Genomic DNA, 54,729 nt, shown 5'->3' on the forward strand with positions numbered 1-54,729 from the left:
GATACCAGCGATATTCCCGAATTGACCGAAAAGTTCTGGCAGAACGCGGTCCGAAATCCCTACTTCAAACCGATCAAGCAGCAGTTGACCCTTCGTCTCGATTCCGATCTCGTCGCCTGGTTCAAGAGACGCGAGCCGGACGGCCGGGGCTATCAGAGCGCGATCAACAAGGCGCTTCGAGAGTATGTAGCAAAGCAGGAGCAAAAGACCGGCTGACCCGTTCCTCGATATCTTCAGTCGTCAATTGTACAACCGCATCGACAGACCGAGCGAAACCGGCAGCGGGTTCCACCAGCCGGTGCGCAGGCCGGCAGTGCGCAGCGCGGCGGCGGTCCAGGTGTTGCAGCCGACCAGTGCGTTGAAATGGCCGTTGGCTTCGAAGAAACCGTCGAATCTGGAATAAGCGGCATTCTGGATATGGATCGGGCCACTCGGTCCCTGCTGAAAACTGGCCTGGATAAAATCAAGCAATGCCGCGAACTGGTCCTTACCGATGTCGAAGCCGGCGACATCGGGATGCGGCTCGACGATATCGCCGGCGACATCGACATGCATGACCGACGCGTCGAGGGTCAGCGCTTTCATCACTGGAACGGCTTTGAGTTCAGACCAGGTCGGCGTTTCCAGATAGAAGGCGCGGCCACCCCAGCCGAAGACGATGTAGCGCACCTCAGGAATGTCGGTCGGGATGCCGGCTTTGACCAAAAAATGAAAGCGCTGACGCACAGCATCGTCGACCGGAATGGCGATGTCGGTATGGATCGGATTTCTCAGCACCAGGATATGACGCGTCGCAGACTTGTCGCCGGCTGTTTGCCAGAGTGGCCGCGGCACCAAAGTGCCGAGCGTCACGGCGAACGCGACCGCGATCAACAGCAGACCAAGAATACGACCGAGCTTTTTCATGAATGGCGGCCCTGCAAACGCATCCGGCGCGACACGAACCGCCCGCCTATCTCTTTGCTCTGACGCAATTCCCAAGGCAAAGCGCTACGCGCTTTTCCCGGGAAAACCGCTTCACACTTTTCCTGGAATTGCTCCAGTCACCCATACGCAAAAGAGCCCGGCACTGTTTCAGCCGGGCTCTCCTTGGTTATCGAAAACCTAGAGCAGTTCACCGTTTCACGGAACCGGCGAACCGCTCTAACTCTTTGTTTTGACGCAATTCCGGACGGAAAACCGTTCACACTTTTCCTGGAATTGCTCTAGTGCAGGATCTGCGACAGGAACAGCTTCGTGCGCTCGTGGCGCGGATGGTCGAAGAACTCGGCCGGCGTGTTCTGCTCGACGATCTGGCCCTGATCCATGAAGATCACCCGGTTGGCGACCTTGCGGGCAAAGCCCATTTCGTGGGTGACACACAGCATGGTCATGCCTTCCTCGGCCAGACCGACCATGGTCTCCAGCACTTCCTTGATCATTTCCGGGTCGAGCGCCGAGGTCGGCTCGTCGAACAGCATGATGCGCGGGTTCATGCACAACGAGCGCGCGATCGCCACGCGCTGCTGCTGGCCGCCGGACAGCTGGCCGGGATATTTGTTGGCCTGCTCCGGGATTTTCACGCGCTTGAGGAAATGCATGGCGATTTCCTCGGCCTGTTTCTTGGGTGTCTTGCGCACCCAGATCGGCGCCAGCGTGCAGTTCTCCAAGATGGTCAGATGCGGGAACAGGTTGAAGTGCTGGAACACCATGCCGACCTCGCGGCGCACCTCGTCGATCTTCTTCAGATCGTTGGTCAGTTCCTTGCCGTCGACGATGATCTTGCCCTTCTGGTGCTCCTCCAGCCGGTTGATGCAGCGGATCATGGTCGATTTGCCGGAACCCGACGGCCCGCAGATGACGATGCGCTCGCCGCGCATCACCTTCAGGTTGATGTCCTTCAGCACATGGAACTCGCCATACCATTTGTGCATGGCGATGATGTCGATGGCGACATCGGTGGTCGAGATGTGCATCTTGGCGGCGTTGACCTTGATCTCTTCCGCGCTGACGGCATTTTCGGTGGCCATGACAGGGTCCCCTTGTTCTTTTGTTTAGCGTTTGTGGCCGGTGTCGAGCCGGCGTTCGGTGTACATTGAATAGCGCGACATGCCGAAGCAGAACAGCCAAAAGACGAAGGCTGCGAACACCAGGCCGGACCTGGCCGTTTGCGGCGTCGCCCAATTGGCGTCCGAGAAGTTCTGCTTGACGACGCCGAGCAGGTCGAACATCGAGATGATGAGGACCAGACTGGTGTCCTTGAACATGCCGATGAAGGTGTTGACGATGCCGGGAATGACCAGCTTCAGCGCCTGCGGCAGCACGATCAGCCCCATCTTCTGCCAATAGCCGAGGCCGAGCGAATCGGCGCCTTCATACTGGCCTTTGGGGATCGCCTGCAGGCCGCCGCGCACCACTTCAGCCATATAGGCGGCGGCAAACAGCGACACGCCGATCAGCGCCCGCAGGAACTTGTCGAAGGTGACGCCCGCCGGCAGGAACAACGGCAGCATGACGCTGACGAAGAACAGGACGGTGATCAGCGGGATGCCGCGCACCGTTTCGATGAAGACCACGCACAGCGTCTTGACGATCGGCATTTTCGAACGCCGGCCGAGCGCCAGCACGGTGCCCAGCGGCAGCGACACCGCAATGCCGACGAAGGACAGGCTGAGCGTGACCAGCAGGCCACCCCAGCGCGAGGTCTCGACATGCGGCAAGCCGAATACGCCGCCAATCAGCAGGAAAAAGGAGACGATCGGCAGCACCAGGAACAGCAGGATGGCGTTCAGCCCCTTGCGTGGCACGCGCGGGATCAGCATCGGCACCAGCAGCGCCACGAACAGGATGGCAACCAGGATCGGCCGCCAGCGCTCCTCGATCGGATAGGTGCCGAACATGAACTGGCCGAACTTGGCATTGACGAAGGCCCAGCAGGCGCCGGTCCAGCCATCGGGCTGAATGCCGCCTTGTGCAACGGTCGCACAGACAGTGCGGTCCGGCCCGGTCCACTGTGCATTGATGAACGCCCAGTTGATGACCTGCGGCAGGACCCAGGCAACGATGGCGATGCCAAGAATGGTCATGATGGTGTCGCCGACCGTGCCGACCAGGTTCCTGCGCACCCAGGCCATCGGGCCGCTGACGCTGGCCGGCGCAGGCTGCGCCAGGGCCATTTCGGTGCGCACCCAGGACATATCGTGTTCCTGCATGGCTCTACCTTTCCACCAGCGCCATTTTGGCGTTGACCACGTTCATGACGGCCGAGGTCACAAGGCTGAGTATGAGATAGGCGATCATCATGATCAGCACGCCCTCGACCGCCTGCCCGGTCTGGTTCAGCACCGTTCCGGCTGTCGCCGTCAGGTCCGGATAGCCGATGGCGATCGCCAGCGACGAGTTCTTGGTCAGGTTGAGATACTGGCTGGTCAGCGGCGGGATGACGATGCGCATGGCCTGCGGCACGACAACCAGCCGCAAGATCGACCCGGATCGCAGTCCAAGTGCCGACGCCGCCTCGGTCTGGCCCTTGCTGACACCCCTGATGCCAGCACGTACGATTTCGGCGATGAAGGCCGCCGTGTAGCAGGACAGCGCCAGATAGAGCGACAGGAACTCCGGCTTGACCTGAAAGCCGCCGGTCAGGTTGAAGGTCGATTGTTTGGGGAGATCAAAGCTCAACGGAAAGCCGCTTAGTGCGTAAGCGAGTAACGGCAGGCCGACAATCAAAGCCACCGAGGTCCAGAGCACCGGAAATTGCTGGCCTGTCGCCATCTGCCGCTGACGCGCCGTGCGGGCGACGAACCACGCCATGGCAATGCCGACAAGCAGAGCGACGAAGATCAACCAGGAGCCCTCGCCCCAGACCGGGCGGGGAAAGTAGAAGCCGCGCTGGTTGAGGAAGGAGCCGAAGGGCAGATGATAGCTGTCACGCGGCGCCGGCAGCACCGCCAGCACGCCGGAATACCAGAAGAAGATGACCAGCAGCGGCGGGATGTTGCGGAAGACCTCGACATACACCGTGCAGATCTTCTGGATCAGCCAGTTCTGCGACAGGCGGCCGATGCCGATGACGAAGCCGATGACGGTGGCGGTGATGATGCCGGCGACGGCGACGATGATGGTGTTGATCAGGCCGACAAGGATGGCGCGGCCATAGGTCGAGTCCGACGTATAGGCGATCGGCGTGTCCGAGATGTCGAATCCGGCGCGTCCCCTGAGGAAACCGAAGCCGGAGGCGATGTGCAGGCGCTGCAGATTGTCGATGACATTCTGCACGATCCACCAGACGGAGCCGAACAGAACGATGACGACCAGCGTCTGGAAGAAGAGGCTGCGGACTTTCGGATCATTGATGAAGGAGGCCCCGCTGGGCTCCTCGCGAATAACTTCCTGCGATGCCATGTGACCGTCCCCTGGAAAGAGAAACCGGAAGGCAGATATCTGCCTCCCGGATCACATTTCGGTCAGCGGATCGGCGGAGCGTATTGCAGGCCGCCCTTGGTCCACAGTGCATTGATGCCGCGGGCGATCTTGAGCGGGCTGCCCGAGCCGACATTGCGGTCGAACATTTCGCCATAGTTGCCGACGGCCTTGACGATGTTGACGACCCAGTCGTTGGAGACACCGAGATCGGTGCCGATCTTGGTATCGGCTTCCTGGCCGAGCACGCGCTTGATCTCGGGGCTGGGGGAATTCTTCATCTCATCGACATTGGCCTTGGTGATGCCGAGTTCCTCCGCGTCAAGCAGCGCGAAATAGGTCCACTTGACGATGTGGTACCACTGATCGTCGCCCTGGCGCACGGCCGGTCCGAGCGGCTCCTTGGAGATGATCTCGGGCAGCACGACATGATCGGCCGGCGCGCCCAGCGTCAGGCGGATGCCGTAGAGACCCGACTGGTCGGTGGTGTAGACGTCGCAGCGGCCGGCGTCATAGGCTGCGTTGACCTCTTCGAGCTTCTCGAAGACGACCGGATTGTACTCCATCTTGTTCGCCTTGAAGTAGTCGGCGAGGTTGAGCTCGGTGGTGGTGCCGCTCTGCACGCAAACGGCGGCGCCGGAGAGCTGGAGCGCCGAATTGACGCCCGGCAGCTTCTTGGCATTGATCATGAAGCCCTGGCCGTCATAGTAGGTCGTGCCGACGAAATTCAGGCCAAGTGCGGTGTCGCGGTTGATGGTCCAGGTGGTGTTGCGCGACAGGATATCGACCTCGCCGGACTGCAGCGCGGTGAAACGCTCCTTGGCGCTGAGCGGCGTGAACTTGACCTTGGTGCCGTCACCGAAGACGGCGGCTGCAACAGCGCGGCAGAAATCCGCATCGATGCCTTGCCAGTCGCCCTTGTCGTCCGGCGCCGAGAAGCCGGCCAGACCGGTCGAGACGCCGCACTGGATGAAGCCCTTCGCCTTGACGGTGTCAAGCGTCGTAGCCGACGCGGCCGACGCCATCAATCCAAGCGTAGCGGCGCCAAGAATGCCGATAGCAATATGTTTCATGACCCACAGACCCTTTTCTCTGTTTTTCAGGCAAACCCTGATTCTTTTTCCCGTGTGAACGCAGCTTCCCATTCCAGCCCATTCCCGGAATCCCGCATCGTAACCGACGCGCCGCCTCCCATTCACAAAGGGCATCGAAGGCGATAATTCTCGTGAGGTCAAGGAAAATGACCGAATCCGAACGTGTTTGAAAATCGATTGCCTGAAATGACCGAATTGCAGACAAACGCGCCCGCGATTTAGTCACGGCGCAAATAAAGTCGGCAAAGCGCATTCAACGCGAATGCCGGCCAGCGGCGAAGTCCATTCCTGGCACCAGCTTGGCGTCACTGATCTGGATGCGGGATGAATTGGCACGTCCGAAGACTGTTATCAGACACGCGCTGTCAAAGCGCGCGAGAGATAAGCCACGCGCCCGCCGCCGCCATCAACACGCCGGAAATGCGCGGGATCCACTGCCCGGCCGAGACTGTCTTTTCCAGGAGGACGAGGATGGCGATGCCGGCGATCCACAGGATGTTCATGACGCCGCCGACGAACAGCAGAGCCATCAGCGCCCAGCAGCAGCCCAGACAATAGAGGCCATGATCGATGCCCAGCCGAAGCGCGCCGAGCGGCGCGGAGCGAAACCCGCCATGGCTGACCAGGAACGCGATCGGCCCCTGACATTGGCGCAGGCAGGCGCCCTTGATCGGCGTCCATTGATAGAGGCCGGCGGCGATCAGGACGAGGCCGCCGAGGATCGCGCTGCCGGTCGCCATCGAGGGATCGAGCAAGGCGAAACGGGTGAGCAGCCATTGCGCACCGGTTGCGGCGATGCTGAAGACGATCCAGACGGCGAGATAGCCGGTAAAGAACCATCCGGTCGAAGCGATAGGCCGGCCATCCGCCTGCGCCTTGCGGCCGACGCCGGCATAGAGCAGCAGCATCGGCGCGACCGAAGGCGTCATCATGCCGACCATCATCACCGCCCACATGGTGAAGATGAAAGCGAAATCGGCGGGTGCCCAGGCCCGGAAAGCGGGCGCCACGGCGGCGCCCATATCCATGCCACCCATATCCATGCCACCCATGTCCATGCCACCCATGTCCATATTCGACATGTCCGTTCCGGCCATGCCGCCGCCCGCTCCGGCCGGCATGGGGGAAGCGGGCATGGCCATGTCGGTGGCGAGCCACAGCACATAGGCCCAGGCGAGCACGGCAATCACGACGAGCGCGGCCATCACGACCGCTCGGTCGCGCCGCAGCACCGCCTCAAGGGCCGTGTCGCTCATTGGATCAGGTCAATGGACGACGCCGCTCTGCGTAAGGTGCAGATTGGCAAAATGGCTGTGCGTATCGGCGAGCTCGAACCTGATCGGACCCATCGCCTTGGTCCAGCCACGGCCGACTTCGGCAATCGCGTATTCGAAGCCGCGCGGCAGGTCGATGCGTGCACGGTGCTCAGCGCCGGTGACCGGATTCTTGATCGGCTCGCCATGGCCGTCGGTTACGCCCTTGACGTGCAGCCGTGCGGTTCGTGCATCGACGTCGACCTTGAAATCGATCGCGGCAAAGATCGGATCGTGGAATTTCTCCAGCGTGGTCGAAAAGACCTGGAATATTGTCGCGCCTGGTTCGGTGTCCTGACCACTCAATATGCGCAGCAGCGCCCCGCGCTGGGCTTCGGTTGCCCTGTCGTCGATGACGACCGCGGCTTCGCCCTTGCCCTGGTGTATCGCGCCGGGCCAACGGAAAATCCCGACGAACCGCAATCCATCGAGCTTGGTGCCGCCGTGATGGCCGCTCTCGATTTCCATGCCGGCAACCGCCTGGCAGAATCCATGTGTCGGCATGGCGTTGAACTGGCACGGGCAGCCATAGGCGCAGTTGCAATTGGTGAATTCGCGCGCCTTCATTGTCCATTTGACGTCAGGCATGGCATTCCTCCCCTTGCCGCGCTCAAGTCCTGCTAGGGCGATATTCGGATCCAGGGACCAGGAGGTCAACCGGGGACAACCATCCGGCAGCATTCTGATCGAAGCGGTCCGGCGATTAATATTATAATTTGATTATATATCGTTCGCGGCTGCCTACAATAGGCCACTCGGCGGATACGATGGTGCGGCCGACAAGGCCTCCTTTGGCGGCTGGCGAGGCCAGGTGTCGGGTTGCTCACCTGCGCACTGCCGCATCTGGCCGGCCAGTTTCACGACCTGGCGGCGATGCCGGTCGGGTAGAGAATTGGCATATTCGAAGTCTACCCCTGGCGGGCGGTGGGCTGTTGCACGGTCCCTGACGCCGCACTATGGCTAGCGCCTTGTCAAACAAGGCGAAGACGAAGAATGGCTAAGGACGGCAACGAGCAGGCTTCCGGCAAAATGGGCATCAACACGCGGCTTGCCCATTCGGGCAACAACCCGCACGACTATTTCGGCTTCGTCAATCCGCCTGTCGTGCATGCCTCGACCGTGCTGTTCCGCAATGCCGCCGCGATGGCGGCACGCAACCAGAAATACACTTACGGCACGCGCGGCACGCCGACGACGGACGCCCTTGCCCACGCCATTGACGCGCTGGAAGGATCCGCAGGCACGATCGTGGTGCCGTCCGGGCTTGCGGCGGTGACCATACCGCTGCTCGCCTTCGTGTCGGCCGGCGATCATCTGCTGATCGTCGACAGCGTCTACCATCCGACCCGTAATTTCGCCGACACGATGCTGAAGCGGCTCGGCGTCGAGGTGGAATATTATGATCCGCATATCAGCGCTGATATCGCAGCCCTGATCAAGCCCAACACCAAAGTGGTGTTCACGGAATCACCGGCCTCCAACACGTTCGAGCTGCAGGACATCCCGGCGATCGCCAAGGCGGCGCATGCGGCCGGCGCCATCGTCATGATGGACAACACCTGGGCGACGCCGCTCTATTTCCGGCCGCTCGACCACGGCGTCGATATCTCCATCCACGCGGCGACGAAGTATCCGGCCGGTCATTCCGACGTGCTGCTTGGCACCGTCTCGGCCAATGAGAGCCACTGGAAGCAGCTCTACGAGAGTTTTTGCACGCTTGGCTGCTGTGCGGGACCCGACGATGTCTACCAGGTGCTGCGCGGCCTGCGCACGATGGGCGTGCGGCTGGAGCATCATCAGCGCAGCGCACTCGCCATCGCGTCCTGGCTCGAAGGCCAGAAGGGCGTGGCGCGCGTGCTCCACCCTGCCCTTCCCAGCCACCCGGACCACGATTTGTGGAAGCGCGACTTTTGCGGTTCGAGCGGCATCTTTTCCATCGTGCTTGCCGGCGGCGGCCAGAAGGAGCAGCACGCCTTCCTCGACGCGTTGCAGATCTTCGGCCTCGGCTATTCCTGGGGCGGCTATGAGAGCCTTGCGGTGCCGGTCTGGCTTGGCGACCGTGTCGTTGCAAAAGCCCCCTATGAGGGACCGTTGATCCGCCTGCAGATCGGCCTCGAGGATGTTGATGACCTGAAAGCCGACATCATGCGGGGTCTGGCCGCTGCCGCCGCCTGACGGCGGCACATACGGGCTGACTGCCGGACAGAACTGCCGGACAGAATCAGCAAACGGCCGCAAGGCTCTGACGCTGATGACAAAGTGCGAGCCGCTCGCAGCATCCCAGCGAGGGGCGTCGCGCAATATTATTCTGCCGAGCCACGACTTTGCGGATTTGTTTGACTTTCAAATCCGTGGGTTCGGCTGCATTGCGTGATGCACGGCATCCCGACCAATCCACTTGTCACAAAAGCTTGCCATGGCCTTTCGTCTTTTCGTCCCCATCCTTGCCGGCGCGACGCTGCGTGAGCGGCTGCTTGCCTGCATCGGGGCCACGATCGGCATCGCGCTGACCGGCGTGATCAGCGGGCTGGCGATGGGCGGCGGCCCACATGTGGCGCTGCTGGTGGCGCCGATGGGCGCCTCCGCTGTGCTTCTGTTCGCCGTACCCGCAAGCCCGTTGGCGCAACCCTGGTCGATCATCGGCGGCAATTCCATATCGGCGCTAGTGGGCGTGACCGTGGCGCATTTCGTCCATGATCCGGTATTTGCCTCGGGCCTTGCGGTGGCGCTCGCCATCGCGGCGATGTCGTTCACGCGCTGCCTGCATCCGCCGGGCGGCGCGGCGGCGCTGACGGGGGTGCTCGGCGGGCCGGCCGTTGTCAGCGCGGGCTTCCTGTTTCCGTTCGTGCCGGTGGCCCTGAATTCGATCATCCTGGTCACGCTCGGCTTGCTCTTCCACAGACTGGCGCGGCGCAACTATCCGCATGTCGCCGCACCCGCCGCTAATAGCCACGGTACCGCCGATCCGCCGGCGCAGCAGCGCGTCGGCTTCCGGCCCGAGGATATCGACGCGGCGCTGACCACGCTCGATGAGACCTTCGACATCGACCGCAACGACCTCGAACGGCTGTTGAGGCAAGTCGAACTGCAGGCCATGGTGCGCTCGCACCGGACGCTGCTTTGCGAAGACATCATGTCCCGCGACGTGATTTCAGTGCCCGAGCAGGCCACGGCCGACGAGGCGCGCCAGCAACTGCTCGATCACAACATCCGCACCTTGCCGGTGGTTGACGCGGATGCCCGGCTGGTTGGCGCGGTCGGCCTGCGTGAGCTGACGAAGGCCATCGATACGGTGAAGAGCGTGATGTCGAAGGCCGGCATCGCCTCGCCCGACACGCCGGCGATGAGCCTGCTTCCGGTTTTGACTGATGGCCGCAGCCATGCCGTGGTCATCGTCGACGACGAGCGGCGCATTCTCGGCCTGATCACGCAGACCGACCTTCTGGCGGCGGCCGCACGCGTGCAGACCACAGACAAGGGATTGGCCGCAGCTTAAGATAGCGAAGCCGGGTTGCTGAAATCCGGGAACCTTTTTCCGGCAGGCGCATCCAACGTGCAGTCAAGCGTCTGTTCGGGGAGATCTGGTCGCGATGAGCAAGCTCGCAATGCCCGCCACGACACCCGAGGCGGCTGAAAGCCATTCCGCCGAGCTTCTGCTGGTGCACCGCGCGCTGGCACGCGAGGCGGACGCCTTCCGCGTCATCATCAAGACGCACAACCAGCGGCTCTACCGCATCGCGCGCGGCATACTGCGCAATGACGCAGAAGCCGAGGACGTCGTTCAGGAGGCCTATGTCCGCGCCTTCGCCAGTCTGGCGACATTTCGTGGCGACTCCTCGCTCGCCACCTGGCTGTCGCGCATCGTCATCAACGAAGCGCTCGGCCGCCTGCGCAAGAGGCGCCGCACCGTGGCGATGCCTGAAAATCCGGAAGCGCGGATCATCCGCTTTCCCCTCAATCCCAGCGACGACCCGGAGCGGACGATGGCGCAGCGGCAGATTCTCGCACTTGTCGAACGGGCGACCGACAGCCTGCCCGACATCTACCGCATGGTCTTCGTGGCCCGCGTCATCGAGGGCCTGAGCATGGAGGAAACCGCCGATTTGCTCGGCGTGCGGCCGGAGACGGTCAAGACAAGGCTGCACCGGGCGCGTAGCCTGTTGCGCAAGGCATTGGACGACGAGATCGGCCCGGTGCTGCTCGACGCCTTCCCCTTCGCTGGCCGCCGCTGCGAGCGGCTGACCCAGGCCGTGATGGGACGGCTGGGCTTCGAATGATCCTGTTCTGATTTTTCGGGAACGTTTCTCCCGGCTGCGCATCCAATCGGCGTCAACTGAAAAATCAAGCCCGGCGCCTCCGCGCGGCCGGGCGCAGGAGGATGCCATGTTCACTCGATATACTGCGGCCCTTGCCGCCCTGCTTTTCGTCAGCGCTGCCCCGTTCGCGCAAGCCGCCGACAAGCCGACCGACCCGCAGATCGCCCATATTGCCTACACGGCCGGCGTCCTCGACATCGAGGCGGCCAAGCAGGCGATCAAAAAATCAAAGAACAAAGAGGTCGTCGCCTTCGCCAAGGACATGGAGCGCGACCATGAGGCGGTGAACAAACAGGCGCTCGACCTGGTGAAGAAGCTCAAGGTGAAGCCCGAGGACAACGCCACCAGCCAGGCGCTCAGCAAGGCGGCGGAAGAAGAACGCGCAAAGCTCGCCAAGCTGAAAGGTGCTGCCTTCGACAAGGCTTACATCGAGAACGAGGTGGCCTACCACAAGCAGGTCAACGGTGCACTCGAAACGCTGCTCATCCCTTCGGCCAGCAATGCCGAGCTGAAGAGCCTGCTCGAGACCGGCCTCAAGATCTTCCAGGGGCATGAGCAGCACGCCGAACATGTCGCTGGCATGCTGAAATGAAAGCGGGCGCCTTGATCCGCCTGTCATGGCTGGCCGCGCTGGCGCTTATGGCTGTGCCGGCGGCGGCGGCCGCAACCATAGAGGTCACTATCGACAAGCTTGTCTTTTCGCCGGCGACCGTCGAGGCAAAGCTCGGCGACACGATCGAGTGGGTGAACAAGGACGTGTTCGCCCACACGGCTACGGTGAAGGGCGGCTGGGAGGTGATGATCCCGCCGAAGAAATCAGCAAGCCTGACATTGAAGGCGGCGGGAGCGGTCGACTACTTCTGCCGCTTCCACCCCAACATGAAAGGCCGCTTGGTGGTGGCGCCCTGAAACTGAGAGATCGACGGCAAAAGACCACTTCGCCGTCGATCGCTATCCGTGACCGACGGGCCTTTGCGTTCAATCACGCCTTTTCGCTCGAGCTGGTCAACTCTGCTTGCGAAAGCAGCCATTCGATCATTTGCGCTGCTTGGGCAGGTGGCCGGTCCGGAGCCAGCACTTCGAGGCTGAGGCCACTCGGGACACGCTGGGAAAACGGCGCCACGAGCGCGCCGGACGCCAGGGCGCGAGAGACCAACACCTCATGCCCCATCAGCACGCCGGCGCCATCGACGGCGGCCTGAAGTGCAAGGCTATAAAGCGAAAATTCCGATCCGGCATCGATCGATGGGCCTTTCATGCCGACACTGTCGAACCAAAGGTTCCAATCACCGGTCCAGGTGGTGTCCCACAACAAGAGCTGCGAGGCGAGATCCGCGGGCGTTTTCAGCTGTGCGGCCAAGCCGGGGGTACAGACCGGAAACAGGACATCGTCGCAAAGCTTGAACGAACGGCTGCCGCCGGCTCTTTGCCTTGTCAGGAAGATGGCGAGGTCGAATGGCTCTCGCCTGAAATCCGGCGGCTCCTCGAGCGCGTGTATGGATGGACGAAGAGTCGGCAAGGCAGCGCGCAGAGCCGGCAGGCGCGGGGCTAGCCACAGTTGGGCAATGGACGGCAGCGCAGCGATACTCACTTGCGATTTCGGCGCCCAAATGCGCAGTTCCTGAACGGCAAGGCCCAAAGCGTCGAACGCGGTGGAGAAGACTGGAACGGCCGCGCGCCCCGCTTCCGTTAGATGCAGCCCTTGCGCATGCCGGACAAAAAGCTGCGAGCCAAGCCACGCTTCGAGGGATTTGACCTGATGCGACACGGCCGCGGGCGTGACACCGAGTTCATCCGCGGCCTTGGCGAAGCTCTCATGCCGGGCAGCGGCCTCAAAGGCCCGCAAGGTGTTGAGGGGCGGCATTCGAGGTCGCGGCGGATTGACAGCCATCCAGCATTCCAGGGCGACGTCGGCGGCAAGTGCCCGGCCGCCGACGCGATGTTTCTATTTGAGGGCGACGGGGATCAGCTTGCCGTCGACCTTCTGCCATTCAAATACGACGAAGCCCGGCTGCTTTGATATCCCCCTTGTCGTCGTAGGAGATCGAACCGAGGACCGTCGAGATGGCGGCACCGGAATGGAGGTAGTCGGCAGCGGCCCTCGGATCATCGGCCTTGGCCTTGGCGATGGCCTCGGCAAGAATCTGCGTTGCCGCGTAAGCGTAAAGGGTCACCGCTTCGGTCGGCACGTTCTTGGCCTTCAGATCGGCGACGGCGTCCTTGGCTTCTACGAATGTCGCCGGATCGGGGAATGACGTCATCAGGGTTCCAGCAGCACCGTCACCGGCTATGGCGCCGAATTCGCTGTTGCTGATGCCGTCGCCGCCCATCAGGATCGCGGCGACGCCCTGATCGTGCATCTGACGGACGATGAGACCGGCCTCCGTGTGCTGGCCGCCATAATAGACGAGATCGGCACCCGATTGCTTGATCTTGGTCACCAGCGGGCTGTAGTCCTTCTCGCCCGGGTTAACCTCCTCGTGGAGGACTTCCTTACCGCCACCGGCATTGTAGGCCTTGGCCATTTCATCGGCGAGGCCTTTGCCCGCCGTCGACTTGTCGTCGACGATGGCGATCTTCTTGTCCTTGAAACGGCCGAGAATGAATTTGGCGGCGATCGAGCCCTGCTGATCGTCGCGGCCGCATGCCCTGAAGGCATTCCACAGACCACGCTCGGTAACCGTCGGATTGGTGGCGGTCGGCGTCACGAACAGGACGCCATTTTCCGAATAGACTTCGGAGGCCGGAATGGTGACACCGGAATTGTAGTGCCCGACGACATAGTGGATGCCATCGGCGACAAATTTGTTCGCGACCGAAACGCCCTGCTTCGGGTCGGAGACATCGTCACCAACCGACACGACAAGCTTTTGTCCGAGTACCCCGCCATTGGCGTTGATGCGTTCGACCGCGGTTTCGACACCGACGCGGTACTGGTCTCCATAGGCAGCGTTTGGCCCCGACATCGGCCCCGCGACACCGAGCACGATATCCGCCCTCGCAACGCCGACAGCGGCAGTCATAAGGGCAGCAGTCATCATCTGCACGATCATGCGCATTTCATTCCCCTGTTTTTAGAGTGGCGGGCATTTGCCCGCGGGTTCAGGCCGTCAGTTCACAAAATGAAGTTTGTTGAACCGACGCCGGAATGCCGTGACATCCGCAGCGATCTGTTCGCTGGGATCGTTGCCGCGCAGCCCTCTGGCAATAAGGGCCGCAAGTTCCGGCATGTCGTCTTCGGTCATGCCCCAACGGACGATCTCGGGCGTGCCCAGGCGCAGCCCATTCATATCGCCTTCAACCGCATCGATGGGCAGGCCGATGCCGCAGCTCAGGATGTTGGCCAGCCGCAGCTTTCTTGCAGCGGCCTGACCGCCGCCGAACTCGGCCGCCTCGATGGCGAACTGGTGCGACGTCGTGTAGCCCTTGCTCGTCGAAAAGACCGGCAGACCGTGATCGGCGAGGCTTTGGGCAAGCGCCTTCGCGGTTCGTGCCAACATTGCGGCGTACGCCTTGCCGTGGTCCTTCCAGTCGAGCAAGGTGATCGCCAGAGCCGCCGACTTGGCGGCATCGAAATTGGCCGTCATGCCCGGAAATGCGATCCTGTCGAGCTTTTCGGCGATCGCGGCATCGTTGGTGACGATCAGCCCCGACGCCGGACCGCCAAGGCTCTTGTAGGTGCTCATCGTCATCAGATGAGCCCCCTCCTGCAGAGGCTGCTGCCAGGCACGCCCGGCAATCATGCCGCACAGATGCGCGGCATCGAAGAGAACCAATGCACCGACCTCGTCGGCGATCGCCCTGATTTCGCGGATAGGATGCGGCAGCAGGTTGAGGCTGCTGCCGATCGTAATCATCTTCGGTCCTATCGATCTGGCCAGGTCGCGCAGTTTTCCGACATCGACGGTGTAGCCGTCGGCATCAACCGGAGCCGTGTGAATATCGAGGCCGTAAAGGCCGGCGCAACCGGCCATGTGGTGGGTGACATGGCCGCCAATCGCCGGCGAAGGGACAATGATGCTGTCGCCCGGCCGGGCCGCGACCATGAAGGCGTAGAGATTGGCGATCGCGCCGGAGGGCACCCGGATCTCGGCATGGCTGGCACCGAACACTTCAGCCGCGAGTTCCGCAGCGATGACTTCGATCCGCTCGACACCTTCCAAGCCCATTTCATACTTGTCGCCGGGATAGCCAAGCGATGGGCGCGATCCCAGGCCCGAGGCGAGCGCCGCCTCGGCCTTCGGGTTCATGACATTGGTCGCCGGGTTGAGGTTGATGCAATCGCTCTCGTGGATCGAGCGGTTGAGCTCAATACTTCCAGCGATTGCTGCCATGACGGCACCGGTCGTCTGACGACTGGTTTCCTGCGCCAGTTGCTGGGCGAACATGTCGCAATGTGAGGGGACCCAGGACCTGCGAGCGAGAGCGACCAACGATGCCTCCATTGCCTTCGCCGACAAGCCGGCTGTGGATAGCGATGAGGATGACGCTCGTGATCGGCTGGGCGCAAACGAGTAGTTCTAGCGCCTAGGCTTAGGAAAATTAAGCCTATTGGGCCACGCCTGTTTGGAGAACGGAGGGTTCTTCCGGCCACGTCAGGCGGCGTGATATGTGTCCACGAGCCGTCGCAGCTCTAGTCCTGATGCGCCTTGACGCGGTGGCGGTGGGCGGCCTGCTTTGCCCGGTTGCCGCACTGCGCCATGCTGCACCAGCGGCGCCGGTGGCCGCGCGTGTGGTCGGCGAACAGCAGCGTGCAAGCCGGACCCTCGCAGGCCTTCACATGTGAGAAATCCTCGCTGCAGACGAACCGCGCCAGCGCCTCTCCGATCGGCAGCAGAAGCGCCTCGGGCGTGCGCCACTTGCGAGCCGTCTGAAGCTCAAGCGGGATCGCGTTGCCGCCCGGCATCTCTTTACCGGCAAGGACGGGGGCGATCCGCGTAAAGATCTCGTCGCGTTCGATCAGGCGGTTGAGCGGCTCCAATTGCGCAAGATCCTGAGCTGCCAACGGGCGCCCTTTATGCTCGCGGACGAACCCCCGGAACCACTCCCTGAGATGCCTTGCCTGATCGGCCACCTTGTCGAGTTCGCCCGGCAGGGCGTGCGTGCGAACGCTGTCGAGCGCTTCGGGCGGCACCAGCCGCGCCTGCTCGACCCAATCCAGCAATCCTTCACCGTCCTTGATCCAATCGACAGGGGTATCGAGCGGCGTCGCGATCGAATTGAGGAAATCCAGGCCAAGCGCGTCACCGACAAAGATCGCAGGGGTCATCATAGCTCCAATCGCGCATCGGCCGCGCCGAGCGCCCTAAACACAAATCAGTGATAACCCCTTCGAGGCCGATTGACAAGTTACGTTCGTATCTCGTAACCCTCTTTCATAGTTTTAACAGGTTACCAATCAACTTGACCCCGAAGGAAACGCCGCGATGCCCTCGAACGATGTCAGTTTGTGAGTGGCTTAGTCCCTGCGGTGAGCTTGCCGCCCTTAGTCTCGATAACCTTCCCAATACCGATTTTTCGGTTACCGCAACGGAGAAAAACATGACCACCTATCGCAACGCCGATGTCGATGGCTTCAACATCTTCTATCGCGAGGCCGGCACGTCAGGCGCGCCAAAGCTGCTCCTGCTGCATGGCTTCCCGAGCTCGAGCCATATGTTCCGCGACCTCATTCCGCTGCTTGCCGACCGCTTCCATATCGTCGCGCCGATCTGCCGGGATTTGGCCGCTCCGACGCGCCGCCGCGCGAAAAATTTGCCTATACGTTCGACCACATTGCCGAGATCATCGACCGCTTCACCGAAGTGGTCGGCTTCGACCACTATGCGCTCTACGTCTTCGACTATGGCGCGCCGACCGGTTTCCGGCTGGCGGTGAAGCACCCCGAGCGCATCAGCGCTATCATCTCGCAGAATGGCAACGCCTATGAGGAAGGTCTCGGCGAGGACTGGAACCCGATCCGCGGCTATTGGCGCGACCCCTCGCCGGCCAACCGCGAGGCGCTGCGCCCCGCCTTCAAGCCGGACGCGATTGCCTGGCAGTATACGCATGGCGCGCCGGCGGATCTGGTCTCGCCCGACGGCTATTCGCTTGACAGCTTCTATTTCGGCCGGCCGGACGCCGAGGAAGTGCAGCTCGACCTGTTCGGCGACTACAAGAGCAACGTCGCCCTCTACCCCGCCTTCCAGGCCTATTTCCGCACCCACAAGCCACCGTTCCTGGCGGTGTGGGGCAAGAACGACCCGTTCTTCCTGCCGCCGGGCGCCGAGGCGTTCAAGCGCGACATGCCGGACGCGGTGGTCCGTTTCCTCGACACCGGCCATTTCGCACTGGAAACGCATGCCAACGAGATCGCCGCGGCGATCCTCGACTTCCTGCGCTGACGCGAAAAGAGGAGACTTGCCATGTCGACCTCCGTCGCCATCGTCACCGGCGCCAGTCAGGGCATCGGCCAGGCCACCGCCATCCGGCTGGCGCGCGATTTCTCAGCACTTGCGCTGGTCGCGCGCAGCCGGTCAAAGCTCGAAGAGACAGCCGAGGCCGTCAGGGCAGCAGGCGCGAAAGCGCTGGTCATCGATGCGGATCTCGCCCGGCCCGAAGCAGCAAAGACAGTGGTCGATCAGGCGCTGGCCGCCTTTGGCCGCATCGATGCGTTGCTCAACATTGCCGGTGCCGTGCCGCAGATCGACCTGTTCGAGATGGGCGACGAGCAGTGGGACGCCGGCCTGGCGCTGAAACTGCACGGCGCGCGCCGGCTCACCATCGCGGCTTGGCCGGCGCTGAAGGCGGCCAAGGGCGCTGTCGTGTTGATGTCTGGCAATTCGGCGTTGTTTCCGAAGGCACCCTATGCCGCCGTCGGCACGATCAATGCGGCTATCGTGGCACTGGCGAAAGCCTTCTCCGACCGCTATGGCGAGCCGGAAGAGATCGCCGAGGTGATGGCCTTCCTGGTGTCATCAGCTGCGCGCTGGATGACCGGCTCGACGCTGCGCATGGATGGCGGCGAAGTGAAATCGATCTGAGGAGGATAACATGATTGCCTGGGACCAAGTGACCCGCGCCCACGTCGTGCGCGCGATGGAAGAGTACGACCGGCTGGGGCCCGAGCGCTTCTTCGCCGAACACGGCTTTGCCCCGACCACGACCTACGAGCTGGTAGTGGCCGACCGCCTCTACCCGCCGAAGGCGATCCTGGGCACCGCCTACGAATTCGCCACGGGCAAGAGACTGGCCTCGGGCGACTTCGAGGGCGGCAAGAGCGGCGCGGTGAAAGTGCTCGGGCAGCTTGGCTTCATCGTCAGGGCAAAGTGACGGCGGCCAGGCAGCAACGTCCCGCCCCCCCAGCATGACGCGTCACCTCGACGCTTTGCCCAGACCCGCCGCCTGGTCGAGCCGCAGCGAGGCGCGCCTTGCCTCGTCCGGCCTTGCGATGTGCGTCCAGGAGCCGTCATAGCTGGGCTTGCGCCGCTCGATCCAGGCGCCGAGCCCTTCCCTGAGATCGGCGGTCGGGGCCATGCGGGCGAACTGCTCAGCCTCGACCAGCAGCCCTTCGGCGATGCTGAGGTTGATACCGCGCGCCACCGCGGTGAGGATGCTGGCGAGGGCAGCCGGCGAATGCGTGATGATGCGGCGGGCAAGATCGTGCGCCGCCGGCATCAGTTCGGCATACGGTACGATTTTGTTGACGAGGCCGAGCTCGGCCGCTCGTTCAGCCGAAAAGGACTCACCCGTCAGAAGCAGTTCCAGCGCGCGCTTGCGCCCGGCAAGCCGCGGCAGGCGCTGCGTGCCGCCAAAGGTCGGCGGCATTGCAAGGTTGATCTCCGGCTTGGCGAACAGGGCGCGGTCGCTGGCGATGGCCAGCGGCACGGCCTCGGTGATTTCGCAGCCGCCGCCGAAGGCAATTCCGTTGACCGCGGCGATGATCGGCTTGCGGAAGGCCTCCAGCCGCGCCGTCAGTCGCTGCCCGCGCATGACGAAGTTGCGCAGCGCCACATCCGTGCCTGCGGCGACGCTCAATGAGAATTCATTGATATCACCGCCGGCGGAAAAGGCGCGTTCCCCGGCCCCGGTCAGGATGACGGCGCGCACCGCATCGTCGGTCTCTATCGTGTCGAGGATCGCGAGCAGGCGATCAATCAGGGCATAGTTCAGCGCGTTGAGCTTTTCCGGGCGGTTGAGGGTGAGGACGGTGACCCGGTCGCGGGTCTCGTTCAGGACAAGATCAGCCATTGTTCTTCCTTTCCAGATACGACGGAAAGGGGATCATGCTTTCGATTGCGTGTATATTTACTAGTCGGTATACATGCTTCATGTCTGAACCCGTCATCCCGACCCGTAAACGCATCGTCGATGCCGCGACGAAGCTGTTCTATGCCGAGGGAATCGGCCGCGTCAGCGTCGATGCCATTGCCGAAAAGGCAGGCCTCACCAAGCGCACGCTCTATTACCATTTCAAGAGCAAGGATGACCTCGTCGCCGCCTATCTCGATGGCCGCGACCAGCCCAACCTGCAGCAGATGGCCGGCTGGTTCGACGCGGCGGAAGGTGACGTGGACCGCAGGGTCGAGGCGATCTTCAGCAATCTGGCGCGGGTTGCGCGCCATCCGAAATGGAAGGGATGCGGCTTTCTGCGCACGGCCGCGGAACTTGCCTCAATGCCTGGACATCCGGCGGTCAAGGTCGGCTCGCGCCACAAGTCAAATTTTGAGACATGGCTGGCTGGCGAATTGTCCGGGCATGACATTGAGGAGCCGCAAGCCTTGGCCCGCGAGATCGTGCTGCTGATAGACGGCTGCTTTTCGATCATGCTGATCCATCGCAACCCCGACTACATCGAAGCAGCAGGACGAGCCGCTGCCACGCTTGTTGGGGCGAGATGCCGTAACAAGGACTGACCAACCGCGCGCTTGGAGCGTGGCCGGCAAGCATGGTATCGCAGGTGCCAGGAGGCGGCGATGCGTGTCATTTTCCGATGTGATCCAATGTTGGTTGAGCATTTGCCACGCCCGATCCTGGCGCGCAGCGCTCTGCCGGATTGGCTGCGTGCAATGCCCGCCACAGCCTACTCTGCGATCCATGGCCGCGACATTCGCACGCTCAAGCAGTGCCCACCGGTGGTCGACGCGATGACCTATGGCTTCATGGTCTTGCTGCCATGCGACGTCGTCGTCGACAAAGGCACTTTTTCCTGGGACTGGCAAATTCCAGAACCGGCCACAGAGAACCATCCCAGAGCGCCGCTGAGCTTTCACACGCCGGGGCAGCTCGCCGGAAGCCCGTTTGCCACGCCCAGCCAAGCCGCCCTCAAATTTAACAGCTTCTGGACCATCGAGGTCGAGGATGGCTGGTCATTGTTCGCGACACATCCTGTCAATCGCCAGGATCTTCCCTTCAGGCTGGTGACGGGCCTGGTGGATTCCGACCGATTCAGCGACGGCGGCATCAATTTCCCGGCGATCTGGACGGAGCCCGAATTCTCCGGCGTACTCCGGAAAGGAACTCCCGTCGCACAGTGCTTTGCGGTTCCGCGCGCCGCGCCGCAGCTGGAATACGAGGTGTTCGACGAGAAGCGGCAGGCATCCTATGCGCAGACGGTCGCGGATGTCCTGTCAACGCCCGGCGTCTACCGCAAGCGGTTTCGCGCCAGGCGGAGGCGCGCCACCGGCGAGTGAGCGACGCAGCGCATCCTCATCGAGCCACAGCCTGCCGCTCGGCGCCGATGTAAGCGCCATGGCGATAACGCCGAACGTGGATGGACGCAGACGATAGGCCGTTGAATACGCCAGCATTGCCCCGTCGAGATCACCAGTTTCCTGCAAGACAACGCCGAGATTGACGGCAGCCTCCGGCGCGTCCGGGCTCATCTCCAGCACCCGTCGATAGGCTTCGGCGGCGCTGCCGAACTTGCGCATGTCCTGACGCACCAGTCCGAGGTCAAACCAGGCGGCCGGATGCCCGCCGCCGGCGACGGCGCGTTCGAGGAAGCCCTCTGCCTCAACAGACGCACCGCGTTGCCAGGCAAGGCGTCCGAGGCGCGCCGCAGCCTCCTCGGATTTCGGATCCCGTTGCAAGACAAGTGTCCACCATTCGCGCGCGGCCAAAGCATTCCCTGCCTGATCGAGGGTACGTGCCCGCTCGATCAGTATTTCCACCTGTGATGACAGCGTTGCCGCGCGATCCAGCTGTTGCAGCGCTGCTTCGAACCGGCCGTCGGCCCGGGCAATCCTGCATGCGAGAATCAAGGCGGGCACATTATCCGCACGAGCGGCCAGACTCGTCTCGATGCGCGTGCGAGCCCCCGACAAATCCGCCCTGACGAACAGGACCGCCGCCAGAAGATGGCAAAGCGCCGGATCGTCCGGATGTTGCTTCAGGCCTAACTCGCACAGCTGCATTGCCTGGCCGTGATTGCCGGAATTGAAAGCAGCCACCGCACGGCGGATCAGATCGCCGCTTTCGACTTGATTCGTATTCGTCACCGCTTTGCCACTCCCGCTAGAATCCGAAGGCCAGCCATGCCGTGCCGGCGACGAGCGTTATCAGCGTCAGCGGCAAGCCGACCTTGAAGAAGGCACCGAAAGACAGTGGTGTGCCGGCGGCCTTGGACTGCTCGGCGACGATCAGATTGGCGACCGAGCCGAGCAGCGTGAAATTACCGGCGAGCGTCGAGCTCATCGCCACCACGAGCCAGGCGCGTTCGGGGTTTTCCAGCCCGGGTATGAACGGCCGCAGCGCCAGCACGGCCGGCACATTGCTCATGATGTTGGAGAGCACCGCCGTGAACCCGGACAAACGCCAGACGTCGTCCAGGCCGAGATTCTTGGCCGAGGCGATGATGTCTGGCGTCAGCAGCGTCCTTTCGGCGCCGGCAACCACCACGAACAGACCGGCGAACATGAACAGCAGCGGTCCATCGATCTCACGGTAGATGCGTTCCGGCTTGATGGCGCGGGTGAGCAGGAGAATGGCGCCGCCGATCAATGCTGCCTTGGCAACGGGAACGCCGGCGAAGAAGGCGACGGCCAGCCCGATGCAGACGATCACGGCCTTCAACACCTGCCCGCGATGCATGCGGCCGCGCGAGACATGCGGCGTCAATTCGGCAGTGCGTGTGAATTCGGCGCGATAGACGATGCGCACGATGACGATGACCGCGACCAGGCCGAACAGCGCGACCGGCGCCAGCGCCGCCGAAAAGGCGGGATAGGAAATGCCCGACAGCGCGCCGATGACCATGTTCTGCGGATTGCCGGTGATGGTGGCGACGCTGCCGCAGTTCGACGCGGTGGCGGTGGCGATCAGATAGGGAACCGGATTGCGGTTGATGACGCGAGTGACGTGGACGACGATCGGCGCCATGACCAGGCAGATGGCGTCATTGACCAGGAAGGCCGACAGCACGCTGGTGAGCAGCGTTACCATCACCAGCAGCATGAACGGCGCATGCGCATGTTCGATGGCGATGGCGCCAAGGCCACGAAAGGCGCCGGAGACCTTCAGATGCGCGACCACGATCATCATGCCGAGCAGAAGCGTGATGGTGTCGAAATTGATCGCGCGGTAGGCATCCTCCATGCCGATCGCGCCAATGGCGATCATCGCGGCGCCGCCAAGCAGCGCAATCCCCGCCCGGTCGAGACGCAGGCCAGGGATGCGGCCAATAGCGACGCCGGCATAGGTCAGGACCAGGATCAGCAGTGCCGCCGCGCCCATCAACGTCATCAGTAGAAATCCTGCTCAATCTGTTGGCGCGCCGATGCCGTCCGCCCGGTGGTTCACTAGCATGCCAGCTTTAGCGCGATGTCGAGATTGATGACAAACGGGTTGGGCACGCTGTCGTTCCGAGGCGGTATCGCTAACGCCGATAGAAATCCAGCAGCTGCCGCAATGCCTGCGGCGAAAACAGCTGCTCGACGGTCTGCCGCGCCTTGTGGCCCACGTCAGCCCGCAGCGCCGGATCGGCTTTGAGCTCGGCCAGGATCCGCGCCGCCTGTTGCGTCGTCTCGAACAGAAAACCGTTTTCGCCATGGCTGATATGGTCGGCGTAGCCGCCATGCGAATGGCAGACCACGGGCAAACCGCACGCCATCGCCTCGAACACCACGCGGCCGAATGTCTCCACATGCGAGCCGGTGCGATAGTAGAATACGTCGAGCGTCGGCAGGAACTGTTCGGCGGCAAACTGGCCCTGCGGCAGGAGTTCGAGTTGCGGATGTGGCACGAGCCTGTCCTTGAGCGGCATGCCGCCCTGGATCCGCACCGCGACGCCATCGGCCAGCAATGCGTCATAGAGCGCCACATCGTCGGCATGATGCTTGTCCGCCGTGTCGCGGCTCAGCCGCCCCACTGTGAACGGACCATCCGGCCTTGCCAACCGTGGTGAGAAACGCTCGATATCGATCGGCGACGGATGCACGACGCCTTCGACCTGCAGCATGCGCTTCTGAAAGTCGGAGATCAGCACCAGCTCGGCGTCCGGCCAGCCCAGCAGGCGTGGCATGCTGGTCGTCAGCGCGATGATCTTCGGGTGAAAGGTGTTGAAGACATAGATCAGCCGGCGTGGCCGCCGGATCAGGTAAGGCCAGATTTTGTTGCGCCAATGTGCGCCGAGGAAGACATAGGTGCCGCCGTCCGGCACATCGCGCGTTACCGGCGAGACGCGGTGAACCGGAAATTGCCGCATCAGCTCGTCGGACACGCGCGAAGAGGTTGCCCACAGACGCACCTGCGCGTCGGCGCCCAGCAGCCGGTACAGCTCCAGGGTTTCGCGTTCACTGCCGCCAAACGGGTTCTGAAAGCCGTTGAACAGATGGATCATGATCGCCGCACTTGCCTGACCTTGCCCGGGGCCGTCCCGCCATTCGTTCGCCGGCACCGAAAAGGTCGTGGCTGCACCGGCGGCCTGATGATCGGGAAAGAAAGCAGGAATGTCCGTGGCGATGCCCCATACATCACCTGAGCCGGAGGAAGCACACCGACAAGAACGCGTCAAGGAAAGCGGTCGACGTCAGCCTTCACGCACAGCAAGGCTGCGGTCAATGCACCGTGGCGACGCTGGGCTGAGACACCAGGGAGGCTTCCGCGGGGTCGAAACTGACCTGATCGCGTCCATTCGACTTGGCGGCATAGAGCCGTCTGTCGGCGGCGGAGAATATCGCCTCGTAAGTCGTCGGGCCACTGAAGCTGGTGCCGCCGATGCTGACGGAAAGCGGACAGGCGCGGCCGCCGGGCGAAAAGTCCATTTCGCGAATGCGCCGGCGGATGCCTTCGGCAACCAGCCAGGATTGCGAGGGGTCGACACCGGGAAGAAACACACCAAACTCTTCGCCGCCGATGCGGCCGACGATATCGCCGCCGCGCAGCTGTCCCTTGATCGCCTGCGCGATCAGCTTGAGCGCCTGGTCGCCGCAGTCATGGCCGAGGCGGTCGTTGATCGACTTGAAGTGGTCGGCGTCGATGATCAGCAGTGCGCCGGAACGGGTCTGCTCCTGCTTGCGGGTCTGTTCGAGATAGGCCTCGACGAGCATCGAGAAGGCGCCGCGGTTCAGCACTGCCGTCAGACTATCGGTCGCGGCAACGATGCTGAGGTCGCGCTGGGCTATGGCCAGCTGGCGGATCTTCCACATCAGAAAAAACAGAAACGACCCGCCCAGCACCAGCGGAAGCAGCAGGTCCGTCATTTGCGCGCGCCAGACGGCCTCGGGCGAGAGATAGGGGAAATTGAACGAATCGACGAAAAACGCCACGGCAATGAAGAATGCCGTACCGGCGGCGGTGACAGCGATCACCCTGCCCCAACTGGTCGGTGACAGGTCGAGCTTCATCCCATTCCACTCCGTTAGCCGCCTCTACTATGACGTGCCAACGCAAACAAAATGATAAGACTTTGCTTTCAATTCGAGATCAGATGAGCGGGAGCCGAAGCACGCTCGCCCGATGGACGGCCGTGCTCCGGCAATGAAAGCAATTCATTCACTGAATTTCGCGTGGATGCGATTAAATCCCGAACGTCAGCGGTTGGGCATCCGTTCGCCCGCCTCAACGACGAAGGATGCCGCGATCAGGTCGTCGGCATCCAGTCCTAGGGACCCGTCGCCTGCCCCCATGATAGCGGCGACCTTGTGGAAGGTCTTCATTTCATAATCGGAAATTTCGGCATCCTGCATTCTGGCCTTGAGTTCAGCAATACGCCTCCCCAAGGCAGGGGACGTTCCAATTTCACGTTTCGACATGGCCTGGCTTCTCCTCCCCCAACCCGTGCTTGTTTTGCCCCGCCCATTCGCCGGTCCGCACGTTGCCCTTTTATGAGATACCGCGAATACAAGGCCCCGAACGCTTTGGTGTGCGCTAAGGTTCCAACCTTGTTGGCGTATCACGAAATAATTCCGGATCGCCCCACGGTGCTTAGTCCTGATGCCCGGCCATCAGCACTATCTTCGCAATAGAGTTCCGCGCCTCAACCCGCTCCAGGCATCGACCCGGAATGTTCGGCCACGACGCGGCAGCGCATTCCTTGTCGGCGATCGCAACGGGATCGCTGTGCTGCACGTCGGCCGCTTGAATCGCAGTGGATGCGAAAAGAACCGTCTGCGTTATCAGAGCCGAGAAAACGGCAACCTGGAACAGCACGGCAGCGAAGGCGATCTTCTTGAGCATGCGAAGCAACGCGCTGACAGGCGTCAGGTTCCCGCCGGCCATTTCTTGCGGGTCAGACCGATTGCGCCGACACGACAGCGGCAACTTGGCGCCTTCAACACGAAATGAAATAGTCTAGTAAAATCAGTGATTTATTGGCGATCCCGACAGGATTCGAACCTGTGACCATCGGCTTAGAAGGCCGGTGCTCTATCCAGCTGAGCTACGGGACCGCTGGCCGGCCAGAGGGGCCGGCTGGATATCTGGCGCTGGCCGCCGTTCAATGCGTCCAGGGCGTCCTGCGGTCATAGCGGAAATTCTCCGCATAGGAAATCTGGCGACGCTTGGTCTCTTTCGGCTCCTCGACGCGGAAGGCAAGCCCTTCCTTTTCGGCATAGGCCACTGCCTCTTCCCGCGTGTCGAAGGTCAGCCTGATCTGGCTTCTCATATCTCCCGACGTCGTATAGCCCATCAAGGGATCGATCTTCTTGCGCATCTCGGGGTCGAACTCCAGCACCCAGTGGCCGGTCTTGGCCTTGCCGGACTGCATAGCGGTTTTGGCTGGGCTGAAAATGCGCGCGGACATGGCCACCTCATTGTTGTGCAAGGCAGCACCGCCACCCTTTGCCCGTCATTACTGCGCAATGCGGACCGCGGCAAGGTTTTTGCACTTGCCATGTAACACCGAAATGAATAGGCAACAGACCGTTCGGAGTGTAGCGCAGGCTGGTAGCGCATCTGGTTTGGGACCAGAGGGTCGGGAGTTCGAATCTCTCCACTCCGACCATCCCTCTCGTAAAGCAGTATCGATAGTGGCATGGCCGCCTTGCGCCGGTCCCGCCGCGGGCCTTGCCGCGACAGTTTTCTGGTGCAAGTCTGAAGCCGCAACGGGGGCGCTTCGAATGGCAGCAAACGACAGGCCGGTGATCACCCGGAAAGGCCAGGAGAGCAACAAGACCAGCCAGTCGGGCGGCATGGCCCTAGTGACCGGCGTCGGGCCGCAACACACCTCGGCGACCAGGCTATGGTTCGGCAAGGCCAGCAATGCGCCCGGCTTCAGATCGCTGCCGCACCACCATGGCGAGGCGGAAACCGGCGCCTATCTGCTTTCGGGCAACGCCCGCATCTATTTCGGCAAGGACTACCAGGAGTTCGTCGAACTCTCAGCCGGCGACTTCATGTTCGTGCCGCCATTCCTGCCGCATCTCGAAGCCAATATGAGCACGATGGAAGAATTGTGGTGGCTGGCCTGCCGCACCCCGGAAAACATCGTGATCAATCTGCCCGATGTCGACGACGCCCAGCTCGCTGGCTACCGCCGCGCATAAACGCCGCGGAAGACAGGCTGGTCCTCGGCGATCCGAAATCCGTTCAGGGTCACCCTCGCACTGTTGTTGAAAATCGGCATTGACCTTTTTAAGACGACCGGTCATATTACCCGCATGGCAAGAGCAAGCACCAAGGAACAGATCATCGCGGCAGCCGTGGAAACCCTGCACCAAAAGGGTTTCAATGGCACCAGCGTGCAGGACATCACCGAAGCAGCGCACGTGCCGAAGGGGTCATTCTACAATCATTTCGACAGCAAGGAGACGCTGGCCGTCGAAGCGCTGGACCGTTATTGGCAAAAGGTGCTCAACGGACTGGCTGTGCTCGGCGACGAGAAGATATCAGCTGTCGTCAGGCTGAAGCGCTATTTCCAATACCTCAACGACGTCGCCTGCCAGGCGGAGTACCGGACCGGCTGCATGATCGGCAACATGAGCGCTGAAATGCCGGACCAGAGCCGCGCGGTTCGCGAGCGGTTGGCCGTGCTTCTGGCGGCCTGGAGCCGTGCCATCGAATCCTGTGTCCGGGAAGCGCAGGTTGAGGGCATCGTGCGGCGCGACATGGAGGCCAGGACCATCGCCATGTTTCTACTCAACTCCTGGGAAGGCGCCATGATGCGCGCCAAGGTCGACAAGGATGCCGTGGCACTGACGGCGTTCGTGGATGTCGCGTTTGGCACCTTGCTCACCTAGGCGTTTCTTTTTTTGCAGCCACTTAAGATGACTGGTCATATTGGTATCGACTCCCCTTCACAGGATCAAGACCATGAAATTCAATGACACCGCTCCCCTTCTTCCCAAGCCGGATGGTCCGCCGCCGTGGCTGGCCAAGCTCGCCGACGACGCCACGCTGGAAGCGACCGTACTGAAACGGCCGGTTGAGGGCAAAGCAAACATCATGGCACTGCTGAAGCAGGCCATGCCGCTCTACGATTTCCAGGACTTCACCTATCGCGGCGACTTCGGCGCCTCGTTCTTCATGGAATCGTACCGCGCCGAGATTCAAGGCATTCCCATCGAATGCTCAGTCCTCGTGCACATGAACGCAAAAGGCGAAACCGACTCGATCCTTATCAACCACCGCCCGCTCGATGCCGCCCTGCGGTTTTCGCGCCTGATGTGGGAACGGGTCGGAGACGGCTTTCGTGACCTTTATCTGACCGGGCCGCAGGCCGACGCCCTGGAGCGCGCGATCGATCCGAAAGCCTGAGCGGCAATCGCCCACATCAGCAGAACCGTCCCGGCCTCGCCAGACGGACCAATGACGGCTGGCCGCGATCCCGCGGCAGCACCCACCGACAGGAAGGAAAAGCAATCATGCGCGCAATGAGAGCAGACAGTTTTCGCGGTTATAACGATCTGAAGCTGGTCGACATCCCCAAACCGGCTGCATCCGGGGGGCGGCTGCTGGTGCGGATGGTTGCCGCCGGCGTAACACCGCTCGATCATACGATCCTCAGCGGGCAGTTTCCCCGATCGACGGCGCCGCTTGTGCTCGGCAATGAAGGCGCCGGCATCATCGAAGGCGGTGACGCCGACTTTCCCGACGGCACGCGGGTGGCGTTTGTCGGCCCCTTCGGCGTCTTCGAGAACGGAACCTACTCGGAGTATGTCGCGGTTCCCAAGGAACTGCTGCTCCGTGTCCCCGACATGATCGACGACACCACCGCCGCGGGCCTGCCGGTTGCCTATCTGACGGCCTATATCGCGCTGATGAATGCCGGCTTCGCGGCTGGAAAGACAGTGCTTGCACCGGCGATCGGCGGTTCGGTCGGCAATGCCGCCACCCAGCTCGCCCGGGCGCTCGGCGCCAAGCACGGCATCTCTTCGACCACCAGCCATGCCAAAGCCAAGGAAGCCAAGGCGCTTGGCTTTTCCGAAGTGGTAGATCTCACAATCGAGGGTCTGGCCGACGGCGTCAATCGCATCACGAATGGCCATGGCGCCGACATCATCATCGATGGTGTCGGCGGCAAGATCCTGAGCCAGGCGCTGCATGTCCTGGCGCCGGGCGGATCGCTGACGACGCTTGGTTATTCCGGCGGCCGGGAAACCACGATCAATGTGACCGATCTCATCTGGAAGGCCGGTAGCATCAAGGGCTCCATGCTGTTTTCCGAGAGCGCCGCCGTCTGGACAGCGGCCTGGTCAGTCATCTCAGGCTTGCTCGCATCGGGTCAGGTCAAGCCGATCGTCGCCAGGACTTTCGCGCTTCAGGATGCGGCCATGGCGTTGCGATATCTCATCGAGGAGCGACCGTTCGGACGGGTCGTGCTGACGATTTGAGCTGGAGCGCACGCCGGGAAGCCAAACCTTTGACTTAAAGCGTGCCAGCGCCAGCGACAACTCGATACACCTGGAAGGTAAGCTCGCCGGGCGAGAACCCCAACCGCCTCATGCCCGACGAGCCTACAACCTGATTTGGAACGCAATCAGGACCGGGGTCAGCCGGCAAGCTGGTGGAGCAAGATAGATGCCAGCTGCTCTTTCCCGAAATGGGACACGGCACCCCATTTGCCAGCCGTCTACACGTCGAGTTTCTCTAAATCTCGAACTCGCGCTGCCCCTCATCCATGGCGCTGATGGTTTCAGCGGCGAGCGCCCGCGTGATCGGCATCTTGCGCTCGAGAGCGGTGCGATCGAGCCGCTCCACCACGCGCATGGCTGTCGCCAGCGAGCGTTCGATGCGCCGCACCAGATACTGCACGACATGCGGTTCGACCTCGACCTGGCGGTCGGCGAACAGCTTGGTGATGACACCCGCCAGCAGGAGGTCGTCGGGCTCGTGGATCTCGACTGTCGCCGCCGCCTTCAGCCGCGAGGCCAGATCGGGCAATGAAACACCCCAGGCCGAGGGAAAACGCCGTGCGGTCAACAACAGCGTGGAACCGGCGCCACGCACCGCATTGATCAGATGGAACAGCCCTTGTTCGTCGACTGCGCCTGCATCGACATCGTCGATCAGCGCCGGTCGGGCGCCGAGATTGGCGATGCTGTCGCCAATGCGCCCGGCATCGACAGCCACCGCGTTGGCGCGCGCGCCCCAGATGGCGGCCAGATGCGTCTTGCCGGAGCCGGCGGGACCTGCCAGCACCACTACAGGCGAAGGCCAGTCCGGCCAGCGGTCGACCATCGCCGCCGCCTGGTTGTTGGTACCGGACACGACGAGTTCGTCGCGCGAATAGCCGGTGCCGTGGCCGAGATCGAGCGGCAGCTGGCGCGGCGGATCGGTTCGCTGGGCGGTCACTTCAGCGACGCGGCTGCGTGCGGTGGCCGCCGCCGCGATCGGCTGGCAGCGGCGGCGCGGGTGCTGTCGCGTGGCCCTTGTAGAGCGGCGATTCAAGATAGCGGGCGATGGCAAAGCGCACCAGAACGGCGACGGCGGCGGAAGCCGGCACGGCAATCAGCAGGCCGACGAAACCGAACAGCGCGCCGAAGGCGAACAGCGCGAACATCAGCCACACCGGATGCAGGCCGACGCTTTTGCCGACCAGCCTGGGCTGCAGGATGTTGCCTTCGATGAACTGGCCGATGAAGAAGACCACAGCGACCGCGACGATCATCGTCCAGTCCGGCCAGAACTGGACGAAAGCGACGCCGACGGCCAGCACCAGCCCGGTCAGCGAGCCGACATAGGGGATGAACGAGATCAGCCCGGCGAACAGGCCGATGAGGATGGCGAAGTTCAACCCGGTCAGCGTCAGGCCGGTGGCGTACATGGCGCCCAGCACCAGGCAGAGCGTGCCCTGGCCGCGCACGAACCCGGCGGTGGCGGTGTTGATGTCGCGTGCAATGGCGCGCACCGTCGCGACATTGTCGCGCGGCACCCAACTGTCGATGACCGCCACCATGCGATCCCAGTCGAGCAGCATGTAGAAGGCAACGACCGGCGTCACCACGAACAGGCTGACCACCGAGACCAGCGCCATGCCAGAACTCCACAATGAGGTGAAGACCGTGGTGATCAGGCCAAAGCCGGAGGTCAGCAGCGAGTTCAACCCGTCGCGCAAGCCATTAGCGTTGACACCGAATTTCTGCTCCAGCCACTTCGGATCAAAGGAGGTGATCAGGCTCTGCAGCCTGGTCAGGTACTCCGGCAGCTTGCCGGCGAAATCGGCCATCTGCGTCGCCAGCACCGGAATGAGGATCACGAAAGCCAGCACCAGCACGATGAGGAAGGTGATGAGGGTGACCACCGTCGCCATGAAGCGCGACAGGCCGAACCGCTGCAACCGGTCGGCGACCGGATCGAGGAAATAGGCAAGCACCATGCCGGCGACGAAGGGCAGCAGGATGCCGCTGAAGACATAGAGGAACAGCGCAAGTCCGGCGACGCCGGCCAGCCAGAAGAAGATCTGGCGGCGGAACGCGGAGGCCGCGCCAAGATCGGCGGCCGCAGCCTCGATCACCGCCGCTTCTTTCTCAGATGTCCGGATTGGAGCCTTCGCCATAGCCGCTCATATGCCTCAGCCAAGCCACGAGATAGGCTGCGGCCGAAGCCACGGTCAAGACCCCGGACAGCAATATGAGGGCTGGCCGCAGTGGGTCGAGGTGCACGGCAAAGGCCAGTTCCCCAAGCACGACCGCCGCCAGCACGATCTGGACGGCGGTATTGGCCTTCGACACCAGAAACGGTTTTATCTCGACCGGATGGGCCATGACGGTGGACAGCAGAACCGCGCAGACGATCAGCGCGTCGCGCGACACCATGGTGACGACCAGCCACAGCGGCAATTGCCCGATGAAGCCCATGACGACGAACACCGAAACCAAAAGCAGCTTGTCGGCCATCGGATCGAGATAGGCGCCGAGCCTGGACTGCTGGTTGAAACGGCGGGCGATGAAGCCATCGACGCCATCCGAGACGCCGGCAATGACGAAGCCGGCAAAGGCCCAGTCCCAGCGCGCCTGCAGCATGGCCAGCACAACGGCGGGCACCAGAAGAAGGCGCAGGATGGTGATCAGGTTGGGGATGGTCAAATGCTCGGCCCGTCCTCTCCGGTCAGGGATAGATGATGGAGATGGAGAGGCGCCGCAAGCTCCGTGCCGCGCAATTCGGCTGTCATGGTGTTCGCCGCGAATGTCGGAAATGCTATCCACGCTTTTGTCAGGCCAAATGGCGCCCGGTTCCGCCGTTATCCTTGCCCCCCGAAACCATTCATGCGAAGAGCCCGCAAACGAGCAGGAAAATTGCGATGAGCAAGCGCGACACAAGCCAGCCCAAAACGGGCCAGCCCAAAACGAGCAAGCGCAGGAACGGGCTCACTTATGCCGAGGCCGGCGTCGATATCGATGCCGGCAATCTCATGGTCGAGAAGATCAAGCCGCTGGTGCGCGCCACGCGCCGGCCGGGCGCGGATGGCGAGATCGGCGGTTTTGGCGGCCTGTTCGACCTCAAGGCGGCCGGCTTCACCGATCCGGTGCTGGTCGCCGCCAATGACGGCGTCGGCACCAAGCTCAAGATCGCCATCGATGCCGGCAAGCACGACACGATCGGCATCGACCTCGTTGCCATGTGCGTCAACGACATCGTCGTGCAGGGCGCGGAACCGCTGTTCTTCCTCGACTATTTCGCCACCGGCAAGCTCGACCCCGACCAGGGCGCGGCGATCGTCGGCGGCATTGCCGAAGGCTGCCGGCAGGCCGGCTGCGCGTTGATCGGCGGCGAGACGGCGGAAATGCCCGGAATGTATCACGGCAAGGACTATGACCTCGCCGGCTTTGCCGTTGGCGCGGCTGAACGCGGCCAGCTTTTGCCCACAGACGACATCGTCGAAGGCGACGTGCTGCTCGGCCTCGCTTCCTCGGGCCTGCACTCGAATGGTTTTTCGCTGGTGCGCCGCATCGTCGCGACAAGCGGCCTTTCGTGGAGCGATCCGGCGCCGTTCAACGACGACGCGACGCTGGCCGAGGCGCTGCTCGAACCGACCCGCATCTACGTCAAGTCCATCCTCAAGGCCATTCGCAACACGCATGGCATCAAGGCGCTGGCCCACATCACCGGTGGCGGGTTCCCTGAAAACATTCCGCGCGTGCTGCCCAAGGATTTTTCGGCCGAACTCGATCTCGAAGCCATCGACGTGCCGGCGGTGTTCTCGTGGCTGGCCAAGACTGGCGGCGTGGCGCCGGAAGAGATGATGCGCACCTTCAATTGCGGCATCGGCATGATCCTGGCGGTCGCCTCCGGCCAGGCGGCGCAGGTCGCCGCCGTGCTGCAGGAAGCCGGCGAGACGGTGACGCCGATCGGCCGCATCGTGCCGCGCCGCGATGCCGGCGTCATCTATCGGGGCTCGATCGGCCTATGAGCACGCAGAGAAAGCGCACAGTCGTCCTGATATCGGGGCGCGGCTCCAACATGACCGCGCTGATTGCCGCTGCCAGCGACCCGGCCTTCCCGGCTGAGATCGTCGGCGTCATTTCCGACAAAGCGGACGCCGCCGGCCTCGGCATCGCCAAGGCGCGCGGCATCGCCACGCAGGTCATTGCCCGCGCCGACCATGGCAGCAAGCAGGCGCATGACGCGGCGATCGACGCAGCACTCACGGGCTTTAATACCGAGATCGTGGCGCTGGCCGGCTACATGCGCATCCTCACCTCCGGCTTCGTCCAGAAATGGCAAGGCCGCATGATCAACATCCACCCTGCCCTGCTGCCGGCATTCAAGGGTCTCGACACCCATGCGCGCGCGCTGGCCGCCGGCATGCGCATCCATGGCTGCACCGTGCATTTCGTCACGTCCGAGATGGATGACGGGCCGATCATCGCGCAAGCGGCCGTGCCGGTGATGGTCGGCGACAATGCCGATATGCTGGCCGCCCGGGTGCTGAAGGCCGAGCACCGGCTCTATCCGCTGGCGCTCGGACTGGTCGCCGAAGGCAAGGCGCGCATGGAAGCCGGGCGCACAGTGCTTGCCCACTTTGCCGACGATGCCGACAACGGCACCTCGGTGGTGATGGCGCCAGATCCGCTGCGCGAGGAAGCCGATCTCGAGCATCTGGCGCGGATCACGCCCTGAGCCGAGAACACGGGCATGAAACAGCTGCTTCTCTTGCGTCACGCCAAATCGAGCTGGGACGATGCTGATCTCGATGATTTCGATCGACCGCTCGCCGAACGCGGATTGAAGGCGGCCAAATTGATGGGACGGGAGCTTGCGGCACGCGAGTGGCTGCCGGATCAGGTGCTGGTGTCATCGGCGCTGCGCACCCGCGACACCTGGCGGCTGGTCGCCGCGGAACTGCCGGCGCATCCCCGGGTCGTGTTTGCCGATGCGCTTTATGATGCCTCGGCGGCGGATATTCTGAGTCAGATTCGCCTGGCCGAGCCGTCGAGCGGTTGCCTGGCGGTGGTCGGCCACAATCCGGGCTTGGAAGATCTGGCGAAACAGCTTGCCGGTTCAGGCTCGGAGGCCAAAGCCCGCAAGAGGCTCGAGGAAAAGTTTCCGACGGCGGCTCTTGCGCGCTTTGTCTTCGAGGGCGATTGGTCCGGCCTGTCGTCCGGGCGGCTGACGCATTGCCTGCGCCCGAAGGATCTGAACTAGAAATCCGCTGCCGGACAGGTGCGGCAGGCAAGCCCGCGGCCGAGACCTCAGTTCCCCCAGATACCTTGGCCGGGTTCCGGCCACTCAGTGGTGGTCTTCATCTTGGTGTCGGCGGCCTTGTGCCCGGCCATATCCGTATTCTTGACCGCGCCGGTGACGGCATGATCCACGCCGGCGACCGAGGCAACCGGCTGGTTGGCATTGTCGGAGCCATAATGGTCACTGCCGGCAAAGGCGGTGCCGGTCGCAACGAGGATGGCGGCGGTAGCGAGAGCGATCTTGCTCATTTCAATCTCCTGTTTCATCCGTTGGGCGGCGTCTTGGGAGGACGGTTCCGCTAAGGACAAGACCCGAGGCCGTCCGGTTTTATTCCTGGAGGCGGAAGCTTTTTCTGCCGGGTGAGACGACCAACTGCTCAAACCGATGCAAGCCGGTGCTTGCCCTGTTGCGCAAAAAACAAGAGCGGCGGGCCAAGCCCACCGCTCTTTGTTATCGAGGACTGCTGCGAAGAACAGTGGCCCCCAGATGCCCAGGTGCGATTAAGCGTTGGCTTAGTTGCCCCAATTGCCCTGGCCGGATTCCGGCTGGTCTGAATCGGGCGTCAGCTTGAAGCCGTGATGCTCGACCGGCTTGCGGATCGAAGCCGTGTGGCCGTGGTCGATATTGCCCGCGGGTGCGGTGATGGCCGGCTGGTTGACGTTGTCCGAACCATAGTGGTCGCTGCCGGCGAAGGCGCTGCCCGTGGCAACGAGGATGGCGGCAACGGTAAGTGCGATCTTGGTCATTTTCGTTACTCCAGTATTCCTAAGTTCTGTCCGTCAAGTGGCGTGGCCTCGGGAGGAATTTCGCGTCGCTCGGACAGGCTGGAAGTGGGTTTTTCATTCGTCGACTTCCAATCACGAAGATGTTCCATCACGCCCCGGATCCAGATCTTGAACTTCGGCCAAGGGATCAATCGTCAAAAATTTTATTGATTAATATCATATAGTTACAAGGAAACCGCCAACACATAGTGCAGCGATTTATCGAGCTGGCGTCGACCGTCCGCTCACGGTTCGTCAACATAACTTGAACCGATCGGTTCGATTTTCGATCAGCACACCCGCGTGCATAAAAAACAAGAGCGGCGGGCCAAGCCCACCGCTCTTTGTCGTCTTCCGGGGATTGAAGGAATTAACGGCCCCAGATGCCCTGGCCCGACTGAGCCGGTACGTTGGCATTGGCGTCGCCCTGTGCCTTTACGGACTTGGCGATCGAACCGGTATGGGTGGTATCGACGTTGGAGGACGACTGGCTGGCAACCGGCTGGTTGACATTGTTGGAGCCATAGTTGTCGCTGCCGGCAAAAGCCGTGCCCGTGGCGACGAGGATGGCGGCGGCGGTGAGTGCGATCTTGGTCATTTTAAGTACTCCTGAATTCAAGTTTTGAGTTGGTATCGGCAGTCGCGATTAGCGGCCGAAGAGGTTGCGATCAGCGCCCTGCGGGGCTTGCGTCTGGACGGTTGCGGTCGACTTCGAGATCGAAGCGGTGACCGAATGGTCGACAGTGGTGGCGGCGGGCTGATTGACGTTGGCCGAACCATAATTGTCGCTGCCGGCGAAAGCGGTGCCCGTGGCAACGAGGATGGCGGCGGCGGTAAGAGCGATCTTGGTCATTTTCTTTACTCCAGTATTCCTTGTCCTGTCCGTCTAGTGGCGTGCCCTTGGGAGGAATTTCGCGTCGCTCGGACCACCCCGAGATGGGTCTGCCCTGCTGCCGTTTCCAATCACGAAGATGTTCCAGCGCAGGCCGAATCCAGACCTTGAAATCCGGCAGCAGGCTCCTGCGGCCACAATCTTTTTCATTGATATCAAATGGTTAGACGAAATTGCGCGGCGCGACGTGTACGCCTTCGCCGAGTCAGCGTTCACACTGTCCTGCACAGTGCGTCAACATAAATCGAACCGAACGGTTCGGTTTTATCGTCGATGTGTTGATTTGAGCTTTTTCAGTGACCGCAATCGACCTCGCTCACGCCCGCAAGGACGGCCCATCGTCCTGCCGGGCATCATAAGGAGAGATCGCGGGCAAGCTGAATGACAACAATTTGATCCCGAACGGATAGCCCGCGCCGTTGCAGCATCACAAGACAGCAGCCTAGGGTGGCAAGCGGACGGGACGGAGCCTCAGCCGCTTGCCAACACTTCAACAGGTGACTTGACGTGCAGGCGAACGGGAGTGTCGAGCCTCTTCGAATTACCACCGCCGCCTTGCCGCCCGCGCAACGTCTGGAACATTTCCGCGAGATTTTCGGGCGAAGGCTTTTCCGGATCGAGATGGAACCCAAGCCTGGCACCGATTTCGATGTCGATATCACTCTGCAAGCCCTGCCCGGCCTGCGCATCTCCACCGGATCACACTCCGAGATGCGCAATCGGCTTACGAGCGAACTGATCGATAGCGACGATCTTGTTCTCGTCATCCTGCAGAGCGGATTGGGGACGGCTAAACAGCGAGGGCGGGAAGAGACATTCAGCGGCGGCCAAGCGATCGTCACCGCCAATGACGAACCGGGGAGCGGTACCACGCATTCTCGCGTGCAGCTCACCAACTTACGCTTTGCGCGAAAGCGGCTCGCTCCACAGCTGGCGGACGCCGACGCCAGTGTTCTTCGGCCGCTGTCCAGGGATAACCAGGCGTTGCGGCTGCTGACATCCTACCTGCGGATCGTCGGCGGCGAACTGGGACGGTCGTCCGCGAGCCTGCAACAGGCTGCCGGCGATCATGTCCATGATCTCGTGGCGCTCGCGCTCGGCGCGACCCGCGACGCTGCGGAGATTGCCCGGGGACGTGGTGTGCGGGTCGCCCGGCTGCATGCGATCAGGGCTGATATCGTGGCCCATGTCACCGCGAACTGGCTTTCGATCAATGCCCTCGCCGTGCGCCACGGCGTATCGCCGCGCTACATCCGCTCGCTGTTCCAGGGGGAGGAAACGACCTTTACCGATTTCGTGTTGAACCAGCGGCTGGCACGCGCGCACGCACGCCTCATCGACCCTCGTCTTGGCGCGCGCTTGATCAGCACCATCGCCTTCGATGCAGGGTTCGGCGACCTGTCCTACTTCAATCACCGTTTCCGCCAGCGCTATGAGGCGACCCCGTCCGATATACGCGCAGCAGCACGATTCGAGGGCGGCTGGTAGCCCTGTCGCAGCACTGCCGCGCTGCTGATTGAACCGACGGCATATCGCCGCGCTTTCAATCTCGCTGTTCCTCTCAGCCCAAAACGACGCGTCACCCAGCCCAAGCGATCGCTGCCCTCTCCCTTGTAGCTTGCCCCAGCTGATTCAAGACGCCTGTCGCGGAGTTTTTGTGCAAGGAGGTGAGCCGTCCTTCCGGTTTTCGACCGATGATTTGCCTGAGCGGGACCGGCTGTCGATCTGGCGTGAAGCCTATGGCCGCAGCATCGTCAAACTCGATCTGGAGCCGGCCAGCGACGAACCGCTGCACGTCACTGGTTGTATCCAGGCGCTGCCGAACCTGGCCATAGCATCATTTTCCTGTTCTCCGACCAGGGTCACGCGGACCAGGGCCCAGGCATCCGACGGCAACGACGATCTCGTCCTCGTCATTTCCGGCGGAGACATCCTGTTCCATCAGGGCAAGAAAGAGGTCGATCTCAGGGCGGGCGAGGCCCTGCTATGGTCGAGCGCCATGCCCGGTGGCTCCCTGAACACCGAACCGATCGGCCACCTTCTCACGCTCGCCATATCCCGGACCGTCCTGACGCAGACCCTGGCCAATCTGGACGATGCGCTGATGCAGCGCATCCCGCGCGACAATGAGGCGATGCGGCTGCTGACCAGCTATGTCGGAATGCTCCAGGGCGAGATCGACACCATATCACCGGAGCTCAAGGCCGCCGGCAGCGCGCATATTCAGGACCTGACGGTGCTGGCGCTTGGGGCCAACCGGGATGCTGCCCATCTCGCCAGGGGGCGTGGCGTTCGCGTGGCGCGGCTGCAGGCGCTGAAAGCCGATATCCTTGCCAATCTGACCCGGCGTGACCTGTCGATCGACAGGCTGGCGGCGCGCCATGGCATTTCGCCACGCTACATCAGGTCATTGTTCGACGGCGATCAGACCACATTCACCGACTTCGTGCTGAACCAGCGCCTGGCGCGCGCGCGCCGTTGCCTCGAAGACGTCAGGTTCGCCGGCCACATGATCAGCACCATCGCCTTCGAAGCAGGGTTCGGGGACCTGTCCTATTTCAATCTTGCGTTTCGGCGGCGCTATGGCGTCACGCCGTCCGATATACGCGCGGGCCGCGGCGGCAAGGATGAGAGCGACGCGCGGTGATCCGCCGGCGCAAGGGTGGACGTCGAACACGACCAAATCAGAGGTCGCCATGCGTCACCCAGACAGCAAGGGTAGTGTTCTGATGCCATTGATCTAACGATCAATTTCGAGGTCGGCAGCGCCATAGTTGTCTTGGTCTTGGCAACGATGCGATTTGGCTGGCCTGGTGGCTTCGCCTGTCAGCAGCCGTTGCAGAATGGCAACATTGCTGTCCCGTCTGCGTTTCGTGCCGCGCAGCCCTAGCCGCCGCGCCGCCCAGCCCAAGCGCCGCTCCGCCGCGCCCCGGTAATCTTCCACAGCTTCACCGCTGATTTGGGCTCCTGATGATCCTTGCATCCATCTCACGACCTACCCGGATGGGCCGCTGCCCGGCGGCTTTCCCGCATGGCACTTCATGAGCGCGGCGGCGCAGGACACGGCCGCTCTCTCGACAGGCGGCGCTTCAATGCGCGCTTTTCCCTGAAATCCTTCTGAAAGTTCCCGATCATGATCTCTTCACGCGCGACATTCCGTCCAATACACCGCAAGGCCGGACTGGCCGCGCTGCTGCTCGCCGGCACCGCCATTGCAGGGCTATCGATAACCTCCGCCAGCGCCGATGAAACATGGACGGGCGCGGCCAACAGCGACTGGTTCACCTCTTTGAACTGGAGCAACAACGCCGTTCCAACATCCAGCGACATTGTCACCATAGCGACGACGACGCCATTTCCGACTGTGATCAATGGCGGAAGCGACGCTGCTATGACCGTGAGCGTTGGTTATCAGGCAGGCACGGGTCCGGGGGGGCCGGGTCAACTCACCATTGCTAACGGCGGCACGCTTTCAGTCACGGACGGCCTGTATGTTGGCAGGACCGATGTGGCAAACTCAGGCGCCGGCGTCGTACTGGTCACCGGAGCGGGCTCCCAGGTGAACGCTCCCACGAGTGATGTTGACATCGGCGTCGGATCCGATGGGACGCTGACGGTCGCCAATGGCGGGGCTGTCACCGCCCTTCACGTGCTTGCCGGCGCCACCTCCAATGGCACCATAAATGTCTATGGCACCGGCTCCACACTGACGGCGCAAAGTACGCTGGCTGTCAACGGCGTTAGTTCCGGCATGGCCGGGACTTTGTCGGTCACCAATGGTGGAACCGCCATCAGCACCGACCAGACCATCATTGGCGGGGGTGCAGGCAGCGCCACTGCCACGGTCGACGGTGCCGGTTCGTCCCTGCAGACCGCCACAATCCTGTCGGTCGGCATCCTCGGCGGTTCGGGCTCGCTCACGATCAGCAATGGCGGCGCCGCCTCGGCTGGAACGGGAGCGGTGCTCGGTAATGACGCGGGCTCGTCCGGCATGCTTACTGTCGAGGACGCCCATTCGACATTCACGACTGACGAGCTGGGCGTTGGCAACGCGGGTACCGGCACGCTAACGATCAAGAACGGTGGTACGGTTCTTAGCCAGACTGGCTATGTTGGCATAGCAGCCGGCAGCACGGGCACGGCGCTCGTAACAGGAGCCGGCTCGACCTGGAACTCGGTGGTCCTTTTCGTCGGCGGCTATAACGACATCGGCGACTCGGGCAGCGGCACGCTGACGGTTTCGAACGGCGGTTCAATCACAACCAGCTATGGCGAGGTGGGCGCCGCTGCAGGGTCGACTGGCGACGTGACCGTCGATGGCACCAGTTCCATCTGGAACGACGCGAAGGACCTTATCATAGGCTACTCGGGCAATGGCAGCCTGACGATCCAGAACGGTGGTACGGTTTCTAGCGATAATAGCTTTGTCGGCATGGAAGCCGGCGGCACGGGAAAGGTCTTCGTAACAGGCACCGGGTCGACCTGGCATACGGGTAATCTTTTCGTCGGCGGCGATAACAACAGCAGCAGCGACTCGGGCAGTGGCTCCCTGACGATCGAAAAAGGCGCCATCGTGGACAATGGCGGCTTAACCGCGATCGGCTACGCGGCCGCCTCTACCGGCACCGTCACGGTCACTGGCGCGGGTTCGACCCTCATCGGGAGCGGTGTTCTGGATGTCGGTGACATGGGCAACGGCACGCTGGCAATCGCCGATGGCGGCGCCGTTACCGATACGAGCGGTGTCATCGGCCTGACTAGCGGCATTGGCGCCGTCACAGTCGTCGGGGCCAATTCGAATTGGACGAACCCGGGCGATCTATATATCGGCGGCGGTAACGGCGCTTCGGGCACGGTTGCCATCTCAAACGGCGGCAGCGTGTCGGTGGGCGGTAATGCCTACCTGGGGTATGGATCCGGTTCGACCGGCACCCTCACCCTTTCAAGTGGCGGCGCGATGTCGGTGAGTGGGAATTTTCTGCTCGCGAATCAATCCGGCTCGACCGCCACGCTCAACATCGGCGCCGCGGCCGGCGATGCGGCCGTGGCGCCAGGCACACTCGACGCCGCATCCGTCTCTTTCGGCCATGGCGCCGGCACGATCAACTTCAACCACACCGGCAGCGACTATGTTTTCGCCCCTGCGATCCTCGGCGTCGGCACGATCAACCAGATCGCCGGCAACACGGAGCTGAACACGGATTCCATCGGCTTCGCCGGTGATGTCAACATCACCGGCGGCCGGCTTGCGGTGAACGCCCTGCTGCCTGGCGCGGTGGTGACGGTGTCGGACGGCGGCACTCTCGGTGGCACTGGCGTGGTCGGCTGGATCGGTGCTCATTCCGGCGGCACCGTCGCGCCCGGCAATTCCATCGGCACGCTCAATGTCGCCGGCGATCTCCTCCTGGCAGCGGGCTCAATCTATCAGGTCCAGGTGAACGCAAGCGGCGCATCCGACCTGATCCTCGCCTCGGGAACGGCGGACCTGACTGGGGGCAGCGTGCAGGTGCTTGCTGCCCCCGGCACCTATGGTGCGAGCACCCAGTACACCATCCTGACCGCCGCAGACGGCGTCAACGGCAGCTTTGCCGGCGTCAGCGGGCTGAGCACGACACCCTTCCTCAGCTATGGCCTGACCTATGACAAGAACAATGTCTATCTGGATGTTGATCGCAGCAGCGCCAGCTTCGCCTCGGTTGGCGCGACACCAAACCAGATCGCCACCGGCGCCGGCGTGGAAAGCCTGGGCAGCGGCAATACAATCGATGAGGCGATCGTGATGCTGCCGACGGTGGCCGCCGTTCAAGAAGCCTTCGACCAGCTTTCCGGCGAGATCCATGCCTCGACCAAGGGCATGCTGCTCGACGACAGCCATTTTGTCCGCGATGCCGCCACCAGCCGCATCGATGCCGCCTTCGGCGATGCCGGTGCCGCCCCCCTGCCCGTCATGGCCTATGGCGATGGCGGCCCCGAAATGGTCGCCGCCGACACTGATCGATTCGCGGTCTGGGGCCAGGCCTTCGGGTCGTGGGGCATTACCGACAGCGACGGCAATGCCGCCACCTTCGATCGTTCGACCGGCGGCCTGCTGGCCGGTGCCGACACGCTGGTGGGCGGCTGGCGTGTCGGTGTTCTCGGTGGCTACAGCCATTCGTCCTTCGACGTCGACGCGCGCAATTCCACTGGTGCCAGCGACAACTACCATCTTGGCCTCTATGGCGGCACCAATTGGGGCGCCATCGCCTTGCGCGGCGGTGCTGCCTACAGCTGGAGCAGCCTCTCGACACATCGGTCCGTTGCTTTCAACGGCTTCACGGATGGGCTCTCGGCCGACTACGACGCCGGCACCGCGCAGGCCTTCGGCGAACTTGCCTACAAGATCGATGCGAACAAGTTCGCCTTCGAGCCCTTCGCCAATCTCGCCTATGTCAGCGTGCACACGGACGGCTTCACCGAAACGGGCGGTGCTGCCGCGCTGACCAGTGCCGGCTCGACCACCGATGCCACCTTCACCACACTCGGCCTGCGCGGCTCGACCGATTTTGCGCTTGGCGGCATCGACGCCACCGCGCGCGGCATGCTCGGCTGGCGCCATGCCTTTGGCGATGTCACGCCGACCTCGACCTTCGCCTTTGCCGGCGGCGATGCCTTCACCATCGCCGGCGTACCAATCGCCCGCGACGCTGCAGTGGTCGAGGCCGGCCTCGACCTGAAGATGTCCGCCAATGCGACGCTCGGCTTGTCCTACTCTGGCCAGTTCGGCGGCGGCACCACCGACAACGGCGCCAAGGCAAATCTAAGCGTCAAGTTCTGAAAAAGCGCGGGCTGCAATCCTGCTGAGAGGGAGGTGTGGTTCAAGGGGTGACTGATCCCACAACTGATCCCACCTGCATCCAGCCGACGCATTGTCCGCCGACTATTCTCGTAGGCAAAAAACAAGAGCGGCGGGCCAAGCCCACCGCTCTTTGTCGTCTTCCGGGGATTGAAGGAATTAACGGCCCCAGATGCCCTGGCCCGACTGAGCCGGCACGTTGGCATTGGCGTCGCCCTGTGCCTTTACGGACTTGGCGATCGAACCGGTATGCGTGGTGTCGACGTTGGAGGACGACTGGCTGGCAACCGGCTGGTTGACATTGTTGGAGCCATAATTGTCGCTGCCGGCAAAAGCGGTGCCCGTGGCGACGAGGATGGCGGCGGCGGTGAGTGCGATCTTGGTCATTTTAAGTACTCCTGAATTCAAGTTTTGAGTTGGTATCGGCAGTCGCGATTAACGGCCGAAGAGGTTGCGATCAGCGCCCTGCGGGGCCTGAACGGACGCAGCGGTCGACTTCGAAGTCGAAGCGGTGACCGAATGGTCGACGGTGGCGGCGGGCTGATTGGCGTTGGCCGAACCATAATTGTCGCTGCCGGCGAAAGCGGTGCCCGTGGCAACGAGGATGGCGGCGGCGGTAAGAGCGATCTTGGTCATTTTCTTTACTCCAGTATTTATCTGTCCTGTCCGTCTAGTGGCGTGCCCTTGGGAGGAATTTCGCGTCGCTCGGACCACCCCGAAATAAGGAATGCTTTTTGGGATTACCAGTCGCGTCGGTTTTGCAGAATTTCCTTATATTATAGACAATGCATGTTGCATCGCAGCAATTTTGATACGATTTATGCAATGATTTCAGCCTACTAAACTCAGCGCCTCTAACGAAGCCGGAGTGCTTTTGGAGACCATTGTTCACCGTTTGCGATACAATCTGTCAAATCAGAACCGAACCGTTCGGTTCGATTTGTGGACAAAAATAGGCCGATCCGCACTTGCAAGGATCTGCTGTTACCCCTGGCCATGACCGCATTTGTCTTGCGTTGAGATCAATCCTGTCGCTCATTCAGGAGAGATCAGGGGTGCCACGGCCTATCAAGCCCAAGGCGATCCGCTGGGGATGAGATCCGGACTGCCATAGATATGCGACTGCTGCTTGTTGAGGACAATCGTGAACTGGCCGACTGGCTGGGCAAGACCCTGCGTCAGGCGAATTACGTGGTCGACATTGTTCATGACGGCGAGGACGTCGAGCACGCGCTTGCCGCGGGCGATCATGCGCTCGTCATCCTCGACCTGGCGCTGCCGCGCATGGGCGGGATGGAGGTGCTGCGCATGCTGCGGGCGCGCGGCAATGCCGTGCCGGTGATCGTGCTGACCGCCAATGCCAGCCTCGACGGCCGGGTCAAGGGCCTCAATGAGGGCGCCGACGACTATCTGGCCAAGCCCTTCCAGATCGAGGAGCTCGAGGCGCGCATCCGCGTGCAGCTACGCCGCGCCAATGACCGTACCGCGCCTGTCGTTGCCTGTGGCGATCTCGTCTTCGACACCAACACAAGGCTGTTTTCGCTCGCCGGCGAACCACTGGCGCTGACACCGCGCGAACATGCGGTGCTGGAGCAATTGATGGTCAAAGCCGGGCGCACCGTGAGCAAGGCAGCACTTTCGGCGGCGATCTACGATTTCGAAACCGACGCCGACCCCAGCGCCATCGAGATCTATGTGCACCGTGTGCGCAAAAAGCTCGAGGGGTCGCGGGTCCGTATCGTCACGCTGCGCGGCCTCGGCTATCTGTTGCGCCATGACGATCTGGCGCCATGAGGATTAACAGTCTCCGCTTACAGCTTTTGGGCTGGGTGGTGTTGCCGCTCGTCGGGCTCGCGACCATCAATCTGTGGACCAGCCACCGCAACGCGCTGGCAACCGCGGACCTTGTCACCGACCGCATGCTGATGGGCTCGGCGCGAGCTATTGCCGAACGTGTCGCCGTGGCCGACGGCGTACTCGACGCCACGATACCGCCGGCGGCGATCGAAATGTTCGATACCGGCGACCAGGACAGCGTCTACTACCATGTCAAGACGGCTGGAGGGCGGCTGCTGACCGGCTACCCGGACCTGCCGGAGGCACCGAAGTCTTCCAACACGGAGGCAAGCTATCGCGACCATCGGCTGAGGCTGCTTACCTTCAGCCACACGGTGGTCGGTGCCGGCAACGATTCGCCGATCACCGTTACCGTCGGCGTCTCGCTTGCCGGACACGACGCCATGGTGCGGCGTCTTTGGTTTGGCGCCTTTGCCCAGCAGCTGGCGCTGGTGGCGATTGCGGGCTTGTTCGTTCTGCTGGGTCTGCATCGTGGCCTCGCACCCTTGATCCGCTTGCGCGACGCGGTGCGCTCGCCGCGCCGAAGCGACCTTGACCCCGTCGAAGTGCCGGGCGCGCAGAACGAGATCCGCCCGCTGATCGACGCGCTGAACGCCTATATGGAGCGGGTGCGGGCGCAGATGGCGGCGCAGCGCCGCTTCATCGCCAATGCGGCGCACCAATTGCGCACCCCACTGGCACTGCTGTCGACGCAAGCGAGCTATGCGCTTCGCGAAACTGTCCCCGACGCGCGCCACGAGGCGCTGGTGGCGCTGCAGGCCAGCTCCGGCAAGCTGGCGCGGTTGGCCGAACAGTTGCTCACCCTGTCGCGGGCGGAACCGGGCAGCCGGCGGCCGCGCGCCGACCGCATCGACCTGACCGAAGCCGCCCGGCACGTGCTGGAAACGCAGGCGCCGACAGCGATCGGTCGCAACATCGATCTCGGCCTCGAAGAGGCAGGCCCTGTGCCGGTCATCGGCGACGGCACCATGCTGCGCGAGATGATCGTCAACCTCGTCGACAACGCGCTGCGCTACTCCCGGGCCGGCGGCAGCGTCACGGTGAAGCTGACGGCCATTGACGACGAAGCCGTGCTGACGGTCGCCGACGACGGACCCGGCATTCCGGCGGACGAGCGCGACCACGTGTTCGAGCGCTTCTATCGCATTGCCGGTTCGACCGAGGAAGGCAGCGGGCTTGGCCTCGCCATCGTGCGCGAGGTCGTCGAGAATGCCGCCGGCCGCGTCACCCTCGGGGATGGCGCGGCCGGCGGTCTGGTGGTTGAAGTGCGGCTGCCGCTGGCGAGCGGCTAGCGTATCGCTCACTGCGTCTCATTCAGTGGCTGGGGGCGCCATTTTGCGAGGCGGTTCTCGACCATCGTCATCAGGTACTCGGCACCGAGCGCCACCACCATGACGATGACGATCGCGGCGTACATGCCGGCAGCGTCGAAGGACCCCTTGGCGATGTTGATCAGCAGGCCGATGCCGAAGCGTGCGCCGACGAACTCGCCAACGATCGCGCCGATGATGGCAAAGCCGAAGCTGACATGCAGGCTGGCGAAGATCCAGCTCATCGCCGAAGGGACAATCACCGAGCGGGTCAATTGCCAGTTGGACGCGCCGAGGATGCGGGCATTGGCGATCATAGCCCTGTCGGCTTCCCGCACGCCCTGGAATGCGTTGTGGAAGACGACAAAGAAAACCATCACGAAGGCAAGCGCCACTTTCGAAGCGAGACCGAGGCCAAGGATCATGATGAAGATCGGCGCCAGAACCACGCGCGGAATGGAATTGATCACCTTGATGTAGATCGAGAAAATGTCGGCGGCCATCCGGTTGCGGCCGAGAGCGACGCCGATGATGATACCGGCGACCGAGCCGGTCGCGAAGCCGATGACCGACTCCTCCATGGTGACATAGAGATGGTACCAGAGCGGCCCCTCGGACGTTCCTTCCGTCGTCCATTCATAGAGCCGCTGCGCGATCGCGCTGGGCATCGCGTAGAAGAACGGATCGATCCAGGCCATGCGCGCAGCGACTTCCCAAAGGCCGAGAAAGGCAACGAGAATGGCGACCCGCCAGAACATCACGGTGCGGCGGCGATGCTGTGCCGCCTTGGCGGCGGCCGCTTCGATTTCCGCGTCTGATGTACCGGGCTTGAAAGCCCCTGCTCTGATGTCGATGGCGGCATCTGTCATGGCTTTCCTCCTCAGGCTGCCGCACGCGCATAGCTGGTCTCGACCTCTTCCTTGAGGTCGGCCCAGATGGTGCGCGAGTAATCGATGAAGCTCTGCTCGTAGCGGATATCGGCGACGATGCGCGGGCGCGGCAGATCGATCGTGTAGACCGACTTTACGGTGGCCGGCCCGGCGGTCAGGACATAGACCTTGTCGGCGAGCGCGATCGCCTCCTCAAGATCATGCGTGACGAAGACCACGGAAGCCTTTGCCTGCGACCACAGGCGCAGCAATTCCTCGTGCATCAGCACGCGTGTCTGCACGTCAAGCGCTGAAAACGGCTCGTCCATGAGCAGGATTTCCGGACCGTTTATGAAAGTCTGGGCCAGCGCCACGCGCTTGCGCATGCCGCCGGAAAGCTGGTGTGGATAATGTTGCTCGAAACGCGACAGGCCGACGCGTGCCAGCCAGTCATGTGCCGCGGCCGTGGCGTCCGACTTGGCCCTGCCGCGAAAGAGCGGGCCGGCCATCACGTTCTCGATCACGGTTCGCCAGGGAAACAGGGCATCGCTTTGGAAAACAAAACCGATGCGCGGGTCTATTCCCTTGACGGGCGCGCCCATGACACGGACCTCGCCGGCACTTGGGCTTGCTAGCCCCGTGACGAGGTTGAGGGTGGTGGACTTTCCGCAACCGGTTGGACCGACTACGGCGACGAATTCGCCGCGCTCGACGGTCATGGTGAAATCGCGCAGCGCCGTCAGTGATTTGCCGGTGGGCGAGAGGAACCGCCGACTGACATTGATAAGTTCGATCGCTGGTGTGGTCTTTTCAGGGGCCATGGTGGAACTCCGGGTTCGAGCGGACGCCAGCCGTCGGCCAGGGCCGCCGGACGTCAAGAACTGACGATTGCCGGCGCGATGCCTTCATCGCGCCGGCTCGGCCTGCTACTTGGCGTTCTTGACGAATTCCGAGGTGTAGGTCTTAGAGAGGTCGATCTGCTTGCCCTGCAGTTCCTTCTTGAAGGCTGAAAGAACCGTCAGCACCGTCTCCGGTCCACCTGCAGGCATGATCCCGTCAGGGGTGAACATCGCCTTGCCGGCATCGAGGGCCTTCACATAGCCTTCCTTGTCGCCGACATAGTAGTCCTTCGGCATCTTGTCGGCGATCTCGGCGCCGCTATGCGTGTTGATGAACTTCTGTGTCTTGACGAAGGCATTGGCCAGCTTCTGCACGGTGTCCTTATGCGCTTCGACCCAGTCGGTCTGCATATAGAGGGATGCGGCCGGGTAAGTGCCGCCGAGCGCAGCCTTGGTGCCCTCCATTGTGCGCATATCGATAAGAACGGTCGCTTCGCCGGTTTTTAGCAGCCGGGTGATCGTCGGCTCGGTCGTCATGCCTGCCTGGATCTTGTCCTGCTGCATGGCGGCGATGAAGGTGGTGCCGGCGCCAACCGGAACCGAGGTAAATTCGCCGAGCTTCAAGCCGTTCTTGACGGCGAGATATTCCGTAAGAAAATTCGTCGATGAGCCCAGACCGGTCACGCCCAGGCTCTTTCCCTTGAAGTCGGCGGGTGATTTGATCTCCGGATGTTTCGTCGAAACCAGCTCGACCTCGCCCGGCGCCTGGCTGAACTGGACGATGGATTCGACGAATTTGCCTTTTGCCTGCAGATCGATGCAGTGATCGTAGAAGCCGACAACTCCTTGCACGGCACCAGCGAGCATCTCGTTTTCGGCGTCGACGCCGGCCGGTTCATTCAGCAATTCGACGTCGAGGCCCTCATCCTTGAAGTAGCCGAGCGCCTCGGTCAGCTTGGCGGGCAGATAGATCTGTTTTTCGTAGCCGCCGACCATGATGGAGATTTTTTCGTCGGCGCGTGCGGATGGCGCGGACAAGGCCATGGTGGCGACGAGTGCGGTTGTGGCGGCTGAATCAAGCAGAATTCGCGCGAGCGACATGGCCTCTTCCCTTTGTTCGTTTCCCGCGCCCCTCTCTCTCCCATCGCTTTTGCACGACAATATGGGGGCGCCAATCAACAGTTATGGCACCAACCTTTCAGCCAGCTTTCAAGGAAAAGCTGAAAATCAAGCTTACAGATTGGTAAGCTGCGGCTAGCGGACATGCCGCGACAGCGCACGCCTGCTCAATCGTTCAGCCCAAGCACGTCGCGCATATCGTATTCGCCGGGCGAGCGTCCCGACACCCAGAGTGCCGCGGCGATCGCGCCACGCGCGAACATGATGCGGTCGCCGGCCGCATGCGACAGAGTAACAAGCTCGCCTTCGGCACAGAAGCTGACGCTGTGCTCGCCGACAATGCTGCCGCCGCGAACCACCGCAAAACCGATCTCGCCGGCCGTACGCGCTCCGGTGACGCCGTCGCGGACGCGCCTCGCCACCGCGTCCAGTGCGACGCTGCGTCCGCCGGCAACGGCCTGCCCCAGCATCAGCGCGGTGCCTGACGGCGCGTCGATCTTGTGGCGGTGATGTGCCTCGAAAATCTCGGCATCCCAGTCCTTGGGATCGAGCGCTCTCGCCGCCTGTTCGACCAGTCCGACCAGCATGTTCAGGCCAAGCGAAAAGCTGCCGGAGCGGACGATGGGAATCGTTTTCGCTGCGTCGGCGATGGTGGCCAGGTCGGCCGCGTCGAATCCGGTCGACCCGATCACCAGGGCTGGTCCACCGCGCTTTGCACAGAAGCTGGCCAGATCGGCGGAGGCGGCTGGCGTGGTGAAATCGATGACCACATCGGCCATGGCAAGCGCCTCGTCGCGGCTCACCAGCCCGTCGCCGACGCTGCCTGGTCGGTGGAAGCGGGCGGCGAGTGCCAGCCGCGGATCGGCCTGCACGGCCTCCGCCATCTGGCGGCCCATGCGGCCCAGCGCCCCGGCGATGGCGACCCTGATCGGCGATTGGGACACGGCGCTATCCCCTTGCGACTATTTCCACATGCCACGCATGCGCGCGCCGATGTCGACGCGCACTTCCGGCCGGGGCGCTCTGCCCTGTGCGGCTTGCGCGCTCGGCCATGAAACCTGCTGGAACGCGGCGAGGATTGAGGCCGGGATGAAGCGGGTGCGCGAAGCATAGAGATGGCGGTCGCCGCGCGCCGCCTGGCCGTGCGGAAAGAAACGCTGCGGCATGACCAGGTTGAGATTGTCCTTGGCCCTGGTCATCGCGACGTAGAGCAGCCGGCGCTCCTCCTCGATATCCTCCTTGGTGCCGACGCCGAGATCGGCCGGGATGCAGCCGTCGACGGTGTTGAGCACGAAGACATTCTTCCACTCCTGGCCCTTGGCCGAGTGGATGGTCGACAGGATCAGATAGTCCTCGTCGCGATGCGGCGGGCCGGCCTGGTCGCTGGTCGCGTCCGGCGGATCGAGAGTCAGTTCGGTCAGGAACCGTTCGCGCGAAGCATAGCCCGACCCGATCTGCTCGAGCTGCAACAGGTCGGCGCGGCGCGTGATCGCGTCCTCGTGGATACGCTCCAGATGCGGCTCGTACCACAGCCTGACCTGTTCAAGGTCGGCCGGCCATTTGGCGCCGGCCCGCAGGCCGGAATAGAGCGAGACGAAACCCGGCCAATCATCGGCAGCGCGCTGGGGTGGGCGCCAGCCGGCGAGGCCCATCGCCTCGTCAAGCGCCGTCGTCATCGTCTCGACGATCTGCGCGGCAGCCGAAGGGCCGATCCCCGGCATCAGCTGCAGCACGCGGAAACCGGCGACGCGGTCGCGCGGGTTTTCGGCGAAGCGCAGCACCGCCAGCACGTCCTTGACGTGAGCGGCATCGAGGAATTTCAGCCCGCCGAACTTGACGAAGGGAATGTTGCGCCGCGTCAGCTCGATTTCCAGCGGCCCGCTGTGGTGCGAAGCGCGAAACAGCACCGCCTGCGATTTCAGCGCCGTACCGGCCTCGCGCTCAGCTAAGATGGTGTCGCAGACGAAGTTGGCCTGCTCGACCTCGTCGCGCACGCTGACCAGCCTTGGCTTGTCGGTGGATTTGCGCTCCGACCACAGGTTCTTGGTGAAGCGCTCCGAGGCCTCGCCGATCACCGCATTGGCGGCGGCCAGAATGGTCTCTGTCGAGCGATAATTGCGCTCCAGCATCACCACATCGGCGGCCTGAGCGAACTGCTTGGGGAAGTCGAGGATGTTGCGCACCTCGGCGGCGCGGAACGAATAGATCGACTGCGCATCGTCGCCGACCACCGTCAGCCCGGCGCCGTCGGGTTTCAACGCCATCAGGATCGAGGCCTGCAGCCGGTTGGTGTCCTGGTATTCGTCGACCAACACATGGTCGAAACGCCCGCCGAGATGCGCCGCTATTTCCGGCTCGGCCGCCATCTGCGCCCAATAGAGCAGCAGATCATCATAATCGAGCACGTTCTGCGCCTGTTTGGCCTCGACATAGCCTGCGAACAACAGCTTGAGCTGATCGGCCCAGCCGGCGCACCAGGGAAAGGCCGACCCCAGCACTTCGCCGAGCGGTGCCTGCGCGTTGACGGCGCGCGAATAGATGGCAAGGCAGGTGCCTTTGGTGGGGAAGCGCGCCTCCGTCCTGGAGAAACCGAGTTCGTGGCGCACGAGATTCATCAGGTCGGCGGAATCCTCGCGGTCATGGATGGTGAAGGCCGGATCGAGGCCGATCTCCAGCGCATAGTCTCGCAACAGCCGGGCGCCGATGCCGTGAAAGGTGCCGGCCCAGGTCAGTGCATCGGTGATCACCGCGGCGTCGCGGCCGAGCACTTCGCCTGCGATGCGCTCGACACGCCTGGCCATTTCGGACGCGGCGCGTCGCGAGAAGGTCATCAGCAGGATACGGCGCGGGTCGGCGCCCTTGACGATGAGATGGGCGACGCGATGCGCCAGCGTGTTGGTCTTGCCCGAGCCGGCGCCGGCAATGACCAGCAAAGGACCTGCAATCTTGCCGTCGCCATGCTCGACGGCCTGGCGCTGAGCGTCGTTCAGCCGGGCAAGATAGGCGGGCGCGACGGGCGATTCCAAAAAGGTCGAATCATGGGCGGCTAGGTTCATCGCCCATCAAGCATCGTTTCCGCTTTGTTCGCAACAAGGAAGCGGTCCGACGAATTAGCGCCGGGGATCGACACCCATGGCCGCCGATTGTCGGCGCAGAGCGTCGCGGTCGCTTCTCGATGCGGGCAACAGAAGGGGATCGACGTCGCCGGGCACGTCATCGATCATCCTGCGCGCGAGGCGGTAGGTGAGAAAGGCAAAGGTGCCGGCCAGAAGCAAACGGATCATGCTGCGGTCTCCTCTAATAGAGATCAACCGCAGGCATGGCGTTTTGTTCCCTCAACGCTGGTTCGCAAACAGACCGGCACCGCCTGGTTGCGCCTGCGTCCAGTCGGAACCTCAGGGCATTGCCGCGATGCACTCCTCGAGGCGCTCGAGGCGGAACTTGGCATTGCGCAGTTCGTGCCCGGCTTCCTGCCGCTGCTGACGGCCTCGGGCCGAGGACGCCGCCGTCAGGTTTCTTTCGAGTTCAGCGATGCGCGCACGCACCTGCCGAGCCTCGTCCTGACGCAACGCCTTTATCCAGCTCCGCCCGCGCATCCGTCTTCCCGTAAACACCCCAAAGACCGGCTGCTTCTATGCCAGCAAGACCCTAACGTCCGGCAAGTGCGAATATTCTAAATTTAATGAGTGCTAATTTAGCAGCCAAGCGCCGCAGGGAAGAAGGCCGGCGCCGCTTGGGAGGAGAAGGCGCCGGCCAAGCGGATAAATCAGGTCCGCCGCACAACGTAGGCTAGCTGAGTCTTGCCGCTGCGTCATGCGCGATCGCGGATTTCGGCCTTTTCCGGGCGTTTTCCCCCGGTAAAAGCGCACCGAAAGCACCCTCGGCCTTCAGATCCCGAGCCGTTGCCTGGCGATGGCGACATGGAAATTGGTACCGAACAACAGCCCATCATCGCTAAAGTCGTAGCTGGAATTGTGCAAAGGCGCCGAGGCCTCGCCATTGCCGAGGAAGACGAAGCAGCCCGGTACGTGGTCGAGGAAGCGGGCGAAATCCTCCGACGCTGTCATCGGTTCGCGGGCAACCGCGATATTGCCGGGCTCGAAGACGTTTCCTGCTGCGACGAAGGCCGCGTCCACCAGTTCGGCATCGTTGCGCAAAGGCACGAATTCTCTGGTGTAGTTCACCTCGGCAGTGACATTGTAGGCGGCCGCGGTGCCCTGTGCGATGACGCGCATCTGGCGTTCGATCTCGGCGCTGACCTCGGGGCGGAAGCTGCGCGCATCGCCAAGGATGCGGGCAAGACCGGGCAATGCATTGCGCGTGCCGTCGGTGATCAGTTCGGTCACCGAAACCACCGCTATGTCGGCCGGGCTCAGGCGGCGCGAGACGATGGTCTGCAGATTGGTGACCAGCGCGCAGGCGGCGACCAGCGTTTCGTTGCCCGAATGCGGCCGCGCCGCGTGGCCGCCGAGCCCCCTGAGCACGATCTCGAAGATATCCTCGGCCGACATTATCGGGCCGGCGCGGGTCTCGAAATGCCCGACGGGTAGGCCGGGCATGTTGTGCAGCCCAAAAATCTCGTCGAAGGGGAAGCGCTGCATCAGGCCATCGTCGAGCATGGCCAGCGCGCCCCTGCCCCACTCCTCGGCCGGCTGGAAGATGAAACGCACGGTGCCGTCGAAACCACCCTCGCCCGCCAACAGCTTTGCCGCGCCAAGCAGCATCGCCGTGTGGCCGTCATGACCGCAGGCGTGCATCACTCCGGCATTGCCGGAGCGATGGGGCGCGGTCGATTGCTCTGCTATGCGCAGCGCATCCATGTCGGCCCGCAGCGCAATGGCGCGGTTGCCGCTGCCGCGCTTCAGCGTGCCGACGACACCGGTGCCACCGACACCCTCGGCGACATCGTCGAGGCCGAATTCGCGCAGCTTGGCGGCGACGAAGGCAGCGGTGCGTTTCTCCTCAAAGCCGAATTCGGGGTGCGCGTGCAGGTCGCGCCGCCATTCGGTCATCTCGCGCTTCAGTGTTTCGGGATCGAGTTCAGCCATTTCCTCCCCCCTCAAGCCCGGCAAGTTCAGCGACCACATCAAGCAGGATGTTGGCGCCAGCAACAAGCTCGGCATCTTCGGTGTGCTCATGCGGACTGTGGCTGATGCCTCCGGCGCTCGGCACGAAGATCATCGCCGCCGGCGCGATGCGCGCGATCATCTGCGCGTCATGGCCGGCGCCCGAGGTCATGCGCCGCGAGGCAAGCCCGCGCTTCTTCGCTGCGGCTTCGATCAGTTCGACGACCTGCCCGTCGAAAACAACCGGCTCGAAGCGCGCCAGCCTTTCGACCGTCACGATGATGCCCTCGGCGGCGAGCTGTTGCAGAAAGGCCGCCAGCACCGCCTCCTGCGCCTGCAAGCGCTGCTCGTCGGGATCGCGCAGATCGACGGTGAAGACGGCGCGTGATGGAATGACGTTGATGGCGTTCGGTTCGAAGCGCATCGTGCCGACGGTAACAACCGTTGGCGAATTGGACGCCGCTGCCCGGTCATGCAGGAAGGTGACGACGCGTGCCGCCGCGTATCCGGCGTCGC

At 62.8% G+C, this 54,729-nt stretch carries 59 protein-coding genes, 2 tRNA genes and 3 pseudogenes (2 of these 64 running past the window's edge); 24 read left to right on the forward strand and 40 right to left on the reverse strand.

The window, feature by feature from the left end:
- On the forward strand, window positions 1-216 hold the 3' portion of the coding sequence (locus tag DBIPINDM_RS40160; RefSeq protein WP_258584545.1) for a BrnA antitoxin family protein. It extends 108 nt beyond the left edge of the window; only the last 216 of its 324 coding nucleotides appear in the window; its start codon lies beyond the left edge, outside the window; it ends in the stop codon at window positions 214-216.
- Between the two features lie 24 nt (window positions 217-240).
- Here the strand turns inward: DBIPINDM_RS40160 and DBIPINDM_RS40165 are convergent, their stop codons facing one another.
- From DBIPINDM_RS40165 to DBIPINDM_RS40195, 7 genes are all read right to left on the reverse strand, one after another.
- The gene (locus DBIPINDM_RS40165; RefSeq protein ID WP_258584546.1) at window positions 241-906 is read right to left on the reverse strand and encodes a TIGR02117 family protein; all 666 of its coding nucleotides are present in this window, start codon (window positions 904-906) and stop codon (window positions 241-243) included.
- A gap of 299 nt (window positions 907-1,205) precedes the next feature.
- Window positions 1,206-1,955 (reverse strand): amino acid ABC transporter ATP-binding protein, encoded by a 750-nt coding sequence (locus DBIPINDM_RS40170; RefSeq protein ID WP_031240865.1) that lies wholly within the window; start codon window positions 1,953-1,955, stop codon window positions 1,206-1,208.
- Window positions 1,956-2,033: 78 nt separating this feature from the next.
- Window positions 2,034-3,191, reverse strand: coding sequence for an amino acid ABC transporter permease (locus DBIPINDM_RS40175; RefSeq protein WP_258584547.1), 1,158 nt, complete (start codon window positions 3,189-3,191; stop codon window positions 2,034-2,036).
- Window positions 3,192-3,195: 4 nt separating this feature from the next.
- The gene (locus tag DBIPINDM_RS40180; protein WP_258584548.1) at window positions 3,196-4,383 is read right to left on the reverse strand and encodes an amino acid ABC transporter permease; all 1,188 of its coding nucleotides are present in this window, start codon (window positions 4,381-4,383) and stop codon (window positions 3,196-3,198) included.
- Window positions 4,384-4,445: 62 nt separating this feature from the next.
- Window positions 4,446-5,474, reverse strand: a complete 1,029-nt coding sequence (locus DBIPINDM_RS40185; RefSeq protein WP_095202432.1) for an amino acid ABC transporter substrate-binding protein — start codon at window positions 5,472-5,474, stop codon at window positions 4,446-4,448.
- Between the two features lie 386 nt (window positions 5,475-5,860).
- Window positions 5,861-6,751 carry a DUF2182 domain-containing protein gene (locus tag DBIPINDM_RS40190; RefSeq protein WP_258584549.1) on the reverse strand — a complete coding sequence of 297 codons (891 nt, stop codon included), beginning with the start codon at window positions 6,749-6,751 and terminating at the stop codon, window positions 5,861-5,863.
- A gap of 9 nt (window positions 6,752-6,760) precedes the next feature.
- The gene (locus tag DBIPINDM_RS40195; protein ID WP_258584550.1) at window positions 6,761-7,396 is read right to left on the reverse strand and encodes a DUF1326 domain-containing protein; all 636 of its coding nucleotides are present in this window, start codon (window positions 7,394-7,396) and stop codon (window positions 6,761-6,763) included.
- 405 nt (window positions 7,397-7,801) lie between these two features.
- On the opposite strand from DBIPINDM_RS40195, the gene DBIPINDM_RS40200 reads away from it, so the two are divergent.
- The 5 genes from DBIPINDM_RS40200 to DBIPINDM_RS40220 all read left to right on the forward strand — a co-directional run bounded on the left by DBIPINDM_RS40200 (window position 7,802) and on the right by DBIPINDM_RS40220 (window position 12,033).
- A complete protein-coding gene (locus tag DBIPINDM_RS40200; protein ID WP_258584551.1) occupies window positions 7,802-8,983 on the forward strand; it encodes a cystathionine beta-lyase in 1,182 nt (393 codons plus the stop codon).
- Window positions 8,984-9,224: 241 nt separating this feature from the next.
- A complete protein-coding gene (locus tag DBIPINDM_RS40205; protein WP_258584552.1) occupies window positions 9,225-10,304 on the forward strand; it encodes an HPP family protein in 1,080 nt (359 codons plus the stop codon).
- A gap of 109 nt (window positions 10,305-10,413) precedes the next feature.
- Window positions 10,414-11,085, forward strand: a complete 672-nt coding sequence (locus DBIPINDM_RS40210; RefSeq protein WP_416361805.1) for an RNA polymerase sigma factor — start codon at window positions 10,414-10,416, stop codon at window positions 11,083-11,085.
- Between the two features lie 106 nt (window positions 11,086-11,191).
- Entirely contained in the window at window positions 11,192-11,716 is a 525-nt protein-coding gene (locus tag DBIPINDM_RS40215) for a DUF4142 domain-containing protein (protein ID WP_258584554.1), read from the forward strand.
- Entirely contained in the window at window positions 11,713-12,033 is a 321-nt protein-coding gene (locus DBIPINDM_RS40220; protein ID WP_258584555.1) for a cupredoxin domain-containing protein, read from the forward strand. Before DBIPINDM_RS40215 ends, DBIPINDM_RS40220 begins: the two co-directional genes overlap by 4 nt.
- A 73-nt stretch (window positions 12,034-12,106) precedes the next feature.
- On the opposite strand, the gene DBIPINDM_RS40225 is transcribed toward DBIPINDM_RS40220, so the two are convergent.
- The 5 genes and pseudogenes from DBIPINDM_RS40225 to DBIPINDM_RS40245 all read right to left on the reverse strand — a co-directional run bounded on the left by DBIPINDM_RS40225 (window position 12,107) and on the right by DBIPINDM_RS40245 (window position 16,393).
- On the reverse strand, window positions 12,107-12,715 hold the full coding sequence (locus DBIPINDM_RS40225; protein WP_258589460.1) for a LysR substrate-binding domain-containing protein: 609 nt from the start codon (window positions 12,713-12,715) through the stop codon (window positions 12,107-12,109).
- A 144-nt stretch (window positions 12,716-12,859) separates the two neighbouring features.
- A pseudogene (locus DBIPINDM_RS40230) lies at window positions 12,860-13,015 on the reverse strand (LysR family transcriptional regulator); the annotation flags it as partial.
- Between the two features lie 54 nt (window positions 13,016-13,069).
- Window positions 13,070-14,177, reverse strand: a pseudogene (locus tag DBIPINDM_RS40235) (branched-chain amino acid ABC transporter substrate-binding protein).
- Between the two features lie 57 nt (window positions 14,178-14,234).
- A complete protein-coding gene (gene glyA, locus DBIPINDM_RS40240) occupies window positions 14,235-15,557 on the reverse strand; it encodes a serine hydroxymethyltransferase (protein WP_258584556.1) in 1,323 nt (440 codons plus the stop codon).
- Between the two features lie 200 nt (window positions 15,558-15,757).
- Window positions 15,758-16,393 (reverse strand): CGNR zinc finger domain-containing protein, encoded by a 636-nt coding sequence (locus tag DBIPINDM_RS40245; protein WP_416361742.1) that lies wholly within the window; start codon window positions 16,391-16,393, stop codon window positions 15,758-15,760.
- A 272-nt stretch (window positions 16,394-16,665) separates the two neighbouring features.
- Here DBIPINDM_RS40245 and DBIPINDM_RS40250 point away from each other — a divergent pair.
- The 3 genes and pseudogenes from DBIPINDM_RS40250 to DBIPINDM_RS40260 all read left to right on the forward strand — a co-directional run bounded on the left by DBIPINDM_RS40250 (window position 16,666) and on the right by DBIPINDM_RS40260 (window position 18,435).
- Window positions 16,666-17,507: pseudogene (locus DBIPINDM_RS40250) on the forward strand (alpha/beta fold hydrolase).
- A gap of 21 nt (window positions 17,508-17,528) precedes the next feature.
- Window positions 17,529-18,146: an SDR family oxidoreductase gene (locus DBIPINDM_RS40255; protein ID WP_258584558.1), complete on the forward strand. Its 618-nt coding sequence runs from the start codon at window positions 17,529-17,531 to the stop codon at window positions 18,144-18,146.
- Between the two features lie 10 nt (window positions 18,147-18,156).
- Window positions 18,157-18,435 (forward strand): hypothetical protein, encoded by a 279-nt coding sequence (locus DBIPINDM_RS40260; protein ID WP_258584559.1) that lies wholly within the window; start codon window positions 18,157-18,159, stop codon window positions 18,433-18,435.
- A 42-nt stretch (window positions 18,436-18,477) separates the two neighbouring features.
- Here DBIPINDM_RS40260 and DBIPINDM_RS40265 read toward each other — a convergent pair whose 3' ends face one another.
- Complete coding sequence (locus DBIPINDM_RS40265; RefSeq protein ID WP_258584560.1) at window positions 18,478-19,353, reverse strand: crotonase/enoyl-CoA hydratase family protein; 876 nt, start codon at window positions 19,351-19,353, stop codon at window positions 18,478-18,480.
- 80 nt (window positions 19,354-19,433) lie between these two features.
- Between DBIPINDM_RS40265 and DBIPINDM_RS40270 the strand changes: the two genes are divergently transcribed.
- Together DBIPINDM_RS40270 and DBIPINDM_RS40275 are read left to right on the forward strand one after the other, a co-directional pair.
- Window positions 19,434-20,018 carry a TetR/AcrR family transcriptional regulator gene (locus DBIPINDM_RS40270; protein ID WP_258584561.1) on the forward strand — a complete coding sequence of 195 codons (585 nt, stop codon included), beginning with the start codon at window positions 19,434-19,436 and terminating at the stop codon, window positions 20,016-20,018.
- 219 nt (window positions 20,019-20,237) lie between these two features.
- Window positions 20,238-20,795: a hypothetical protein gene (locus tag DBIPINDM_RS40275; RefSeq protein WP_258584562.1), complete on the forward strand. Its 558-nt coding sequence runs from the start codon at window positions 20,238-20,240 to the stop codon at window positions 20,793-20,795.
- On the opposite strand, the gene DBIPINDM_RS40280 is transcribed toward DBIPINDM_RS40275, so the two are convergent.
- The 8 genes from DBIPINDM_RS40280 to DBIPINDM_RS40315 form a co-directional block, all read right to left on the reverse strand.
- A complete protein-coding gene (locus tag DBIPINDM_RS40280) occupies window positions 20,733-21,602 on the reverse strand; it encodes a tetratricopeptide repeat protein (RefSeq protein ID WP_258584563.1) in 870 nt (289 codons plus the stop codon). The two genes, DBIPINDM_RS40275 and DBIPINDM_RS40280, sit on opposite strands and share 63 nt — an antisense overlap.
- Window positions 21,603-21,618: 16 nt before the next feature.
- A complete protein-coding gene (locus DBIPINDM_RS40285; protein WP_258584564.1) occupies window positions 21,619-22,845 on the reverse strand; it encodes an anion transporter in 1,227 nt (408 codons plus the stop codon).
- A 133-nt stretch (window positions 22,846-22,978) separates the two neighbouring features.
- The gene (locus DBIPINDM_RS40290) at window positions 22,979-23,998 is read right to left on the reverse strand and encodes a glycosyltransferase family 4 protein (protein ID WP_258584565.1); all 1,020 of its coding nucleotides are present in this window, start codon (window positions 23,996-23,998) and stop codon (window positions 22,979-22,981) included.
- A 160-nt stretch (window positions 23,999-24,158) separates the two neighbouring features.
- Entirely contained in the window at window positions 24,159-24,947 is a 789-nt protein-coding gene (locus DBIPINDM_RS40295) for a GGDEF domain-containing protein (protein ID WP_258584566.1), read from the reverse strand.
- Between the two features lie 186 nt (window positions 24,948-25,133).
- The gene (locus tag DBIPINDM_RS40300; protein WP_258584567.1) at window positions 25,134-25,355 is read right to left on the reverse strand and encodes a hypothetical protein; all 222 of its coding nucleotides are present in this window, start codon (window positions 25,353-25,355) and stop codon (window positions 25,134-25,136) included.
- A gap of 172 nt (window positions 25,356-25,527) precedes the next feature.
- A complete protein-coding gene (locus tag DBIPINDM_RS40305; RefSeq protein WP_258584568.1) occupies window positions 25,528-25,779 on the reverse strand; it encodes a hypothetical protein in 252 nt (83 codons plus the stop codon).
- A gap of 135 nt (window positions 25,780-25,914) precedes the next feature.
- Window positions 25,915-25,991 (reverse strand) — tRNA-Arg (locus DBIPINDM_RS40310).
- A 47-nt stretch (window positions 25,992-26,038) separates the two neighbouring features.
- Window positions 26,039-26,344 (reverse strand): ETC complex I subunit, encoded by a 306-nt coding sequence (locus DBIPINDM_RS40315; protein WP_015318428.1) that lies wholly within the window; start codon window positions 26,342-26,344, stop codon window positions 26,039-26,041.
- A gap of 124 nt (window positions 26,345-26,468) precedes the next feature.
- Here DBIPINDM_RS40315 and DBIPINDM_RS40320 point away from each other — a divergent pair.
- From DBIPINDM_RS40320 to DBIPINDM_RS40340, 5 genes are all read left to right on the forward strand, one after another.
- Window positions 26,469-26,545, forward strand: a tRNA-Pro gene (locus DBIPINDM_RS40320).
- A 115-nt stretch (window positions 26,546-26,660) separates the two neighbouring features.
- Window positions 26,661-27,086: a cupin domain-containing protein gene (locus tag DBIPINDM_RS40325; protein ID WP_258584569.1), complete on the forward strand. Its 426-nt coding sequence runs from the start codon at window positions 26,661-26,663 to the stop codon at window positions 27,084-27,086.
- Between the two features lie 114 nt (window positions 27,087-27,200).
- A complete protein-coding gene (locus DBIPINDM_RS40330) occupies window positions 27,201-27,779 on the forward strand; it encodes a TetR/AcrR family transcriptional regulator (protein ID WP_258584570.1) in 579 nt (192 codons plus the stop codon).
- Between the two features lie 73 nt (window positions 27,780-27,852).
- Window positions 27,853-28,296 (forward strand): hypothetical protein, encoded by a 444-nt coding sequence (locus tag DBIPINDM_RS40335; protein WP_258584571.1) that lies wholly within the window; start codon window positions 27,853-27,855, stop codon window positions 28,294-28,296.
- A 107-nt stretch (window positions 28,297-28,403) separates the two neighbouring features.
- The gene (locus DBIPINDM_RS40340) at window positions 28,404-29,372 is read left to right on the forward strand and encodes a quinone oxidoreductase family protein (protein ID WP_258584572.1); all 969 of its coding nucleotides are present in this window, start codon (window positions 28,404-28,406) and stop codon (window positions 29,370-29,372) included.
- Window positions 29,373-29,628: 256 nt separating this feature from the next.
- Here DBIPINDM_RS40340 and hdaA read toward each other — a convergent pair whose 3' ends face one another.
- Genes hdaA through DBIPINDM_RS40355 form a run of 3 tightly spaced genes read right to left on the reverse strand, consistent with a single transcriptional unit; the run spans window position 29,629 to window position 32,066 of the window.
- Window positions 29,629-30,333: a DnaA regulatory inactivator HdaA gene (hdaA, locus tag DBIPINDM_RS40345; protein WP_258584573.1), complete on the reverse strand. Its 705-nt coding sequence runs from the start codon at window positions 30,331-30,333 to the stop codon at window positions 29,629-29,631.
- Between the two features lies 1 nt (window position 30,334).
- A complete protein-coding gene (locus DBIPINDM_RS40350) occupies window positions 30,335-31,537 on the reverse strand; it encodes an AI-2E family transporter (RefSeq protein ID WP_258584574.1) in 1,203 nt (400 codons plus the stop codon).
- Window positions 31,509-32,066 (reverse strand): CDP-alcohol phosphatidyltransferase family protein, encoded by a 558-nt coding sequence (locus DBIPINDM_RS40355; RefSeq protein WP_258584575.1) that lies wholly within the window; start codon window positions 32,064-32,066, stop codon window positions 31,509-31,511. The genes DBIPINDM_RS40350 and DBIPINDM_RS40355 overlap by 29 nt, the downstream gene beginning before the upstream one ends.
- 215 nt (window positions 32,067-32,281) lie before the next feature.
- Here DBIPINDM_RS40355 and purM point away from each other — a divergent pair, with 215 nt between their 5' ends.
- The 3 genes from purM to DBIPINDM_RS40370 are packed head-to-tail and all read left to right on the forward strand — an operon-like array spanning window position 32,282 to window position 34,626.
- Window positions 32,282-33,391 carry a phosphoribosylformylglycinamidine cyclo-ligase gene (purM, locus tag DBIPINDM_RS40360; protein WP_258584576.1) on the forward strand — a complete coding sequence of 370 codons (1,110 nt, stop codon included), beginning with the start codon at window positions 32,282-32,284 and terminating at the stop codon, window positions 33,389-33,391.
- Complete coding sequence (purN, locus tag DBIPINDM_RS40365; RefSeq protein ID WP_258584577.1) at window positions 33,388-34,101, forward strand: phosphoribosylglycinamide formyltransferase; 714 nt, start codon at window positions 33,388-33,390, stop codon at window positions 34,099-34,101. The genes purM and purN overlap by 4 nt, the downstream gene beginning before the upstream one ends.
- Window positions 34,102-34,116: 15 nt before the next feature.
- The gene (locus DBIPINDM_RS40370; RefSeq protein WP_258584578.1) at window positions 34,117-34,626 is read left to right on the forward strand and encodes a SixA phosphatase family protein; all 510 of its coding nucleotides are present in this window, start codon (window positions 34,117-34,119) and stop codon (window positions 34,624-34,626) included.
- A 47-nt stretch (window positions 34,627-34,673) separates the two neighbouring features.
- Here the strand turns inward: DBIPINDM_RS40370 and DBIPINDM_RS40375 are convergent, their stop codons facing one another.
- From DBIPINDM_RS40375 to DBIPINDM_RS40390, 4 genes are all read right to left on the reverse strand, one after another.
- Complete coding sequence (locus tag DBIPINDM_RS40375) at window positions 34,674-34,913, reverse strand: DUF680 domain-containing protein (RefSeq protein WP_258584579.1); 240 nt, start codon at window positions 34,911-34,913, stop codon at window positions 34,674-34,676.
- Between the two features lie 264 nt (window positions 34,914-35,177).
- A complete protein-coding gene (locus tag DBIPINDM_RS40380; protein ID WP_258584580.1) occupies window positions 35,178-35,411 on the reverse strand; it encodes a DUF680 domain-containing protein in 234 nt (77 codons plus the stop codon).
- Between the two features lie 388 nt (window positions 35,412-35,799).
- Window positions 35,800-36,027, reverse strand: coding sequence for a DUF680 domain-containing protein (locus DBIPINDM_RS40385; RefSeq protein ID WP_258584581.1), 228 nt, complete (start codon window positions 36,025-36,027; stop codon window positions 35,800-35,802).
- Between the two features lie 48 nt (window positions 36,028-36,075).
- Entirely contained in the window at window positions 36,076-36,282 is a 207-nt protein-coding gene (locus tag DBIPINDM_RS40390; protein ID WP_258584582.1) for a DUF680 domain-containing protein, read from the reverse strand.
- A 546-nt stretch (window positions 36,283-36,828) separates the two neighbouring features.
- On the opposite strand from DBIPINDM_RS40390, the gene DBIPINDM_RS40395 reads away from it, so the two are divergent.
- Both DBIPINDM_RS40395 and DBIPINDM_RS40400 read left to right on the forward strand, forming a co-directional pair.
- A complete protein-coding gene (locus DBIPINDM_RS40395; protein WP_258584583.1) occupies window positions 36,829-37,809 on the forward strand; it encodes an AraC family transcriptional regulator in 981 nt (326 codons plus the stop codon).
- Window positions 37,810-37,978: 169 nt separating this feature from the next.
- Window positions 37,979-38,968, forward strand: coding sequence for an AraC family transcriptional regulator (locus DBIPINDM_RS40400; protein WP_258584584.1), 990 nt, complete (start codon window positions 37,979-37,981; stop codon window positions 38,966-38,968).
- Window positions 38,969-39,360: 392 nt separating this feature from the next.
- On the opposite strand, the gene DBIPINDM_RS40405 is transcribed toward DBIPINDM_RS40400, so the two are convergent.
- Window positions 39,361-39,651 (reverse strand): hypothetical protein, encoded by a 291-nt coding sequence (locus DBIPINDM_RS40405; RefSeq protein WP_258584585.1) that lies wholly within the window; start codon window positions 39,649-39,651, stop codon window positions 39,361-39,363.
- Window positions 39,652-39,880: 229 nt separating this feature from the next.
- Between DBIPINDM_RS40405 and DBIPINDM_RS40410 the strand changes: the two genes are divergently transcribed.
- The gene (locus DBIPINDM_RS40410) at window positions 39,881-43,135 is read left to right on the forward strand and encodes an autotransporter outer membrane beta-barrel domain-containing protein (RefSeq protein ID WP_258584586.1); all 3,255 of its coding nucleotides are present in this window, start codon (window positions 39,881-39,883) and stop codon (window positions 43,133-43,135) included.
- Between the two features lie 177 nt (window positions 43,136-43,312).
- On the opposite strand, the gene DBIPINDM_RS40415 is transcribed toward DBIPINDM_RS40410, so the two are convergent.
- Both DBIPINDM_RS40415 and DBIPINDM_RS40420 read right to left on the reverse strand, forming a co-directional pair.
- Window positions 43,313-43,540 (reverse strand): DUF680 domain-containing protein, encoded by a 228-nt coding sequence (locus DBIPINDM_RS40415; protein WP_258584581.1) that lies wholly within the window; start codon window positions 43,538-43,540, stop codon window positions 43,313-43,315.
- Between the two features lie 48 nt (window positions 43,541-43,588).
- Window positions 43,589-43,789 (reverse strand): DUF680 domain-containing protein, encoded by a 201-nt coding sequence (locus tag DBIPINDM_RS40420; protein WP_015318441.1) that lies wholly within the window; start codon window positions 43,787-43,789, stop codon window positions 43,589-43,591.
- 480 nt (window positions 43,790-44,269) lie between these two features.
- Here DBIPINDM_RS40420 and DBIPINDM_RS40425 point away from each other — a divergent pair, with 480 nt between their 5' ends.
- Complete coding sequence (locus tag DBIPINDM_RS40425; RefSeq protein ID WP_258584587.1) at window positions 44,270-44,947, forward strand: response regulator; 678 nt, start codon at window positions 44,270-44,272, stop codon at window positions 44,945-44,947.
- Window positions 44,944-46,302 (forward strand): sensor histidine kinase, encoded by a 1,359-nt coding sequence (locus DBIPINDM_RS40430; RefSeq protein WP_258584588.1) that lies wholly within the window; start codon window positions 44,944-44,946, stop codon window positions 46,300-46,302. Before DBIPINDM_RS40425 ends, DBIPINDM_RS40430 begins: the two co-directional genes overlap by 4 nt.
- 8 nt (window positions 46,303-46,310) lie before the next feature.
- Here DBIPINDM_RS40430 and DBIPINDM_RS40435 read toward each other — a convergent pair whose 3' ends face one another.
- From DBIPINDM_RS40435 to DBIPINDM_RS40475, 9 genes are all read right to left on the reverse strand, one after another.
- Window positions 46,311-47,189 (reverse strand): ABC transporter permease, encoded by an 879-nt coding sequence (locus tag DBIPINDM_RS40435; RefSeq protein WP_258584589.1) that lies wholly within the window; start codon window positions 47,187-47,189, stop codon window positions 46,311-46,313.
- Between the two features lie 11 nt (window positions 47,190-47,200).
- The gene (locus DBIPINDM_RS40440) at window positions 47,201-48,010 is read right to left on the reverse strand and encodes an ABC transporter ATP-binding protein (protein ID WP_258584590.1); all 810 of its coding nucleotides are present in this window, start codon (window positions 48,008-48,010) and stop codon (window positions 47,201-47,203) included.
- A gap of 105 nt (window positions 48,011-48,115) precedes the next feature.
- A complete protein-coding gene (locus DBIPINDM_RS40445; RefSeq protein WP_416361806.1) occupies window positions 48,116-49,072 on the reverse strand; it encodes an ABC transporter substrate-binding protein in 957 nt (318 codons plus the stop codon).
- A gap of 242 nt (window positions 49,073-49,314) precedes the next feature.
- On the reverse strand, window positions 49,315-50,091 hold the full coding sequence (dapB, locus tag DBIPINDM_RS40450) for a 4-hydroxy-tetrahydrodipicolinate reductase (protein WP_258584592.1): 777 nt from the start codon (window positions 50,089-50,091) through the stop codon (window positions 49,315-49,317).
- An 18-nt stretch (window positions 50,092-50,109) separates the two neighbouring features.
- Window positions 50,110-52,203, reverse strand: coding sequence for an ATP-dependent helicase (locus DBIPINDM_RS40455; protein WP_258584593.1), 2,094 nt, complete (start codon window positions 52,201-52,203; stop codon window positions 50,110-50,112).
- A 54-nt stretch (window positions 52,204-52,257) separates the two neighbouring features.
- Window positions 52,258-52,431: a hypothetical protein gene (locus DBIPINDM_RS40460; RefSeq protein WP_258584594.1), complete on the reverse strand. Its 174-nt coding sequence runs from the start codon at window positions 52,429-52,431 to the stop codon at window positions 52,258-52,260.
- A gap of 111 nt (window positions 52,432-52,542) precedes the next feature.
- A complete protein-coding gene (locus tag DBIPINDM_RS40465; RefSeq protein WP_258584595.1) occupies window positions 52,543-52,716 on the reverse strand; it encodes a hypothetical protein in 174 nt (57 codons plus the stop codon).
- Between the two features lie 318 nt (window positions 52,717-53,034).
- Window positions 53,035-54,195, reverse strand: a complete 1,161-nt coding sequence (locus DBIPINDM_RS40470; protein ID WP_258584596.1) for a M20 aminoacylase family protein — start codon at window positions 54,193-54,195, stop codon at window positions 53,035-53,037.
- Window positions 54,188-54,729, reverse strand: the 3' portion of a protein-coding gene (locus DBIPINDM_RS40475) for a Zn-dependent hydrolase (RefSeq protein WP_258584597.1). Its footprint extends 703 nt past the window's final position; the window shows 542 of its 1,245 coding nt (coding positions 704-1,245); its start codon lies beyond the right edge, outside the window; it ends in the stop codon at window positions 54,188-54,190. Before DBIPINDM_RS40475 ends, DBIPINDM_RS40470 begins: the two co-directional genes overlap by 8 nt.

The organism is Mesorhizobium sp. AR02 (assembly GCF_024746835.1).
Taxonomy (GTDB): domain Bacteria; phylum Pseudomonadota; class Alphaproteobacteria; order Rhizobiales; family Rhizobiaceae; genus Mesorhizobium.

Excerpts from the sequence above, each read along its gene's own strand:
- DBIPINDM_RS40165 (WP_258584546.1), bottom strand. The coding sequence starts at position 906 with ATGAAAAAGCTCGGTCGTATTCTTGGTCTGCTGTTGATCGCGGTCGCG.
- DBIPINDM_RS40370 (WP_258584578.1), top strand. The coding sequence starts at position 34,117 with ATGAAACAGCTGCTTCTCTTGCGTCACGCCAAATCGAGCTGGGACGAT.
- DBIPINDM_RS40380 (WP_258584580.1), bottom strand. The coding sequence starts at position 35,411 with ATGACCAAGATCGCACTTACCGTTGCCGCCATCCTCGTTGCCACGGGC.
- DBIPINDM_RS40340 (WP_258584572.1), top strand. The coding sequence starts at position 28,404 with ATGCGCGCAATGAGAGCAGACAGTTTTCGCGGTTATAACGATCTGAAG.
- DBIPINDM_RS40270 (WP_258584561.1), top strand. The coding sequence starts at position 19,434 with ATGTCTGAACCCGTCATCCCGACCCGTAAACGCATCGTCGATGCCGCG.
- DBIPINDM_RS40425 (WP_258584587.1), top strand. The coding sequence starts at position 44,270 with ATGCGACTGCTGCTTGTTGAGGACAATCGTGAACTGGCCGACTGGCTG.
- DBIPINDM_RS40435 (WP_258584589.1), bottom strand. The coding sequence starts at position 47,189 with ATGACAGATGCCGCCATCGACATCAGAGCAGGGGCTTTCAAGCCCGGT.
- DBIPINDM_RS40190 (WP_258584549.1), bottom strand. The coding sequence starts at position 6,751 with ATGAGCGACACGGCCCTTGAGGCGGTGCTGCGGCGCGACCGAGCGGTC.
- DBIPINDM_RS40415 (WP_258584581.1), bottom strand. The coding sequence starts at position 43,540 with ATGACCAAGATCGCACTCACCGCCGCCGCCATCCTCGTCGCCACGGGC.
- DBIPINDM_RS40470 (WP_258584596.1), bottom strand. The coding sequence starts at position 54,195 with ATGGCTGAACTCGATCCCGAAACACTGAAGCGCGAGATGACCGAATGG.
- purN (WP_258584577.1), top strand. The coding sequence starts at position 33,388 with ATGAGCACGCAGAGAAAGCGCACAGTCGTCCTGATATCGGGGCGCGGC.
- DBIPINDM_RS40430 (WP_258584588.1), top strand. The coding sequence starts at position 44,944 with ATGAGGATTAACAGTCTCCGCTTACAGCTTTTGGGCTGGGTGGTGTTG.
- DBIPINDM_RS40255 (WP_258584558.1), top strand. The coding sequence starts at position 17,529 with ATGTCGACCTCCGTCGCCATCGTCACCGGCGCCAGTCAGGGCATCGGC.
- DBIPINDM_RS40445 (WP_416361806.1), bottom strand. The coding sequence starts at position 49,072 with ATGGCCTTGTCCGCGCCATCCGCACGCGCCGACGAAAAAATCTCCATC.
- DBIPINDM_RS40195 (WP_258584550.1), bottom strand. The coding sequence starts at position 7,396 with ATGCCTGACGTCAAATGGACAATGAAGGCGCGCGAATTCACCAATTGC.
- DBIPINDM_RS40325 (WP_258584569.1), top strand. The coding sequence starts at position 26,661 with ATGGCAGCAAACGACAGGCCGGTGATCACCCGGAAAGGCCAGGAGAGC.
- DBIPINDM_RS40170 (WP_031240865.1), bottom strand. The coding sequence starts at position 1,955 with ATGCACATCTCGACCACCGATGTCGCCATCGACATCATCGCCATGCAC.
- DBIPINDM_RS40440 (WP_258584590.1), bottom strand. The coding sequence starts at position 48,010 with ATGGCCCCTGAAAAGACCACACCAGCGATCGAACTTATCAATGTCAGT.
- DBIPINDM_RS40385 (WP_258584581.1), bottom strand. The coding sequence starts at position 36,027 with ATGACCAAGATCGCACTCACCGCCGCCGCCATCCTCGTCGCCACGGGC.
- DBIPINDM_RS40330 (WP_258584570.1), top strand. The coding sequence starts at position 27,201 with ATGGCAAGAGCAAGCACCAAGGAACAGATCATCGCGGCAGCCGTGGAA.
- DBIPINDM_RS40215 (WP_258584554.1), top strand. The coding sequence starts at position 11,192 with ATGTTCACTCGATATACTGCGGCCCTTGCCGCCCTGCTTTTCGTCAGC.
- DBIPINDM_RS40205 (WP_258584552.1), top strand. The coding sequence starts at position 9,225 with ATGGCCTTTCGTCTTTTCGTCCCCATCCTTGCCGGCGCGACGCTGCGT.
- DBIPINDM_RS40200 (WP_258584551.1), top strand. The coding sequence starts at position 7,802 with ATGGCTAAGGACGGCAACGAGCAGGCTTCCGGCAAAATGGGCATCAAC.
- DBIPINDM_RS40210 (WP_416361805.1), top strand. The coding sequence starts at position 10,414 with ATGCCCGCCACGACACCCGAGGCGGCTGAAAGCCATTCCGCCGAGCTT.
- purM (WP_258584576.1), top strand. The coding sequence starts at position 32,282 with ATGAGCAAGCGCGACACAAGCCAGCCCAAAACGGGCCAGCCCAAAACG.
- DBIPINDM_RS40265 (WP_258584560.1), bottom strand. The coding sequence starts at position 19,353 with ATGGCTGATCTTGTCCTGAACGAGACCCGCGACCGGGTCACCGTCCTC.
- DBIPINDM_RS40335 (WP_258584571.1), top strand. The coding sequence starts at position 27,853 with ATGAAATTCAATGACACCGCTCCCCTTCTTCCCAAGCCGGATGGTCCG.
- DBIPINDM_RS40245 (WP_416361742.1), bottom strand. The coding sequence starts at position 16,393 with ATGACCCCTGCGATCTTTGTCGGTGACGCGCTTGGCCTGGATTTCCTC.
- DBIPINDM_RS40420 (WP_015318441.1), bottom strand. The coding sequence starts at position 43,789 with ATGACCAAGATCGCTCTTACCGCCGCCGCCATCCTCGTTGCCACGGGC.
- DBIPINDM_RS40185 (WP_095202432.1), bottom strand. The coding sequence starts at position 5,474 with ATGAAACATATTGCTATCGGCATTCTTGGCGCCGCTACGCTTGGATTG.
- DBIPINDM_RS40305 (WP_258584568.1), bottom strand. The coding sequence starts at position 25,779 with ATGCTCAAGAAGATCGCCTTCGCTGCCGTGCTGTTCCAGGTTGCCGTT.
- DBIPINDM_RS40260 (WP_258584559.1), top strand. The coding sequence starts at position 18,157 with ATGATTGCCTGGGACCAAGTGACCCGCGCCCACGTCGTGCGCGCGATG.
- DBIPINDM_RS40375 (WP_258584579.1), bottom strand. The coding sequence starts at position 34,913 with ATGAGCAAGATCGCTCTCGCTACCGCCGCCATCCTCGTTGCGACCGGC.
- DBIPINDM_RS40350 (WP_258584574.1), bottom strand. The coding sequence starts at position 31,537 with ATGGCGAAGGCTCCAATCCGGACATCTGAGAAAGAAGCGGCGGTGATC.
- DBIPINDM_RS40315 (WP_015318428.1), bottom strand. The coding sequence starts at position 26,344 with ATGTCCGCGCGCATTTTCAGCCCAGCCAAAACCGCTATGCAGTCCGGC.
- DBIPINDM_RS40285 (WP_258584564.1), bottom strand. The coding sequence starts at position 22,845 with ATGACGTTGATGGGCGCGGCGGCACTGCTGATCCTGGTCCTGACCTAT.
- DBIPINDM_RS40405 (WP_258584585.1), bottom strand. The coding sequence starts at position 39,651 with ATGTCGCTGGATGTTGGAACGGCGTTGTTGCTCCAGTTCAAAGAGGTG.
- DBIPINDM_RS40455 (WP_258584593.1), bottom strand. The coding sequence starts at position 52,203 with ATGAACCTAGCCGCCCATGATTCGACCTTTTTGGAATCGCCCGTCGCG.
- DBIPINDM_RS40220 (WP_258584555.1), top strand. The coding sequence starts at position 11,713 with ATGAAAGCGGGCGCCTTGATCCGCCTGTCATGGCTGGCCGCGCTGGCG.
- DBIPINDM_RS40390 (WP_258584582.1), bottom strand. The coding sequence starts at position 36,282 with ATGACCAAGATCGCTCTTACCGCCGCCGCCATCCTCGTTGCCACGGGC.
- DBIPINDM_RS40300 (WP_258584567.1), bottom strand. The coding sequence starts at position 25,355 with ATGTCGAAACGTGAAATTGGAACGTCCCCTGCCTTGGGGAGGCGTATT.
- DBIPINDM_RS40175 (WP_258584547.1), bottom strand. The coding sequence starts at position 3,191 with ATGCAGGAACACGATATGTCCTGGGTGCGCACCGAAATGGCCCTGGCG.
- DBIPINDM_RS40180 (WP_258584548.1), bottom strand. The coding sequence starts at position 4,383 with ATGGCATCGCAGGAAGTTATTCGCGAGGAGCCCAGCGGGGCCTCCTTC.
- DBIPINDM_RS40460 (WP_258584594.1), bottom strand. The coding sequence starts at position 52,431 with ATGATCCGTTTGCTTCTGGCCGGCACCTTTGCCTTTCTCACCTACCGC.
- DBIPINDM_RS40295 (WP_258584566.1), bottom strand. The coding sequence starts at position 24,947 with ATGAAGCTCGACCTGTCACCGACCAGTTGGGGCAGGGTGATCGCTGTC.